58 protein-coding genes and 1 pseudogene (1 of these 59 cut by a window edge) are annotated in these 56,026 nt (G+C 68.5%); 35 read left to right on the forward strand and 24 right to left on the reverse strand.

What is annotated here, in order from left to right; genetic code table 11:
* A partial coding sequence (locus ACH9D2_RS01115) for a phospholipase D-like domain-containing protein (protein WP_396360904.1) occupies positions 1–440 on the reverse strand: 440 nt, incomplete at its 3' end.
* A gap of 278 nt (positions 441–718) precedes the next feature.
* On the opposite strand from ACH9D2_RS01115, the gene ACH9D2_RS01120 reads away from it, so the two are divergent.
* On the forward strand, positions 719–1,468 hold the full coding sequence (locus ACH9D2_RS01120; RefSeq protein WP_396360906.1) for a prolyl oligopeptidase family serine peptidase: 750 nt from the start codon (positions 719–721) through the stop codon (positions 1,466–1,468).
* 102 nt (positions 1,469–1,570) lie between these two features.
* Here ACH9D2_RS01120 and ACH9D2_RS01125 read toward each other — a convergent pair whose 3' ends face one another.
* Positions 1,571–2,398, reverse strand: a complete 828-nt coding sequence (locus ACH9D2_RS01125) for a gamma-glutamyl-gamma-aminobutyrate hydrolase family protein (RefSeq protein ID WP_396360908.1) — start codon at positions 2,396–2,398, stop codon at positions 1,571–1,573.
* A 482-nt stretch (positions 2,399–2,880) separates the two neighbouring features.
* On the opposite strand from ACH9D2_RS01125, the gene ACH9D2_RS01130 reads away from it, so the two are divergent.
* From ACH9D2_RS01130 to ACH9D2_RS01155, 6 genes are all read left to right on the forward strand, one after another.
* Positions 2,881–3,222, forward strand: a complete 342-nt coding sequence (locus ACH9D2_RS01130; RefSeq protein WP_396360910.1) for a hypothetical protein — start codon at positions 2,881–2,883, stop codon at positions 3,220–3,222.
* A 269-nt stretch (positions 3,223–3,491) separates the two neighbouring features.
* Positions 3,492–3,797 (forward strand): DUF4193 domain-containing protein, encoded by a 306-nt coding sequence (locus tag ACH9D2_RS01135; RefSeq protein ID WP_396360912.1) that lies wholly within the window; start codon positions 3,492–3,494, stop codon positions 3,795–3,797.
* A gap of 508 nt (positions 3,798–4,305) precedes the next feature.
* Positions 4,306–4,626 (forward strand): hypothetical protein, encoded by a 321-nt coding sequence (locus ACH9D2_RS01140; RefSeq protein WP_396360914.1) that lies wholly within the window; start codon positions 4,306–4,308, stop codon positions 4,624–4,626.
* A 242-nt stretch (positions 4,627–4,868) separates the two neighbouring features.
* Positions 4,869–5,096 (forward strand): hypothetical protein, encoded by a 228-nt coding sequence (locus ACH9D2_RS01145; protein WP_396360916.1) that lies wholly within the window; start codon positions 4,869–4,871, stop codon positions 5,094–5,096.
* Between the two features lie 352 nt (positions 5,097–5,448).
* On the forward strand, positions 5,449–5,793 hold the full coding sequence (locus ACH9D2_RS01150) for a hypothetical protein (protein ID WP_396360917.1): 345 nt from the start codon (positions 5,449–5,451) through the stop codon (positions 5,791–5,793).
* A 77-nt stretch (positions 5,794–5,870) separates the two neighbouring features.
* Positions 5,871–6,809 carry an ANTAR domain-containing protein gene (locus ACH9D2_RS01155; RefSeq protein ID WP_396360918.1) on the forward strand — a complete coding sequence of 313 codons (939 nt, stop codon included), beginning with the start codon at positions 5,871–5,873 and terminating at the stop codon, positions 6,807–6,809.
* Between the two features lie 506 nt (positions 6,810–7,315).
* Here ACH9D2_RS01155 and ACH9D2_RS01160 read toward each other — a convergent pair.
* Positions 7,316–8,497, reverse strand: a complete 1,182-nt coding sequence (locus ACH9D2_RS01160; RefSeq protein WP_396360919.1) for an alpha/beta fold hydrolase — start codon at positions 8,495–8,497, stop codon at positions 7,316–7,318.
* A 371-nt stretch (positions 8,498–8,868) separates the two neighbouring features.
* Positions 8,869–9,522 carry an FCD domain-containing protein gene (locus ACH9D2_RS01165; protein WP_396360921.1) on the reverse strand — a complete coding sequence of 218 codons (654 nt, stop codon included), beginning with the start codon at positions 9,520–9,522 and terminating at the stop codon, positions 8,869–8,871.
* Positions 9,523–9,739: 217 nt separating this feature from the next.
* Between ACH9D2_RS01165 and ACH9D2_RS01170 the strand changes: the two genes are divergently transcribed.
* The 6 genes from ACH9D2_RS01170 to ACH9D2_RS01195 all read left to right on the forward strand — a co-directional run bounded on the left by ACH9D2_RS01170 (position 9,740) and on the right by ACH9D2_RS01195 (position 15,411).
* Entirely contained in the window at positions 9,740–10,888 is a 1,149-nt protein-coding gene (locus ACH9D2_RS01170) for a malonyl-CoA decarboxylase domain-containing protein (RefSeq protein ID WP_396360923.1), read from the forward strand.
* Positions 10,885–12,417 carry an AMP-binding protein gene (locus ACH9D2_RS01175; protein WP_396360924.1) on the forward strand — a complete coding sequence of 511 codons (1,533 nt, stop codon included), beginning with the start codon at positions 10,885–10,887 and terminating at the stop codon, positions 12,415–12,417. The genes ACH9D2_RS01170 and ACH9D2_RS01175 overlap by 4 nt, the downstream gene beginning before the upstream one ends.
* A 9-nt stretch (positions 12,418–12,426) precedes the next feature.
* Complete coding sequence (gene madL, locus ACH9D2_RS01180) at positions 12,427–12,834, forward strand: malonate transporter subunit MadL (RefSeq protein ID WP_396360926.1); 408 nt, start codon at positions 12,427–12,429, stop codon at positions 12,832–12,834.
* Positions 12,831–13,598, forward strand: coding sequence for a malonate transporter subunit MadM (madM, locus tag ACH9D2_RS01185; RefSeq protein WP_396360928.1), 768 nt, complete (start codon positions 12,831–12,833; stop codon positions 13,596–13,598). Before madL ends, madM begins: the two co-directional genes overlap by 4 nt.
* A gap of 349 nt (positions 13,599–13,947) precedes the next feature.
* Positions 13,948–14,121: a hypothetical protein gene (locus ACH9D2_RS01190; protein WP_396360930.1), complete on the forward strand. Its 174-nt coding sequence runs from the start codon at positions 13,948–13,950 to the stop codon at positions 14,119–14,121.
* A 495-nt stretch (positions 14,122–14,616) separates the two neighbouring features.
* A complete protein-coding gene (locus ACH9D2_RS01195; RefSeq protein WP_396360932.1) occupies positions 14,617–15,411 on the forward strand; it encodes an MBL fold metallo-hydrolase in 795 nt (264 codons plus the stop codon).
* Between the two features lie 431 nt (positions 15,412–15,842).
* Here the strand turns inward: ACH9D2_RS01195 and ACH9D2_RS01200 are convergent, their stop codons facing one another.
* From ACH9D2_RS01200 to ACH9D2_RS01210, 3 genes are all read right to left on the reverse strand, one after another.
* Complete coding sequence (locus ACH9D2_RS01200; protein ID WP_396360934.1) at positions 15,843–16,190, reverse strand: hypothetical protein; 348 nt, start codon at positions 16,188–16,190, stop codon at positions 15,843–15,845.
* A gap of 2 nt (positions 16,191–16,192) precedes the next feature.
* Complete coding sequence (locus ACH9D2_RS01205) at positions 16,193–16,654, reverse strand: prevent-host-death protein (protein WP_396360935.1); 462 nt, start codon at positions 16,652–16,654, stop codon at positions 16,193–16,195.
* 782 nt (positions 16,655–17,436) lie between these two features.
* Positions 17,437–17,991: a nucleoside/nucleotide kinase family protein gene (locus ACH9D2_RS01210; protein WP_396360936.1), complete on the reverse strand. Its 555-nt coding sequence runs from the start codon at positions 17,989–17,991 to the stop codon at positions 17,437–17,439.
* A gap of 673 nt (positions 17,992–18,664) precedes the next feature.
* On the opposite strand from ACH9D2_RS01210, the gene ACH9D2_RS01215 reads away from it, so the two are divergent.
* The 3 genes from ACH9D2_RS01215 (at position 18,665) to ACH9D2_RS01225 (ending at position 21,966) form a co-directional block, all read left to right on the forward strand.
* Positions 18,665–19,042: a hypothetical protein gene (locus ACH9D2_RS01215; RefSeq protein WP_396360937.1), complete on the forward strand. Its 378-nt coding sequence runs from the start codon at positions 18,665–18,667 to the stop codon at positions 19,040–19,042.
* 474 nt (positions 19,043–19,516) lie between these two features.
* Complete coding sequence (locus ACH9D2_RS01220) at positions 19,517–20,935, forward strand: hemolysin family protein (protein WP_396360938.1); 1,419 nt, start codon at positions 19,517–19,519, stop codon at positions 20,933–20,935.
* Positions 20,932–21,966 carry a hemolysin family protein gene (locus ACH9D2_RS01225; protein WP_396360939.1) on the forward strand — a complete coding sequence of 345 codons (1,035 nt, stop codon included), beginning with the start codon at positions 20,932–20,934 and terminating at the stop codon, positions 21,964–21,966. Before ACH9D2_RS01220 ends, ACH9D2_RS01225 begins: the two co-directional genes overlap by 4 nt.
* A gap of 61 nt (positions 21,967–22,027) precedes the next feature.
* Here the strand turns inward: ACH9D2_RS01225 and ACH9D2_RS01230 are convergent, their stop codons facing one another.
* On the reverse strand, positions 22,028–23,170 hold the full coding sequence (locus ACH9D2_RS01230) for a calcium/sodium antiporter (protein WP_396360940.1): 1,143 nt from the start codon (positions 23,168–23,170) through the stop codon (positions 22,028–22,030).
* Positions 23,171–24,104: 934 nt separating this feature from the next.
* Positions 24,105–24,383 (reverse strand): annotated as a pseudogene (locus tag ACH9D2_RS01235) (acetoacetate decarboxylase family protein); the annotation flags it as partial.
* A 193-nt stretch (positions 24,384–24,576) separates the two neighbouring features.
* Here ACH9D2_RS01235 and ACH9D2_RS01240 point away from each other — a divergent pair.
* From ACH9D2_RS01240 to ACH9D2_RS01280, 9 genes are all read left to right on the forward strand, one after another.
* Complete coding sequence (locus ACH9D2_RS01240) at positions 24,577–24,750, forward strand: hypothetical protein (protein ID WP_396360941.1); 174 nt, start codon at positions 24,577–24,579, stop codon at positions 24,748–24,750.
* Positions 24,751–24,990: 240 nt separating this feature from the next.
* On the forward strand, positions 24,991–26,049 hold the full coding sequence (locus ACH9D2_RS01245) for an AI-2E family transporter (RefSeq protein ID WP_396360942.1): 1,059 nt from the start codon (positions 24,991–24,993) through the stop codon (positions 26,047–26,049).
* Between the two features lie 109 nt (positions 26,050–26,158).
* Entirely contained in the window at positions 26,159–27,214 is a 1,056-nt protein-coding gene (locus ACH9D2_RS01250; RefSeq protein WP_396360943.1) for an alpha/beta fold hydrolase, read from the forward strand.
* A 666-nt stretch (positions 27,215–27,880) separates the two neighbouring features.
* Positions 27,881–28,093, forward strand: a complete 213-nt coding sequence (locus ACH9D2_RS01255) for a hypothetical protein (protein ID WP_396360944.1) — start codon at positions 27,881–27,883, stop codon at positions 28,091–28,093.
* A gap of 486 nt (positions 28,094–28,579) precedes the next feature.
* Positions 28,580–29,326: a DUF389 domain-containing protein gene (locus ACH9D2_RS01260; RefSeq protein ID WP_396360945.1), complete on the forward strand. Its 747-nt coding sequence runs from the start codon at positions 28,580–28,582 to the stop codon at positions 29,324–29,326.
* 69 nt (positions 29,327–29,395) lie between these two features.
* Entirely contained in the window at positions 29,396–29,545 is a 150-nt protein-coding gene (locus ACH9D2_RS01265; RefSeq protein WP_396360946.1) for a hypothetical protein, read from the forward strand.
* A gap of 176 nt (positions 29,546–29,721) precedes the next feature.
* Positions 29,722–30,117, forward strand: a complete 396-nt coding sequence (locus tag ACH9D2_RS01270; protein ID WP_396360947.1) for a hypothetical protein — start codon at positions 29,722–29,724, stop codon at positions 30,115–30,117.
* Positions 30,090–30,572: a hypothetical protein gene (locus ACH9D2_RS01275; protein ID WP_396360948.1), complete on the forward strand. Its 483-nt coding sequence runs from the start codon at positions 30,090–30,092 to the stop codon at positions 30,570–30,572. The genes ACH9D2_RS01270 and ACH9D2_RS01275 overlap by 28 nt, the downstream gene beginning before the upstream one ends.
* Before the next feature lie 123 nt (positions 30,573–30,695).
* Positions 30,696–31,679: a glycosyltransferase gene (locus ACH9D2_RS01280; protein ID WP_396360949.1), complete on the forward strand. Its 984-nt coding sequence runs from the start codon at positions 30,696–30,698 to the stop codon at positions 31,677–31,679.
* Positions 31,680–32,185: 506 nt separating this feature from the next.
* Here the strand turns inward: ACH9D2_RS01280 and ACH9D2_RS01285 are convergent.
* Positions 32,186–33,130 carry a metallophosphoesterase gene (locus ACH9D2_RS01285; RefSeq protein WP_396360950.1) on the reverse strand — a complete coding sequence of 315 codons (945 nt, stop codon included), beginning with the start codon at positions 33,128–33,130 and terminating at the stop codon, positions 32,186–32,188.
* A gap of 208 nt (positions 33,131–33,338) precedes the next feature.
* Here ACH9D2_RS01285 and ACH9D2_RS01290 point away from each other — a divergent pair, with 208 nt between their 5' ends.
* A complete protein-coding gene (locus ACH9D2_RS01290; protein WP_396360951.1) occupies positions 33,339–33,749 on the forward strand; it encodes a hypothetical protein in 411 nt (136 codons plus the stop codon).
* A gap of 154 nt (positions 33,750–33,903) precedes the next feature.
* On the opposite strand, the gene ACH9D2_RS01295 is transcribed toward ACH9D2_RS01290, so the two are convergent.
* The 4 genes from ACH9D2_RS01295 to ACH9D2_RS01310 all read right to left on the reverse strand — a co-directional run bounded on the left by ACH9D2_RS01295 (position 33,904) and on the right by ACH9D2_RS01310 (position 38,126).
* Entirely contained in the window at positions 33,904–34,329 is a 426-nt protein-coding gene (locus tag ACH9D2_RS01295) for a hypothetical protein (RefSeq protein ID WP_396360952.1), read from the reverse strand.
* A gap of 247 nt (positions 34,330–34,576) precedes the next feature.
* The gene (gene cls / locus ACH9D2_RS01300) at positions 34,577–36,028 is read right to left on the reverse strand and encodes a cardiolipin synthase (protein WP_396360953.1); all 1,452 of its coding nucleotides are present in this window, start codon (positions 36,026–36,028) and stop codon (positions 34,577–34,579) included.
* A 278-nt stretch (positions 36,029–36,306) separates the two neighbouring features.
* Entirely contained in the window at positions 36,307–37,389 is a 1,083-nt protein-coding gene (locus ACH9D2_RS01305; protein ID WP_396360954.1) for a hypothetical protein, read from the reverse strand.
* A gap of 110 nt (positions 37,390–37,499) precedes the next feature.
* Positions 37,500–38,126, reverse strand: coding sequence for a recombinase family protein (locus ACH9D2_RS01310; protein ID WP_396360955.1), 627 nt, complete (start codon positions 38,124–38,126; stop codon positions 37,500–37,502).
* A gap of 318 nt (positions 38,127–38,444) precedes the next feature.
* Here ACH9D2_RS01310 and ACH9D2_RS01315 point away from each other — a divergent pair, with 318 nt between their 5' ends.
* The 3 genes from ACH9D2_RS01315 to ACH9D2_RS01325 are packed head-to-tail and all read left to right on the forward strand — an operon-like array spanning position 38,445 to position 41,007.
* Entirely contained in the window at positions 38,445–39,374 is a 930-nt protein-coding gene (locus ACH9D2_RS01315; RefSeq protein WP_396360956.1) for a metal ABC transporter solute-binding protein, Zn/Mn family, read from the forward strand.
* Positions 39,371–40,120: an ATP-binding cassette domain-containing protein gene (locus ACH9D2_RS01320; RefSeq protein WP_396360957.1), complete on the forward strand. Its 750-nt coding sequence runs from the start codon at positions 39,371–39,373 to the stop codon at positions 40,118–40,120. The genes ACH9D2_RS01315 and ACH9D2_RS01320 overlap by 4 nt, the downstream gene beginning before the upstream one ends.
* A complete protein-coding gene (locus tag ACH9D2_RS01325; protein WP_396360958.1) occupies positions 40,117–41,007 on the forward strand; it encodes a metal ABC transporter permease in 891 nt (296 codons plus the stop codon). The genes ACH9D2_RS01320 and ACH9D2_RS01325 overlap by 4 nt, the downstream gene beginning before the upstream one ends.
* Here ACH9D2_RS01325 and ACH9D2_RS01330 read toward each other — a convergent pair.
* The gene (locus tag ACH9D2_RS01330; RefSeq protein WP_396360959.1) at positions 40,996–41,670 is read right to left on the reverse strand and encodes an iron dependent repressor, metal binding and dimerization domain protein; all 675 of its coding nucleotides are present in this window, start codon (positions 41,668–41,670) and stop codon (positions 40,996–40,998) included. The genes ACH9D2_RS01325 and ACH9D2_RS01330 overlap by 12 nt on opposite strands.
* Positions 41,671–42,166: 496 nt before the next feature.
* On the opposite strand from ACH9D2_RS01330, the gene ACH9D2_RS01335 reads away from it, so the two are divergent.
* Positions 42,167–42,946, forward strand: a complete 780-nt coding sequence (locus ACH9D2_RS01335) for an alpha/beta fold hydrolase (RefSeq protein WP_396360960.1) — start codon at positions 42,167–42,169, stop codon at positions 42,944–42,946.
* Positions 42,947–43,378: 432 nt separating this feature from the next.
* Positions 43,379–43,771: a hypothetical protein gene (locus tag ACH9D2_RS01340; protein ID WP_396360961.1), complete on the forward strand. Its 393-nt coding sequence runs from the start codon at positions 43,379–43,381 to the stop codon at positions 43,769–43,771.
* A 518-nt stretch (positions 43,772–44,289) separates the two neighbouring features.
* Here the strand turns inward: ACH9D2_RS01340 and dnaB are convergent.
* The gene (gene dnaB / locus ACH9D2_RS01345; protein WP_396360984.1) at positions 44,290–46,644 is read right to left on the reverse strand and encodes a replicative DNA helicase; all 2,355 of its coding nucleotides are present in this window, start codon (positions 46,642–46,644) and stop codon (positions 44,290–44,292) included.
* A 153-nt stretch (positions 46,645–46,797) separates the two neighbouring features.
* Between dnaB and ACH9D2_RS01350 the strand changes: the two genes are divergently transcribed.
* The gene (locus tag ACH9D2_RS01350; RefSeq protein WP_396360962.1) at positions 46,798–48,228 is read left to right on the forward strand and encodes an amidase family protein; all 1,431 of its coding nucleotides are present in this window, start codon (positions 46,798–46,800) and stop codon (positions 48,226–48,228) included.
* 166 nt (positions 48,229–48,394) lie between these two features.
* Entirely contained in the window at positions 48,395–49,369 is a 975-nt protein-coding gene (locus tag ACH9D2_RS01355) for an ABC transporter substrate-binding protein (RefSeq protein ID WP_396360963.1), read from the forward strand.
* Here ACH9D2_RS01355 and ACH9D2_RS01360 read toward each other — a convergent pair.
* From ACH9D2_RS01360 to ACH9D2_RS01370, 3 genes are all read right to left on the reverse strand, one after another.
* Entirely contained in the window at positions 49,366–50,451 is a 1,086-nt protein-coding gene (locus tag ACH9D2_RS01360; RefSeq protein WP_396360964.1) for a patatin-like phospholipase family protein, read from the reverse strand. The genes ACH9D2_RS01355 and ACH9D2_RS01360 overlap by 4 nt on opposite strands.
* Before the next feature lie 209 nt (positions 50,452–50,660).
* Positions 50,661–51,551: a mechanosensitive ion channel domain-containing protein gene (locus tag ACH9D2_RS01365; protein ID WP_396360965.1), complete on the reverse strand. Its 891-nt coding sequence runs from the start codon at positions 51,549–51,551 to the stop codon at positions 50,661–50,663.
* 350 nt (positions 51,552–51,901) lie between these two features.
* Entirely contained in the window at positions 51,902–52,210 is a 309-nt protein-coding gene (locus ACH9D2_RS01370) for a hypothetical protein (RefSeq protein ID WP_396360966.1), read from the reverse strand.
* 98 nt (positions 52,211–52,308) lie between these two features.
* Between ACH9D2_RS01370 and ACH9D2_RS01375 the strand changes: the two genes are divergently transcribed.
* Complete coding sequence (locus ACH9D2_RS01375) at positions 52,309–52,932, forward strand: methyltransferase domain-containing protein (protein WP_396360967.1); 624 nt, start codon at positions 52,309–52,311, stop codon at positions 52,930–52,932.
* 92 nt (positions 52,933–53,024) lie between these two features.
* Here the strand turns inward: ACH9D2_RS01375 and rplI are convergent, their stop codons facing one another.
* The 5 genes from rplI to ACH9D2_RS01400 all read right to left on the reverse strand — a co-directional run bounded on the left by rplI (position 53,025) and on the right by ACH9D2_RS01400 (position 55,449).
* Positions 53,025–53,474 (reverse strand): 50S ribosomal protein L9, encoded by a 450-nt coding sequence (gene rplI, locus ACH9D2_RS01380; RefSeq protein ID WP_058873269.1) that lies wholly within the window; start codon positions 53,472–53,474, stop codon positions 53,025–53,027.
* 19 nt (positions 53,475–53,493) lie between these two features.
* Positions 53,494–53,730 (reverse strand): 30S ribosomal protein S18, encoded by a 237-nt coding sequence (gene rpsR / locus ACH9D2_RS01385; protein WP_017835048.1) that lies wholly within the window; start codon positions 53,728–53,730, stop codon positions 53,494–53,496.
* Between the two features lie 78 nt (positions 53,731–53,808).
* Positions 53,809–54,462, reverse strand: a complete 654-nt coding sequence (locus ACH9D2_RS01390) for a single-stranded DNA-binding protein (RefSeq protein ID WP_396360968.1) — start codon at positions 54,460–54,462, stop codon at positions 53,809–53,811.
* Between the two features lie 108 nt (positions 54,463–54,570).
* On the reverse strand, positions 54,571–54,876 hold the full coding sequence (gene rpsF, locus ACH9D2_RS01395) for a 30S ribosomal protein S6 (RefSeq protein ID WP_058873271.1): 306 nt from the start codon (positions 54,874–54,876) through the stop codon (positions 54,571–54,573).
* A gap of 153 nt (positions 54,877–55,029) precedes the next feature.
* Positions 55,030–55,449, reverse strand: a complete 420-nt coding sequence (locus ACH9D2_RS01400; protein ID WP_396360969.1) for a TM2 domain-containing protein — start codon at positions 55,447–55,449, stop codon at positions 55,030–55,032.
* Positions 55,450–55,699: 250 nt separating this feature from the next.
* Here ACH9D2_RS01400 and ACH9D2_RS01405 point away from each other — a divergent pair, with 250 nt between their 5' ends.
* Positions 55,700–56,026 carry the 5' end (the start) of an extracellular solute-binding protein gene (locus ACH9D2_RS01405; protein ID WP_396360970.1) on the forward strand. It continues 702 nt past the right edge of the window, so the window shows 327 of its 1,029 coding nt (coding positions 1–327); the start codon lies at positions 55,700–55,702; the stop codon falls past the right edge of the window.

Genomic DNA, 56,026 nt, shown 5'->3' on the forward strand with positions numbered 1-56,026 from the left:
GAGGTGAGGCGGGCGGTGTTGTCGAGGTACTTCTGGTACCAGGGCCTCGCCAGCCAGTCCGCCAGCTCCAGTTCGTGGCTGTGCTCCCGGTAGCCGGCCACGATCTCGTCCAGCCGGCCCACGAAGTCCCGGTCGACGACCATGAGGTTGACCTCGTGGTCGAGCACGAAGGAGCGGATGTCCATGTTGGAGGACCCGACCACCGCGGCATCGTCGTCGATGAGCACGAACTTCGAGTGCAGCACCCAGGGAGCCTGGTACAGGAAGATGCGGATCCCGTCGCGGATGAGCATCTCGTAGAAGGACCGCTGGGCGTGGTGGGTCAGGGCGTGGTTGGAGGTCTCGCCCATGTACAGGTCCACCTCCACACCGCGGCCCACCGCGGTGCGCAGGGTGTTGTACATCGAGTCGTCGGGCTGCTGCTGCTGACCCTCACCCACACCGTCCAGGCCAAGAGCTCCCCCGGCTCCGACTGATCCTGGCCGCTCCCACGGGCGTCATCGTCCGGTTGCCGGCCAGCCGGTCACGGCACGGTCACGAGGAGAGGTCGACCCACCCCTGGGCGGCATCTTGAGAGTCTCCCCGCCTCGTTGCGCTGAGGGGCAGGGAACAGCCGGTGCGCACACCACTGGAATCCGTTGACAGCCCAGTTGCAGTAGGTTCGCCATGCCACCGTCCCGATGCCCGCAGGGGCCACAGTCCCTGGGATGCTGGAGCGATGAACGCGCAACAGGCCTCAGCGGTGCCTGTCCCCTCCTCGGTCCACGGCGTCACGGTCCCAGGCGGCCTGGGCCCCGCCACGCACGTCGTCGTCCTTCCCGGAGGCGGGTACGCCGGACACGCGGACCATGAGGCGGAGCCCATCGCCGAATGGCTCAACCTGCTCGGCCTCTCGGCGAGTGTGCTCCGCTATCCGGTGCGCACCGCACACCCTGCTCCGCTGGAAGCGGTACGGGCTGAGATCCGCCGGCTCAGGACGAGCGGTGCTGAACGGATCGTCCTGCTGGGATCGTCCGCAGGTGGACACCTGGCCGGCCATGCCGCCCTGACCACGTCGTCACCGGACCCCGAGCGCGTGGACGCGGTGATCCTCTGCTATCCGGTGGTGTCCATGGAACTCGACACCCATCAGGGCACCCAGCGGGAACTGCTGGGCACCGCCCCCCACGCCGAGGCACGGGCGGCAACATCCCTGGACCGTCTGGTGACCGCGGCCGCGCCGCCGTTCTTCATCTGGCACACCGCCGACGACCCTTCGGTGCCGGTCCAGCACTCGTATCTCTTGGCCCAGGCACTGGCACGCGCCGGCGTGCCCCACGCCCTCCACGTCTTTCCTTCCGGAGCGCACGGCCTCGGGCTGGCCGAGGGCACCGGAGAGCCTGAAGCCTGGCCGACGCTCTGCGCATCGTGGTTGTCCGCACTGGGATGGCTCGAAGGACCCGCGACACGCCGGTCGGCGGGCACATGATCGCGTGGCGTCCCGGGCTCAGTCCCGCCGGAGGTCCGGCCGTTGTGCACCCATCCGTGCCGCGGCGTGGGCTGCGCGGCACGGACGGGCGGCGGGATCTGGTCACGCGGCCAGCAATGACGCCTCCGGGGTGCGATGCCGGGCGGAGCGGGCTTGTCCCACGAAGGCGGAGAACAGTCTCCGTCGATCTGCCCCCGAACCATGGGAGTCCTCCGGGTGCCACTGCACTCCGATGGCCCACGTGCGGTCGCGGTGTTCCGTCGCCTCGACCATGCCGTCCTCGGCCACAGCGGTGACGCGCAGATCGGGGGCCACGACGCCCACTGCTTGGTGGTGGTCGGACCGGACGGTGAGTCGCCGGGCGCCGAAGACGCCCGCCAGCATGCTCTCCGGTTCCAGGGTGACCTCCTCCTCCACGCACACCCCGTGGCCGGGTTCGCCCCGGTGCCGGTGCCAGGTGTCGAGGTGGGCGATGAGGGTCCCGCCGCAGGCCACGTTGAGCAGGTGGGATCCCCGGCCGACGGCCAGCAGCGGGACGTCGCGGCCCAGGCTCTGGTCGATGAGCTGCAGGGTGTAGAGGTCAGCGCGTCGGTCCACGCCGTACGCGTGCGGCACGGGGCCCTTCGCGCCGTAGAGAGCGGCGTCGACGTCCCCGCCTCCGAGTATCAGCACCCCGTCCGCGGCCGCGGTGACAGCGGGATCGGGCAGCTGCCGAGCACTCGAGTCGACCAGGACCGGGCGGGCTCCGGCGTTGACCAGTGCCTGCAGGGCGCTGCGGGTGAGGCGGCGCATCAGGTCCCGGGTGTGCGGAGTGAGACCGGGGAAGTTCAGCGAGACCACGACGGCCACGGTGGGCGCTGCGGCCCGCAGGCTCCACAGCCCGACGGGAGTCACCTCGTGCTCATTAAGACGAACAGTCTGGCGGTTCATGCGATCATCTCCTGTTCGATCGTGAGGTCTTGGTTCTGGGCTGAAGGATGGTCGTCCTCGCCTCGGCACCTCCGAGGAATTCAGGTGCCGGCGGTGATGCAGATCACTCTGCCCCAGAACGGAAGGTCCAGTCCGGGGTTCACCGGAAGAAGATTCCTGAATATTCACGGACACCGAAAATCGGCCCGCGCAGCCGTGCGCCGCGGACATGGCCGGGGACCCGAACCTCCGTGCGCCCGGTCTCAGTGCCTGGAAGGCACGATCCGTTGTCACACTGTTCAATGAACTTCCATGATTATTGGCCACGCGCCTACCCTGGGTCCTGAGCATCGGGCCCAGTCGGCCCGGCAATACGGCCCAGCCCCAGGCCACCGCTCTGCATCTGCGCACAGGAAGAAGTCATCATCCCCCCTGCCTCCGAGGCTCTGGCCGTCGAGCTGCATCCCCACTCCCCCACCCACTGGCTCGCCACCTACTACCCCATGAACGAGACGCCCGCGGGACGCTGGGCCGAAGTCACCTGGCCCCTGCACCGGTTGTGGATACCCCTCGCCTCCGATCCCCTGGAAACGGCCCAGTGGCTGGAGGTGCGCAGCGCCGATCCGGAGCACCCCTGCTACGCCCGCCACCGCGCGTGGGCGACCCGGCTCGCCGCCGGTTACACAGCAGCGCTGGCCGCCTACGACGCGGAGACCACCGAGAAACCGCTCTCACTCCACGAGGCGCTGCAGCGCCGGGACGTCACGGTGGTCGTACCGGCCGGACAGTTGTCGGAGTGGGTGCTCGACGACCTCGAGGACGAGACCTCGGACGTCCGCCGCTGACCGGGTGCAGGCACCGGCGCATCCACGGAACTGACTTGGAGGTTTCGCCGCACGATCGCGATGTGCCCCCCTGATCGGCGCGTGACCGCAGCGCCTCGACCCACCGGGCACACAAGGATCCCGGTACGGCACCATCCACCGTGGAGCAGTGCGTCCCGGAGCCGCCCGGGACCACACCGGTCCCCCACCGTCGTGAGGTACACTCTGGTCCTTCCGTGCAGAACCACCCCTGCACAGCAACACCCCGTTCCAGGAGGACGCACCACATCATGGCCACCGATTACGACGCTCCGCGCACCCGGCCCGAGGACGAGCCGGCCAACGAGTCCCTGGAAGCGATCCAGGTCCAGCGCAGCGCCACCACCCAGACCGCGGTCATCGACGCCGAGGACTTCGACACCGCCGAGGGCATCGACCTGCCCGGTGCGGACCTCTCCCACGAAGAGCTCACCGTGGCCGTCGTCCCGGAGCAGGCCGACGAGTTCACCTGCGCATCTTGCTTCCTGGTCCGCCACCGCTCCCAGCTCGCCCTGCAGAAGAACGGGGCCGGCTACTGCACCGACTGCGAGGGCTGAACCCCGCAGCCCACTGACGCCAGCAACGACTCAGGCCTCGGGCACGATGCGCCGGAGCCTGAGCCGTCTCCCCCACACCGTTCACAGGACAGACCCACACCCGGCGCACCATTCTCCCGAGTGGTCTCCGCTGCCGCAGGTAGTGCGGACGATGGCTGTGGTGCCCTCGCGTTCCGTAAGCCGATCGTGCTCTGGGACACCGAGTACGATCGTCCGTAGCAACGCCCTCAACTGCTGTTGAACGAGTCACTGACAGCATGGCTCGCGTGATCATCCCGGGCCGTGGAACCGCATCGAGTTCCCTCCCGTCAGAGCGGACCAGGGACTGGACCAACCACGAGAAGACAGGGGTTGCCACACCGTGCGCAGTCCCCTGAAAAGAAACGGTTCCGGTCGGAAGTCCCTGCTGGTGCTTTCCGTAGCGTGCCTTGCGGCCTGCGGTGGATCAGGCGCGGGCACCGTGGACGGGCCGGTTCTGACGTCTCCGACTGGACCTGGCGATAGCGGCATGGAAGCGGAAGTGCGCGGGACTGTGGAGATCCGCGACGACTGCCTGATGCTCGTTCAAGAGGACGTCCCGGGCGCGCCCGCTTACCCGGTCATCTGGCCCGCCGGAACGACCTGGCAGGAGGATCCGCCCGCCGTCGTGCTCGAGGGCGGCCAAGTCGTGGAGCCCGGTACATCCGTCATCGGGGCCGGCGGATACCTTCAGCGAGACGACATCCAGGAGTTCGTGGGATCCGCGGTAACCGACGCGGCCGGAAACTGCGTCGGTGAGACCGGCGAGATCGCCCTGTTCAACATCGGCAGTGACGTCCAGGTGGCGTGATCGCGCTGACCGATCCCAAGGTTCGTCTCCTGCCCGAAGCGGGCGGACACCACGTCCCATTAAAGGAACCCCAACTGCGACGTCCGGAGCATGGAACGTCGTGAGGAGAGCCTTCCAGGTCCATGGTGCGTTCGAGTCTCACGCCGTACGCGGGGTGGTCGCGCAAAGGCGACTGCTGTAGAAGTCCGGTGCGGCATTCGGGCACACTGGCACTCCGACGTCGATGCCCTTCGGAGGTTCCCGTGCAGGTTCGTATCGCAGAGAGCATTGCCCTGGTCACCATCGGTGATGGTGTCATCGCCGCGCTGTTCCCGGCCCGCCATGCCGCCCGATGGATGATCGGACCCGGCCCTGTGCGCCGGGTGATGTCGGTGTTCGTGGAGCACCCCGGGTGGTTGCGGGCCGTCGGGGTGGTGCAGGTCGCTGTCGGGATCGCCTGGGTAGCTGCCCTGCCGCCGAAGCCACGGTGAACGACACCCCCGCCTCGAACCTCGAAGACCCCCGAGCGGGGCCGCCCGGATGGTGCGGCTTCCGCAGGACGGGGCAACGCTGCGCCACACGCGGGCAGAACGGCCCGTACCAGGAGGGCATCTCCGCCGCAATGACCCGGGTGGAGACGCCGGCGTCGCCCGCGCCGGGTGACGCCAGCACCCCTCGTTTCGGTATCCACACTCGTCAGCGGCGGGATGGGGTGTACCCGTCGGTTAGGGAAATGTGGACTCGGCCGGCCATGAATCCTTGTGGCCGGCCGCATCAGGCCCCTAGCGTCGCCAGCACCGGGCCGTTGGCTTGGTGCTGTTGCACGCGATGAAGGGTGCTTCCGTGGTTCACAAGCTCTCCGTCCTGGTCCAGATGGATCTCGAGAACAGATCGGTGCGCCTGGTGGTCACCGGGTGTGTGACCGAGGCCAACCAGCACATCCTGTATCCGCTGGTCCGCCGGGCCCGGACACTGATCCCGCCGGTGACGGTCAGTGTCGATCTCACCTGCGCCGGCCATGTCGAGGACATCGCCGTGGACCTGCTGCGCTGGGCGATCGATCACGACGAGCCCGTGCACGACGCCGGCCCGGCACAGATCCTCACCCCCATCCGGCTCCCCGGCCACCCGTCCACACTCGCCTGGAACACCAGCCGCCGGAAGTCCGCCCGGTCGTTGCCGGCATGAGCGTAGTTCCCGCTTCCCGGTGGCCCCGTGCCGGCACGGCCGGCACCCGCCCGCAGGCCGCCGGTAGCCCCCCGGTGATGACCGGGTCCCACCACCAGCATCCTTCGGTCCAGCTGGCTGAGCTCACTCGGATCCTGACCGGACTACACCAACGGTGGCAGACCACCTCCGGCGGGGCGCAGGCAGCCGCCGTCGCCCACGCGGGCATCTACCACGTGTCCGGGGCGCGGTGGGCCAGTGTGGTCCTGCACCGTCCCGGGCAGGCCCGCACGTTGGTGGCCACCGCCCCCACCGCCCAGGACCTCGAGATTCTCCAGCACGAGCTCGGTTCCGGCCCCGGCGTGGACCCCGTCCTGGCAGACAACGCCTGTCTCTGCCCGGACCTGGCCCAGGGCCACCGGTGGCCCGCGTTCGGGACCCAGGCCCGTGAGCAGCTCGGCGTGGCCAGTCTGATCACCTGCCGGGTGCCGCTGCCGGAGGACCCGGACACGACCGTCGGGTTCACCTTGTCCTCGGACACCCCTCACGTGTTCGACGCCCAGGCTGTGTGGGCCGGGGCCCTGCTGGCGTCCCAGGCCGCACTGGCCGTCTCGGCCCAGTTGCACCGCCAGCAGCTGCAGAACCTGGAACGTGCCCTGGAGTCCAACCGGGAGATCGGGGCTGCGGTCGGGGTGCTGATGGCCCGTCACGGGATCACCCGGTGCCAGGCCTTCGATCTGCTGCGCGAGGCCAGCCAGGACACCGGCCGGAAACTGGCCGCCATCGCCACCGACGTCGTCGACACCGGGAACTGGTCCTGCCGCCCCACCCAGCCAGCAGGCAGTCCCAGCGCCTGCCCGAAGCAGCCCCGTGACACCCTCCGCGCCGGCCCCCGGCCGTCGTGGACCGGCGGCAAGACCCGGGACACCCGCGCCTCCGTCGACGGGCGAGCCGGGACCAGGTGGCGGCGTGATCTCGTCCCGGGGTGGATCCCTGTTCCAGGAAGGGCGCTTCTGACCACGATCACCGAGGAATGAGCACCGTGGGGGAACAGGAGAGAGGGGCGGGACGGCCCCCCAGCCGTTCCCGCCCCTCTACTCTCTGCCTCAAACCGGACACCCACACATGGTGGCGGATCCCCCCGGATCCATCGTGTTGCCGGCCTGCCCCAGAGTTCGAGGGGTCATGGGAATCGCCCTCTCACCAGCAGAGTCACTTATTGCCCCCATCGGGGCAAGAGCACCGAGGATTTCGGGTATTCACAAAAGGAAGCAAACATGTGTGATCGTGAACACGCATGGATGCGGGTTGCGGATCCGAGGCCCCGCCCGAACATGGCGCGCATCCACGGTGCACTCCAGGGGAACCGATTCCTTCCTCGACCAGCTGCACGCAGGATCATGCCGGCCGCCATCGGCACCATGCCCGTAAGCGGAACGGCGTGCACAACTGCATGACCTCCCGCTTCGTCGGTGCGGTCACCCCTTCCCAGGCCACGAACGACCCCTGGTCGGGGCTGTGCTTTCGGTGTGGTGTCGATGCGCTATGGGGACGGTCCGGGCCGCGGCCCGGACATGTCCCCGTTTGTCTCAACACTGCGCAGCCAGGTGGTGAGCACCTGGCAGGCGAGTTCGAGGTTGCCCATCTGGCAGTGCTGGTCGGCCTGCTCTGCTTGGGTGAACATGCGCGTCGTGACGTTGCGGGCAGCCGTGAGCGCCTGAGCTTGTGCTCGAGTCAGTGATGGCGGCTGGAAGGCGTCGTGCTCTCCGCACATCAGCAGGACGTCCTGGCGCACCCGCCCGCTGTCCAGGTGTCCGGCGTTCATGCCCAGGAACCACTCGGCGACTTCGGCCGGGTCGTCGCTGTCGAGCATGTACAGGACCTGGCCGACCACCACGCGCAGGGTTGGCGACAGCCGGGAACGGGTGCGCACGCTCCACCGCATGAACTCCCGGTGCCGCACCATCGTGCGGACCGGGGCCCGCAGCACCGGTGGAAGCCTGTGCATCCAGTCGTAGACCGGCGGCCAGGCCACGACACTGTGGATGCGGGGCTCGCGCCCTGCCGCACGTAGCGCCCAGTACCCGCCCATCGAGATGCCGACCAGCCCGGCCCGGTCGAGCCGGAAATGGTCCAACACCGCTGCAACCGGCTTTTCCCAGTCGTGGTCGAAGGTGAGCCCGTGCACCGTCCGCGCGCCACCTTGTCCCGGTCCCTCGAAGGCGATCACGTCGAAACCGGCGGCAGCGACCCGCTGGCAGACGGGGAAGAACTCCTCGATCAGGGAGTCGAATCCGCCGTGCAGCAGCACCGTGCCGCCCGTCGCCGACCCGGCCGCCGGAAGCGCATAGACCGGCAACGCCGCTCCGGCATAGGGCACCCTGTGGCGGACGATGGCAGCATCAGCGAACGCGGTGTCGAAGAGCTCAAGATACCGACGGTAGCGATCCGTCTTCTGCACCGTCCGTGGCGGCGTGAAGAACTCCGCGATCCGCGCATAACCCGTCGCATGCCGGTACCGACCCTCGGCGGCAACCCGGCTCGACAAGGTCTCGAACACGGGAACACAGTCGTCCAACGACCGTAGGTGCGCCGCGGCGCCGAACAGCTCCTGGCGGTCGGCGAAGCCCAGTGCATGGGCCCGATTGACTTGGTAGTTGATGAAGTCCCGTCGGTGAAAACGTTCGAATCCCACCGGCAGAGCAACGAGCTCAGGATTGCCCACACCGCCAGCGTACGTCCGGCGTGGCCAACGCACGAGACTCTCTGCGCATCGGCGTCCCGCCTCACCACACCGACTTGTTCCGGGTAGGAATCCTCTACTGCACCGTCGCCCTCACGAGACGTGACCGGTAGCGGGGCCATATGTAAAGCGGAGGACGTCGAGCTGCTCGCGCACCCGCTGCGCACGAGCCACTCAGCGACTGCACAGCCGCACCCTCGGACCTCGGCTGCGCCCACCCCACAGGCAAGCCAGATCAGACGTCGCCACCCGCAGCATCGAGACCCAAGAGAGCCAGTTGACAGTACAGATAGCCGCCCTCATCTCCTTCCTGGGACTCGAGGGGTCACCCTGGTTTCGCCTGCTTCTTCGACTTACTCCTGCAGCAATCCTTGGAGCCCCAGGACCATCTCGGTGTACTCGTCGCCCTGGATCTTCACGTGCGCCCGTGCCTGCGCCCGGGCTTCTTCGGGCTCGCCGTCGAGGATCGCCCGGGCGATCGTGCGGTGCTCACCGAGGCTTCGCACCATGCGGTTGCCGACACGCAGCTGGAGACGCCGGTAGACCTCCAGGTTTCCCTGCAGCTTCTCCGCCTCCTGCCGCAGGAACTCGTTGCCCGAGCCCGCGTAGATCGCCCGGTGGAAGCGGCTGTTGGCGTCGTAGTAGCCGTCGGGATCGTCCTGGTCCACGAACTGTTCACAGGCGATGAGGCCTGCGGTCATCTCCTCCGCCGCAGCGGGTGGCATTCTCCGGGCGGCCAGCTCGGCGCAGAAGCCCTCCAGCTCGGCCATGACCTCGAAGCGCTCCGCGAGCTCGCGCACGCTCAACCGTGAGACGAAGGTCCCGTGCTTGGGACGGATCTGCACCAGGCCCGAAGTGCTCAGGTGCTGCAGCGCGTCCCGGACGGGGGTCCGCGAGCAGCCGTACTCCGCGCAGATGCGCTCCAGGTTCAGCTTGTCACCCGGGTGGTAGCGACCGGCCACGATGGCTTCTTCCAGACCACGTCGCACGCGGACGGCTTCGGACATCGGCGCCTCCTTCTCCTAGGTCTCAAATTTAGCGCACGCCAACTGTGGCGCAGCTCACAAATATCCATTAGAGTCCAAGGATATATACAACAGAGCTTCCCATGTATATATCCCGTTCTTAGGAGCCATCATCGACGCTTCCACCCAGTTATCGGCGCAGCTGACGGAGCAGTGCGCAGCCCTCCTCGACGTCGACGACGGGCGTTTCAAACCGACCGTGGCCTCCTCCGTGCTGGACGCGTTCGAAGAGCTCGATGAGCACGGGCGAGCCGCGTTCTTCCGGTACCTCCACCGCGACCTGGCGCCGGACCCGGTCGCCGTCGGCGACGCCATCGCCCGCTGGCAGCAGTCCCCGTCCCAGCAGTCGGTCCAGCGGCTGCACGCGGTCAGCGAGTCACCGCGGCAGGCCCTGCTGCGGGCCCTCAACCTGGGGCGGGACGGCACCTTCCGTCTCGTTTCCATGCGTTCGCGGTTCCTGGAGGTGCTGGCCGAGCACCCGGAGCTCGAGCCGGTGGACCAGGACTTCCTGCACCTGTTCCGGTCCTGGTTCAACGCCGGCTTCCTGAAGCTCCACGAGCTCTCCTGGAACTCGCCGAGCTCGCTCGTGGAGCACATCCTCGAGTACGAGTCGGTGCATCCACTCGGTGGCTGGGCCGACCTGCGGTCCCGGCTGGAGCCGACGGACCGCAAGTGCTTCGCCTTCCTGCACCCCTCCTTGGGCGATCGTCCGTTGATCTTCGTCGAGGTGGCCCTGACCGAGGAGATCCCCACCTCGACGGACTTCATCACCGACCTCGACCGTGCGCGGCAGAGCTCGTCCAGGACGGTGGCGACGCTGTACTCCATCAACAACACGTACCCGGGCCTGCGCGGCATCCCGTTCGGCAACCACCTCATCAAGCAGGTGATCGCCCACGTGCGACGGCACAACCCAGAGGTCACCACGTTCGTGACGCTCTCGCCGGTACCGGGATTCCGCCGCTGGCTCGAAGAACGGCCCGCCGACGAAACCAGGGGAAGGCGGCTGGCCGGAGAGGCGGACGCGGCCCTCCGACCCGGGACCACGGCCGAGGCCGTCGACGCGGTCCGGCCGGCGCTCACCGCCGCGGCCCGCAGCTACCTCCTGGAGAGCACCGACAGCCGCGGCAGACCCCTGGACCCTGTGGCCAGGTTCCACCTGCGCAACGGTGCCGTCCTGCATCGCATCAACTGGCCGGCGAGCACTGGGGAGCACGTCATCAACCAGTCCTTCGGGCTCATGGTCAATTACCTCTACGACAGCGGCGAACCGGACCCGGTCGCCGCGACCGCCTCCGGACACGCGACAAGCACCCACCGATCGATCACCGACGAGGAGACAGCATGAAGACCATCTACCAGATGTTCGAGACCACCGTGGAGAGGCATGGTGACAAGGCGCTCACCATCGAGCCGGACGGGCGGCGGCTGAGCTACGCCGCGGTCCACGAGCTGACCGAACGGCTGGCCGGCACCCTGACCGCCCTCGGCGTGGAACCGGGCGACAGGGTCGCTGCCAAGGTCGAGAAGCTGCCCGAGGTCATCGCCCTCTACCTGGCCACCCTGCGGGTCGGCGCGATCTACCTGCCCCTGAACACGGCGTACACCGGCAGCGAGCTCCAGTACTTCATCGAGGACGCACGGCCCACGGTCTTCGTCTGCAACCCCGGCGAGGAGGACCAGCTCGCCGAGGGCAGCCCCGGCAGCGTCTCCTTCGTGTCGATGGGTCCGCGGGGGACCGGCACGCTCTTCGAGCAGGGAGACTCCCGCCCGGCCGAGCCGGTCGTCGTGGAGCTCGACGCGCCGGCGGCGATCCTCTACACCTCGGGCACGACCGGGCGATCCAAGGGCGCCGTGCTGACCCACCGCAATCTCGCCAGCAACTGCGCCACCCTGACCGAGGCGTGGCAGTACACGCACGACGACGTGCTCATCCACGCGCTGCCGATCTTCCACATCCACGGGCTCTTCGTGGCCGTCAACATGTCGGTCACCACCGGGGCCACCATGCACTTCCTGCCCAAGCTCGACCCGCAGGCGATCGTCGACCTGATGCCCGAATCCACGGTGCTCATGGGCGTGCCGACCTTCTACACCCGTCTGCTCGGGCGCCCGGGCGTGACCGCCGAGACCACGAGGAACATGCGCCTGTTCGTCAGCGGGTCGGCGCCCCTGACCGCCGAGACGCACCACGAGTGGCGGGTCCGCACCGGCCACGCCATCCTCGAGCGCTACGGCATGACCGAGACCGGCATGATGTGCTCCAACCCCTATGACGGTGAGCGCAAGGCCGGCACCGTGGGGCCGCCGCTACCGGGCATCAGCATCCGCGTGGTCGAGCGCGAGACGAACACCGAGCTCCCGGCCGGCGAGGTCGGCTCGATCCAGGTCTCGGGCCCCAACGTCTTCCGGGAGTACTGGAACAAGCCGGAGAAGACCGCCGAGGAGTTCACCGACGACGGGTACTTCATCACCGGGGACCTGGGCGTGATCGACGACGCCGGTTACCTCTCCATCGTCGGGCGGGACAAGGACCTCATCATCTCAGGTGGTTTCAACGTCTATCCCAAGGAGATCGAGGAGCTCATCGACGAGCACCCGTCCGTGCGGGAGTCGGCGGTCGTCGGCGTGCCGCACCCCGACCTCGGGGAGGCGCCCATCGCCGTCGTCGTGCCCCACGACGACGCCTCCGTCGATCCCGAGGAGATCCTCGGGTCCATCCGGCCACACCTTGCGAGGTTCAAGCAGCCACGCGCGGTCCGGTTCAGCGACGAGCTGCCGCGGAACGTGATGGGCAAGGTGCAGAAGGCCCAGCTGCGCCACGAGCACGCAGGGCTCTTCCAGCAGCAGCAGACACCAGCCGGACCGAAGAGCTGAGGAGCGGACATGATCATTACAGGAGTAGCAGTACTGGCCGGGTGCTTCCTGGCCGGAATGCTCATCGGTGAAGGCCTGGGACTGCTGATCGGGGTGGAGGCCAATGTCGGCGGCGTCGGCTTCGCCATGGTCCTTCTCGTGCTGGTGACCCACCGGATGCGGAAGGCGGGCTTGCTGCCCGCGCCCGCTGAGCAGGGGGTGCTCTTCTGGAGCGCCATGTACATCCCCATCGTGGTGGCCATGGCCGCCTCCCAGAACGTGGTCGCCGCCGTGAACGGTGGCCCCATGGCGCTGCTGGCAGGGCTCGGGGCCCTCGCGGCGGGCGCCGCCCTCGTGCCCGTGCTGGCCAGGATCGGCGGGCAGGCGGAACCATTGCCTCCCGTGACGGAAGAGAAGACGATGGAGGATGTCGCATGAACGAGGTCATCGCAGGAGTGCTCGAGGGCAACGGTCTCGTCTTCGCGTTCCTCGCCGTAGGAGCGCTCATCCTGGTCTCCAACTACTTCTCCCACAAGTTGACCCGCGGCCGATTGCACGGCTCGGCCATCGCGATCATCGTCGGTCTCGTCCTCGCCTACTTCGGGGGCCTCCACACCGGGGGTGAGCGCGGCCTGGCGGACATCGCCATCTTCGCCGGCATCGGCCTGATGGGCGGATCCATGCTGCGCGACTTCGCCATCGTCTCGACCGCCTATGGGGTGGACCTGCAGGAGATCAAAAAGGCCGGGGTCACCGGAGTGCTCGCCGTGCTGCTGGGCGTCTTCGTCTCGGCGATCGTCGGCGCCTCCATCGCCGCCGCCTTCGGCTACACCGATCCCGTCAGCATGGCGACCATCGGCGGCGGCGCGGCCACCTACATCGTCGGCCCGGTCACCGGAACAGCCCTGGGCGCCAGCAGTGAGGTCATCGCACTCAGCGTCGCGGCCGGCCTGGTCAAGTCCGTGGTCGTCATGGTCGGCACGCCGTTCATCGCCCCGCTCATCAAGCTCAACAACTACAAGTCCGCCATGGCCTACGGCGGACTGATGGGCACCACGTCCGGGGTGGCCGGCGGACTGGCCGCCACCGACAAGCGGCTCGTACCCTACGGCGCCATGACCGCGACCTTCTACACGGGAGTGGGCGTCCTCCTCGTGCCCTCGGTCTTCTACCTGGCACTGGTGGCCATCACCGGCGGCTGACCGACCGGCAACACGACTCTCGCCCAGGGCGTCTCCCCGCGTTCCGGACCGGAACGGGGAGACGCCCTGGTGGCCCGGAGATGCCGGAAAGCCGGCATGGAAAAAGACTCCGGCGCCTCTGGGGAACAGGTACACATCCCGGGCATCGGTCTTCAGCTGATCCCCGGAGGGCCGCTGCAATCGACTCGGAGCGGCTGTCATTTTGCGAAGTCGGTTGCACAGATTTCCGACGTCCTCTGCACTGGGGGCTCAGGCATCGCGAGTCAGGACTCGGTGAAGCATCGAGCGGGCGAACCGGGCCTGGGGCGGCGAACCGTCGGGGCAGTTGGCTTGCGTTGGACGGCGGGCCGTGACCGAAACGGAATACCTTCCAAGGGATGTCGACGAGATCATCCGCGCGCGCAAGCTGCCACTGACCAAAATCTCCCTTCGACGCTACGACCCGCTTCACGACGGTGATGCGATGACACAGGACGATCTCACCGAATGGTCCTTTGCCAGGACCGACAGCAGCAGGCCTTGAAGTCTCGAGCACTTCGGCTCTTTACCGGCACCATCTTGTTCCATCAATGTGTCCCACGGGAGTGCTCTCGGAATCATTGCGTTGAGACCTTTGACGGGCCAACGGGGTGGAATATCGATGACACGACTCGGCTACGCGCGGGTGGAATCGGCCGAGCAGGTCACGGCCAGGCAGATCAGGGACTTGGAAGCCGCCGGTTGTGAGCGCGTCCGACTCAGCATTCCTATTGCGACGTCAACTTGATGATCGATAGTTATTCTCATGTAAACGGAGTTCAGGCCTCTCGTGCACCTACTGTCAACGGGCCGACCAGCGACTGCGCAGCCGCACCCTCAGCCCTCGGCCGTGCCCGCCCCGCGGGCACGCCAGAGCAGATGTCACAGGATCGTGCGGCAGTCCCTTCGGTGGTGTGGTCGCCTTGGGTTTGTACGCTGGGGCCAATGCCGCACCGTAGGAGGAGAACCTGTGCCTGTGTGGATTTGCCGATCGTGTGGTGTGGAGCATGCTCTGACGGCCCAGCCGCCCAAGGGCTGCGAAATCTGCGCGGACGACCGGGAGGACAAGGTGCTCCACGGCCCGCGGTGGACGACTCTGGAAGAGCTGCGGAGCGCGGGCCATGAGACCCGGATCGAGCAGCTCGAGCCGGACCTGTACGGAATCAGTGTCGTTCCCCGTTTCGGGATCGGTCAGCGTGCCCTGTTGTTGCGCACTCCGGCCGGGAACCTGCTGTGGGATCCGACCGGCTTCCTCGACCCGGCCGCGATCGAGCGGGTGCAAGAGTTGGGCGGGGCCGCCTTCATCATCGCCAGCCACCCGCACATGTACGGGGTGCAGGTTGAGTGGTCCCGCGCCCTGGGCGGGGTTCCGGTGATGGTGGCCGAGGCCGACCGCCGATGGGTGCAACGTAAGGATCCGGCGATCGACTCTTGGTCCGGGCAGCGGCAGCTGCTGCCCGGGGTGAGGTTGCACACCTTGGGTGGGCACTTTCCCGGCAGCGCTGTGGTGCATTGGGAGGCCGGGGCCCAGGGCCGCGGCGTGCTGCTGGCCGGCGACACGCTTTTCGTCAACCCGGACGGGCGGACGGTGGCGTTCATGCGCAGCTACGTCAATCTGTACCCGCTCTCGGCGGCCGTGGTGCAGCGGATCGCGGCTGCCGCCACGGCCCTGAATTTCGACCGGCTCTACAGCAACACCGGGGGCACCATCGACGCCGGGGCCCGGGACGCAGTGGCACGCTCCGCCGCCCGGCACGTGAGGTGGGTCCGCGGGGATTACGACCACCTGACCTGAACTCAAACCGGCAGGTTCACGACCCGGGATGCCCAGGCCTGCTGCAGAACCTCATGAACGGCGACCAGCGCGACCATGCGGCGACCAGGGACTGGTGCACGATCACGTGACATCCCAGCTGACTTGATGGCCGCTATCCGGGCCATATGTAAACCGGAATAGGACTGAAGCGGCTTCCGAGGTTATGTGATGGCCAGGCAGGACCCTCCGCCGTGACCCTCGCGGCATGAAACCCTAACTGTCACTTATCGATGCGGCAGTCCCTCATAAAACCTCTCCTATGCGGCTGACTTGACGGCCCTCCTACAGAGGTAACCCTGTGGCCGAGCCTATCGGTGATCTATGACATAGGGGCTTTTCGCAGTTGAAGGCGTGGATGGGGTCGCGCGATGTTAGCCGGGTATCAGTCGAGATCCCGAAGATGGAAATTCCTACTTCGTCTCGTTCGGGTGGCTCGTGTGCACCTGCTCCAGGAACACCGTGCGCTCGTGCACGTAGAACCAGATGCGCGCGGTGCCCTTCGCCGTCGGCTTGTGCTGCCACCGCTCATGGGTCTCGCCGCCGCGTTCGATGACGCCGAGCTCACCCTTGAGTCGATAGTTCGTCGGCGTCGTGGACAGAGGCGTCCGCGTGAGGAAGTCCCAGGTCTCCGTCATCGGGTTGCGGATGGTCGCGACGAGGTCGCGCCATCCCTTCTGCGCGTCCGCGGTGGCGAAGCGGATCTCGTACTCGGTTTTTTTCGGGGGACGGGGAACCAGATCGCCCTTCTTGGCGGCCACCACTACTCCGGGCGCTCTACGGTCTCGTCCTCGTCAAGCCACTCGAGGTCGGCGCTGCCGAGCCCTGCGGCGACGGCCCTAGCCGTCTCCTTCCAGGACGTCAGCTCGGCGATCGCCAGGTGCGGCTGTTCGGTGGAAAATGAGGCGCGTGCGGCGTCCACGAGGTCCTGTGCGCAGGTCTCCCTGTCCACAGGCGACAGGGCGAGCATCCAGGGGAAGGCTTTGGCCATGCGCTCGGCGAGCGAGCCGCTGTCGTCGAGGGTGACGGTGATGAGCTGCGCAGCGAAACTCAGCAGGCGGGAACGACCCTCGGCCTCGCGCTGCGACATGAGCACGAGCGCCTCGCCGTCGCGCCGGGTCACCGTCACGGGATGGTCCTCGGCCTCAGCGAAGACCTCGGCGGAGTGCTTGCTCAGGTCCGAGGAGCGCCGGGTCGCCATAGGGAGGTCTGCTGCGATGGCCATGGGTCCATCGTATTCGGAACCTATTCGGAAGTCTAGCAGCAGTGATTGGTGACGGAGTTCGGCCAGCATCTCGTCGACGGACGTGCTTGCCGTTGATGGTCGGGCTGATTCACGCTGATGGCATCAGTACTCGATGCACCGAGCCGACCGATACTCACGTCGTGGTGGCGATGGCTCTAACCGACTCGTGGCACTCACGACGTGCCAGCATCTCCCCACGCGTGTCGTCGTCGACGACTCTCGGCCGGCCATGTGCGACTCCACAGTCCCGAGCAGCACGGATGCCTGCGCGGATTCGTTCGGAAATGATGGCTCGGCGAAGTTCGGCGATCTCGCGGCTCAGGTTGAGCTCGTGCTCGTGACCATCGCCGGCTCCGCTTGCGGTCCGACGCCGGTTTCGTCGTGGCCGGCATGACACTGGGACAAGGAGCGATCACTCTGGACGAGCTGGTTGTCGAGGACCATGAGAACCTGGGTCTGATGCGCCGTCAGGTGACATTCGATCTGGTTAGCCCGTAGGGCAGCCTGGTAAGGATAAGACCGCTCTTACCGAGGGTTGATGACCTCTAATCCGCGTTATGTAAAGTCTGCTTGATTAGGGGTGCCCCCATCTGCCCATTGTCATGCTGGCCCGTGTAGTCACCGACATCGCCGTCACCTTGAGCGAGGGAGCGCAGCGCACAACCGCCGGAGGGATGAGAACAGGCATTGTCTGCCGTCCTCACCGCCGGCCGAGCATGGGAGGGCCCGTGCTCCGGGACCAACGTGGTTCTGCCGATCGGTCAGAGGTCTACGGCTTCGGCGATCCGGGTGACCAGCACGTCGGTCGTTCCCGTCGCGTCCACCACACTCCAACCCCCGGCGCGGGCGAACTCCAGGTAGGCGGTGCGGGCGGTCTGCAGATAGTCCAGCGACTCGTGATCCTCTCCGCGGCTCAGGATCCGTTGCTGCGCGATCTGGGGAGGGACGTCGAGAAGGACCACCGCGTACGGGCGGATCGACCGGGCCGCCAACCACGGCAGCACGCGGCCCGGCGGCAGGCCCCGGCCCTGGCGCAGCACCAGTTGGCACACCAGGTGACGGTCGATGACCACCAGACCCGTCCGGTGGCCGGCCCGCGCGTGGGTCACCGCGACGTTGGCGGTGCGCACCACGGTCTCGAACCGATCCGCCCACCGCACGGGCAGCTCCAGCCCGCAGCGTACAGAGACGCGTGTCAACCAGCGGCGACCGGACCGGTTGCGCAGCACGATCGCCGGCCGTCCTGACCCTCGCCCCGCCGCCGCCAGCGCATCCGCCGTGGTCGTCTTACCGGCCCCGTCGATGCCCAGCAGCACCACGGTTCTTCGGGCCCGTCCAGGGCGGAAACCGTCAGGCCGCGATCCCTGTCTGTCTGCCTGAGAACGACGCACCCGGCCCTCTTCCTCGACTGCTCCTGAAACTACTGAACGCAGGATCCCACGCCTTCCATACCGAGACGGGCACCGCTCGTGGGTAGAGGACGCGGGATTCTCATCCGGTCCGTCAGGGAAACCGGTGGCTGGGGTGATGCCCTCGACGAAATCGGCCGCGACTACACCAACTATGCCAATTACCGCACCCGGATATTGTTGTACGCGGTCGTCCCGAAGGGCCGGCCGAACACCTACCACCACGCTCAGAGTGGAAGAGCCGGAAAGGGGTGGCGTTGGGCCTGTAGCCGATACAGGCTGGTGCCAGGTGGTACGAGTGCTTCAAGCGCGGCACCCCGGGGGAACGGATCACACGGTGAAGAACTCGAGCATCAAACCGTTCAGCGGGCGCTTCCAAGCCAAGGTTGCAGAGGTACTCGAGCGTGAATTGGCCCCCGCCCACGGCAGCTCACCCCGTGTGCCCTCGCAGGTGATTCAGCTCGGACACCCCCGACCTGCTCGTAGAGGTCGACGCGATCGCGATCCGTTGAACCAGCTCGTCGCATTCCCAGGTGAATTGATCCCGCTGTTGTCGGGTCCGGAAGAAAGGAACCCATACATGACCGCCCTTACTCTCATCGTTGGAGCAGTCCTCACACTCGCCGGGATCGCCGGCTACGCGCTTTCGGGCGCTGCCAGCCTCACCGCACTCATCCCCAGTGCTGTTGGAGTGCTCCTGCTGATCTGCGGGCTCCTGGCAAGGAACGCGAAAATGCACCGGTACGCGATCCACGCGGGCCTGCTGATCGCCCTGCTGGGCGTGCTCGGATCTTTGCGGAACGTGGCGGGGATCGGCGAGGTGTTCACCGGAACCGCCGAACGTCCCGCGGCTGTCATCCTGAGCACCGTCATGTTCCTGGTGCTTGCGCTCTATCTCGCCCTCGGCATCGGCTCCTTCATCAAGGCCCGGCGCCGGAAGGCCGCACAAGGCCGGTAGCTCGCACGCGGGTGGACAGGCGGATGAATGATCGGCCGTATCTTTTTTGTGTCGACAGCCGGTGACGACTGACCCCGTGGCGGCAGGCGGATTCGCTGCGGGCCTACAGGTCACCCGGTCCGCAAACCCCGCCGAACCACGCCGTCTTCTTCGTACGGCGCGCCATCGATCGTCGGCTGCACTGGACGCGGTGCGCGGTGGCGGAGGGACGGCGCGAGCGGTCCCGTGTTCCTGCGAACCTGTGCGTCAGCTCAGAGTTCGGTGCGGGGTCACTGTCCGGGCTGTGCTGGGGAAATAGACTGTGGGACGCATCAGAATCCTCGATCAACGGAGTGTGTGAACCACCGCTATGGGACCATTGCCTGCGAGCCCCGGGTCGTCCGACGACCCGGGCGACAGTTGTCCTTTCCGCACCACAACTGACCACCGCCGCAGGCTCCGGCCCGGCTCCTCCCGCCCGGGGGTGAGCCTCCGATGATCGGGGCGCTCCTCACTCTGCTCCTCGGGGTCGTCGTGATCCTGTTGATCATCGCCGCCAACGGGTACTTCGTGGCCCAGGAGTTCGCCTACATGTCGGTGGACCGCGCCCGACTCGGCGCGCGCGCCGCGGAGGGCGACAGGGCCGCCCAACGCGCCCTGAAGGTCACCCGCCGCACGTCCTTCATGCTCTCGGGCGCCCAGCTGGGCATCACCGTCACCGGCCTGCTCATCGGCTACGTCGCCGAACCCATGGTCGGCGAGTCCCTGGGCGAGCTGCTCGGCGGCGCCGGGGTGCCGGCGGCGTTGAGCATCACGGTGGGCACGGTGGTCGCCCTGGTCGTGGCCGCCGTCGTGCAGATGATCTTCGGTGAGCTGTACCCCAAGAACCTGGCGATCGCCAACGCCGAGCCGCTCGCCCGCGCCCTCGCCCGTTCGACGACGATCTACCTGGCGCTCTTCGGGTGGCTGATCACCGTGTTCGACCACGCCGCCAACGCCCTGCTGCGCCTGGTGCGCGTCGAGCCGGTGCACGACGTCGACACGACCGCCACGGTGGAGGACCTCGAGCGCATCGTCGCCGACTCCCGCGAGAGCGGGGACCTGCCCGAGGAGCTGTCGGTGCTCATCGACCGCATCATCGACTTCCCGGACCGGGACGTCGAGCACGCCATGATCCCCCGCTCGCACGTCGGCACCGTCTCCCCGGACACGACCGTGGGCGAGCTGCGCGTCCTCATGGCGCACGAGCACACCCGCTACCCGGTGATCTCCGAGACCGAGGAGCCCCTCGGCGTCGTCCAGCTCACCGACCTGCTCCGCGGCAGCGCGCCCGAGGACGCCCCGGTCTCGACCATCATGGCGCCCCCGCTCGTGCTGCCGACGCTCATGTCGTTGCCCGACGCGCTGACGCAGCTGACGCGCTCGCGCAACAGGATCGCCTGCATCATCGACGAGTACGGCGGCTTCGCCGGAGTCCTGACGGTCGAGGACCTGGCCGAGGAGCTGGTCGGGGAGATCACCGACGAGCACGACGACGAACCACCCGCCACCATCACCCCCGAGCACGGGGACACCTGGCGGATGACCGGTGACATCCACGTCGACGAGGTCGAGCGCGCGGTCGGCTACGAGTTGCCCGAGGGCGACTACGAGACCATCTCGGGCCTGCTCATCTCCCACCTTGGCGAGCTCCCCGCCTCCGGGGAGGTGGTGCGGGTCGAGCTGCCCGACGACCCCCGCGACCTCGTCCTCGACCATCCCGTCCACCGGGTGCTCGACGTCGCAGTGCTGAAGCTTTCCCGCCACGTGCCCAGCGAGCTGCTCGTGCGGCTCGTCGAGACCACTGCTGCGGACACCGAACCGACCGGGAGCACCGCTGCCCGCACCGAGGCCGAGAGCGAGGGGGACCGATGAGTGATCCGCTGATCGTCACGGCCGTGACCGCGCTGCTCATCGTGCTCAGCGCGTTCTTCGTCGTCGTCGAGTTCTCCCTGCTGGGCGCGCGCCGCCACCGGCTCGAGGCGGAGGCCGCGACCAACCGCTCCGCCCGTGCTGCGCTGCGCGGCATCAACGAACTGACCATCATGCTCGCCGGCGCGCAGCTGGGCATCACCGCGTGCACCTTCGCCCTCGGTGCCGTCACCAAACCGGCGGTCGACGCGTGGCTGAGCCCCGTGTTCGCCTCCTGGGGCGCGCCCGAGGGGCTGGCCGACGGCACCGCCTTCGGTCTCTCCCTGTTGTTCGTGACCTTCCTCCACCTGGTCGTGGGCGAGATGGCGCCGAAGTCCTGGGCGATCGCCTACCCGGAGACCTCGGCCAAGCTCATCGGCGTGCCCTCGCGCGGCTTCATCTGGCTGGTGCGGCCGCTGCTGAGCTGGGTCAACTCGATCGCCAACCGGCTGGTCTCGGCCAGCGGCGTCACCCCGGTGAACCGCGCGGCCGTCGGCGGCCAGGACGTCGACACGATCCGGCACCTCGTCGAGCACTCCGCGTCCGTGGGCGCCCTGGACGCGTCCTTCCGCCGGCAGCTCTCCGGCGTCCTCGAGCTCGAGAACCTCACGGTCGAGGCGCTGATCGCGCCGGACGGCGAACCGACCACGGTGCCGGCCGGGGCCACGGCGGCCCACGTGCAGGAGGCCGCCGCGCGGTCGGGTCACCTGCGCATCCTCGTGGCGGATCCCGAGGGCGGCACGCCCGGAGTGGTCCACGTCCGCGACACGCTCCTCGAGCCGCTGGAGCGACCCGTCCAGGACCTGGTGCGCCCCGCGTTCGTGCTCGACGCCGAGGCCCCGGTCTACGAGGCGCTGGCCCAGATCCGGGCGGCCGGTGAGCAGCTCGCCGCCGTCATGCAGCACGGGCGGTTCGTCGGCGTGATCACGCTCTCCGACGTCCTGCGGCGGGTCCTGCCTCGAGAACTCACCGAGGAGAAGCACACCGGCAGGTGAGGGGACCCGGTCCCAGCACACGGGGCGTGTGGCCCTGCCGAGCCACACGAACGACCCGCGGTCAGGGCGAGTTCGTGGTCCGGTCCACCTCGCGGCGCCCCTTGCCCAGCCCGATTTCGTAGGAGGTGAAGGCGACCAGGGTCACTGCGATCAACGGCAGGACGAACCAGGCCATGACGGCGGTGAAGCCTTCCAGCGCATCGTGTGCGGTGGCGGCCAGTACCACATAGCCGGTGTAGGCCAGGTACAGGGCCACGAACAGGGCGCCCTCCCAGCGGGCCACCGCGAAACCGGTGAACGCGATGGGCAGCAGCGCGAGGGCGGCGGCCAGCATCACCGGGATGTCGAAGGCCACCGCGGCACTCGCGACAGGGATGCCGTCCCCGGCGAGCAGGGCGGGCAGGCCGAGCACCACCCCGATGTTGAAGATGTTGCTGCCCACCACGTTGCCCACGGCCAGATCGCGTTCGCCGCGGCGCACAGCGATGATCGACGTCGCCAACTCGGGCAGCGACGTCCCGACGGCCACCACGGTCAGTCCGACCACCAGACTGCTCACGCCCAGGGTGGTGGCGATGTTCACCGCACCTTCGACGAGCAGAGTGGCCCCGGCCACCAACAGTGCGATCCCCAGCGCCACGAGCAGGAGAGATCGGCCGATCGACGTGGGAGGAGACTCCTCGCCCGCTCCGGCGACGTCAGGGGCGGGCGAGCTCCCGGCCGGCCCCCCGGCCGGGGCAGAGACCTTGGTCTCGCGCCGGCTGATGACCACCGTCAGCACCGTGTGCGCCACCACGGCCAGGAAGAGGATCAGCCCATCCACTGCGCTGATGCGCCCGTCCAGGGACACGAGGAGCGTCCCGACGGACAGGGCGACCATCAAGGGCACGTCGAAGCGCACCAGTCGTTGCTTCACGGCCAGGGGAATGACCAGTGCAGAGAGACCGAGGATGAACAGGACGTTGACGATGTTGCTGCCCACCACGTTGCCCACGGCCAGCCCGGGTTCATCGCGCAGGACGGCCCCGACGGTCACGGCCAGCTCGGGTGCCGATGTGGCAGCCGAGACCACAGTGAGCCCGACCACCAGCGAGGAGATCCCCACGCGCCGGGCCAGGGCTGAGGCACCTCGCACCAGAAACTCCCCGCCCGCCACCAGCAGCACCAGCCCGACAACGATCCGTCCCACATCAAGAACATCCATGGGCAGGAGTGTACGGACCACACCCCGCACCCGAGGGCCTCCTCGGGAGGCACCCTTCCGGTGGCGACCGCAGCACCGGCCACGCCCGCCGCAGCCCTGCATGTCAGGGTGAGTTGAGGCCAGCGGTTCACAGCAAATCCGTCCAAGCGGGGCGAGATCTGGATCAATCCCCATTGCTGCACGGACGAACTGGACGCCGCGAGTTCGGATCCCCAGACGCTTCGCCGTGCACCCTGTCGTGGCTTGGGTCGGCGCCCATAGACAGGGTGGGACGAGTTCTCTCAGTTGTTCCTACTCGTCCTGTTTGGGGTCCTCTAACCGGCCACATGTCAAGCAGACGGGAGCGAGCCGCTCTTGGCTGCGCTGTCCGCTGTTCGACCGGTAGTCGTGCGGGTGGCCTGACGATTGCGCTTGCTACCTCATCCCCGGCTCCAGGGTCCAGGGCGCCTGGACGGGGAGTCCGTACCGCAACGGCGTGATGCTCTGCGCCCGGCCGAGCGCGCCAGGTCACACAAGGCTCGGGCCCAGACTGTGTCGATCGTGGGCTAGACCAGTGCCTTCCGGGACCGGGCCGGTGGCCTCAGTGGTTGTCGTCGTCCTCGTCTTCGGGAGCCGGGACCGGTTCCGGGGGCACCGCTCCGCCCTCGCCCTTCCACCGGTGCAGCTGCTTGTCGGGCACTTCTCCCATGTGCGGGTCCGATGGTTGGACAGGCCGGTCCTTGCCAGAGCCGTTTTCCCTCGTCATGCCCCACACTGTAGGCCCCGCCAGTCCCAAGAGGAACAAGCACCGGCCTTGGTGCGGCACAGGCGGGAATCCTGGCTGTCCCCCTATGACCGTGGGACCTTTGACGTTGATCGCCGTCTGACCTCGCATACTGCTGACGGCTGCGGCTCCCGGGTCTCGGCTCTCGGGTCTCAGGTCTCAGGTCTCAGGTCAGGAGCCGACACCGGTGCCAGGCGTCGTGCGGGGAGGCTCCCCATCAGCCGGGTAGTCGTGGACCTCTTCGAAGTTGGACAGGGTCAGATCCGTGAGCACCTGGGTGGCATTGAGAACCTCCAGCACGGGCAGGTCGGCCAGCGGGGCCATCACGCGGGCGTTGAGCTGCAACCGCGCCGGCCGGGCCCACGCGCCCTTGACCACTACGTCGGTGATCTGGGTGCGCATCAAGGAGAACTGCCCGAAGCCCCCGGAGCGCAGCGGCACGATCCGCCACCCGAACTCCGGGGTACGGACCTATTCCAGGGCCTCCTCATGGTCCATGTCCTCCCACGTGTAGGCCATGGTCGCCGTCGCCACCCGTTCGGAGCGGGACTGCCCCGAGTTTGGCTGACTCTCTGACCTGCCCCATGGCCTGCTTACCCCCGTCGGTGTGAAGATCGGCGCATCTCTTCGAGAGGTTGCGACCATGCCACGTCCCTTTCCTGCTGAGTTCCGTCTGCGCGCTGTTGCCCTCGTGCGGGCCGGCAAGACCATCACCGCCACCGCCGCCGAGCTGGGCACCCGCACCGATCCCGACCTCGTCAACCGCTGCCAGCACTGGCTCTACGAGACGGACCAACAACGCCTCAAAAACACTTGACGCCAATAGGAGCATCCGTTTATCGGACAGTCCCATCCAGTGCGCTGCGCTACACGGATCGACCCGCTCCATCACACTCCGTGGGGCCGCTCGTCTAGGGTGGGGAGTCATCGGCGGGAGAGGGAGGGCGCTGTGGATCCGATCGAGGCGCCGGACCCCGAGGCAGTGCAGAAGGTATCACCGGCGGCGAATACCGTGTCGGGGAGTGGACCGGACGGTGGGTCCACGACCGTGGCAGGGGTGTGGGCAGCGCGGCTGGGCCGGACCACGGTGCGGGTCCTGCTCATGGTGCTCGGTCTGGTCCTGGCCATGGTGGCCGGATACGCGCTCTGGCGGCTGCGCCTGGTCGTGATCCCGTTGCTAATCGCCTTGTTGCTAGCAGCGGCGATCAGCCCACTGGTGCGGTGGATGTACCGCAGGAATGTGCCGAGGGCCTTAGCCACCTGGATCTCGATGCTGGCCGCGGTGACCGTGGTCGGCGCAGTGGTCACCGGGGTGGTCTGGGCCGTGAGCAACCAGTGGCACCAGCTGGTCTCCAGCTCCAACCTGGGTTTCAGCAGACTCGAGCGCCTGGTGGCCGAGGGCCCGCTGCCCTTCACCACCGGCGACCTGCGCCAGGTCCGCGATGCAGCTCTCGACTACCTCAGGGACCACCTGTCATTCAGCAACGCTTTCAGCACTCTGTCACTGCTCGCCACGCTGACGGTGGGTCTGCTGCTCGCTGTGGTGGTCCTCTTCTTCTTCCTCAAGGACGGCCCGCGCATCTGGGCGTTCCTCCTCCAACCGATGGACGCTGACCGGCGGGCCAAGGCGACCCGAGCTGGACGGGACGCCCTGGAGACCATGGGCGGCTACGTGCGCGGGATCACCCTGGTCGCCCTGGTCGACGCGGTCGGGATCGGGGTGGTGCTGTTGGTCCTGGGCGTGCCCCTGGCCCTCCCCCTGGCCGCGATCGTGTTCCTGGGCGCCTACGTTCCCATCATCGGAGCCACCCTCAGCGGGGCCTTCGCCGTTCTGGTGACCTTCGTGACCAACACTGCCCAGGACGCCCTCATCGTGGCCATCGCCGTGATCGTCGTCCAGCAGCTCGAAGGCAACATCCTCCAGCCACTGATCATGGGCCACGTCCTGAGCCTGCACCCGCTCGTCGTGCTCATCGCCCTGACCGCCGGTTCGATCCTGGCTGGCATCGCCGGAGCCGTGCTGGCTGTTCCCCTCACCGCCGTGGCCTGGACTGCGACCACGTCCTGGCGGAAAGAACCCGCGACCGAGGAACCAGCCACCCCGGCCTCCGGGTGAGACATGTTCGACCCCGTCACCGCCGCGGCGTGACCGTTCCAGTGCTTTGTCCCAGTCTGCAGACAGCGACGGTCCGCCGAGTTCACATCAACCCGTTGAGGAGAACAGCATGAACGACAGACTCCGCAACGGGCCCGGCCGCCGGAACGGCAACAGCGCCGCGACATCGGGCCGCCTCATGCGCATGGTCGCGGTGGCGGCTCTGGCCGGTGCTCTCCGGTCGCTGGTGCCAATGTCCCCGGCGGAGGAAGGCCCGGGCGGGGTGCGCACTGACGACGGGATTTGGCTGCGCACGCAGATCTTGGGCCGTCAGGACGCCCCGGTGACTGTGGTGTTCTCCCATGGGTTCGCCTCCCACGCCCAAGAGTTCCGATACCAGTGCGAAGCCTTGGGGCGGCGTGCACGTCTGGTGCTCTTCGACCAGCGCGGCCACGGCGACAGTGGTTGGGGGACCTACCGGTCCGCGACCATGGACCAGCTGGGACGGGACCTGGGCAAGGTCATCGATCAGCAGGCCGGCGAAGGACCGGTCGTGCTCGTGGGCCACTCCATGGGCGGGATGGCCGTCATGTCCCTGGCCGGACAGCGTCCCGGGCTGTTCGGACACCGCGTCGTCGGTGTGGCGCTGCTGTCCACGGCCGCGGGGCACTTGACCAAAATGGAGCTGCCGGACGGGGTCGCACGTGGTGCCGTCCGCACCGGACTGGCCACAGCTGCCGCCTGGTCGCTGTGGCTCCTCGCCCCAGCCATCGACCGGGTCGCCCCTTTCCGCAGGCCCTGGGGACGCCGTTGGTTGCTGAAACAACTCTTCGGCGACGACAAGCCCTCGCCCGATACCTTCCGGGCTGTGCAGGAGACGTTGGTGCACACCCAGCAGTCCATGGTGTCCGCGTTCTACCCGGCCATGGTGGCCTACAACCGCACCGACTCCCTGGACGTCTTTCGGCGCATCCCGACACTGGTCCTCACCGGCGACGACGATCGGACCGTCCCCCAGCAGCGCAGCAAGCACCTGGCGCGTTCCATCGGCGACAACGCCCGCATCGTCACCGTCCCCGGCGCCGGGCACATGGTCAACCTCACCCACTCCCGGGCCGTGAACGATGCCCTCACCGAATTGCTGGACCAGGTAGAGACCGAGACCCGGCCGGGCAACCCTGGGTAAGCGTGCTCCGGGACCGTGGCGGAACCCGTGCTGCCAGGACGCCCGGGATTCCCGTTGCTGGTGTGGTCACGGGCCGCATCGGCGCCCGGCCTCGGCCTCGTGGACGCGTGGTCGGGACCCGCAATTGGCGCCGTGGACCTCGCCGACGAGCTCCTCGAGAAAGCCATCCAGCACCACCACGGAGGCCTCTCCGCCTTCGTGCCAGTTCCGGCGAGAAGGGCCAGGTGGGCGTCGTGCGCCTGCATCTGACGCACGACGTGGCGCGGCTTGGCGGCGACGGGCACCCTGGTCAACCGACGCATGGCTTCCGGCGCGAATGGGTGCGCTGCGGGCCTGGGCCGGAGTTCCGAGCAGGTCCTTGGTGTAGACGTAGCCGACCAGTGTCTCGAGTGGGGAGGGGACTGTTTGCACCTGAGTGACCGGCGGATTAGGTGTGGTTCATGAGCGCCCCGGACCCTGACCAGATCTACGACCGCGCCAAGGAAAAGGGCGCCCGTCGGCTGTTCATGCCACCCCTAAAGCAGGCCTCGACCGGGTTCATCGCCGGGGTCACCACCGTCTTCGGCATCGCCGCCCCGCCCATGGCCGAGGAACTGATCGCCCCCCCAGCCTCGGCACCGGACCCGGCAAACTGGCCGGGGCCCTGGCCTTCGGCACCGGACCGGGGTGGTCTTCCTCGCGATCGGCCGCTCCGAACTGTCCACCGAGAACTTCTTCGACCCCGTCGCCGCTGCCATCAACCGACGGGAACCCTCGGCCTGGTTCCGGCAGGGACGGCTGTGGGCCCTGGCGCTGGTGCTCAACCTCGTGGGCGGAACCGTCATGGCCGCGATCTTCACCATCGAGGGCGCATTGCTGTCCGGGCCCACGAGGTTCTGAGGATGGTCGCCGAGGACATCGCGGCCAAAAGCGGCTGAGCGACGTTCATCCGCGCCATCGCCGCCGGCACACTGCTGACCCTGCTCTCGTATCTGTTGCACGCCGCCGAATCAGCCACCAGCCGCATCATCCTGGCCCACCCTGGCTGGGGTCTTCCACGCCCTGGGTCCCTTCGACCACGTCGTCGTCTCCGTGCTGCACCTGCTCTTCGGTCTCTGGCTCGGTGCGTCCATCACCTTCGCGGACCTGGGGTTGGGACTGCCGCATGTGGAGGTGATCTCTGAACTGGCTTGATGGCCGCTATCTGGGCCATATGTATAGCGGAGCAGGGGTGTCCCTACGGCAATCCTCGACGGAGCTCCGGCTGGACGCATGACGAATATAGGAGCATCTGTTGGTGCCTGCCTGCCTCCCCCTGAAGACGGAGGGAAGGCAGTTACAGTAGTGGTCAATACGTGGCACGCAAGCGAGGGAGCCCGCCCCGACATGGAAGGGAAGATGGCTGCCGGCGACGATGACGAGCTCGGATATGTGGTCGAGCAGGCGTCGCTGACCCCGCGCTACCTGATTTACATGACGTTAGCGGGCGTACTGGCCGGGGTGGGCCTGCTGTCCAATTCCGTGCCCATCCTCGTCGGCTCCATGATCATCGCACCCGTGTTGCCGCCCGTCGCGCTCGTCGCGTTCGGTGTCGTTCACGGACAAGCCTCTCTGGCCGCCCGGGGTGCGGGTATCGCCGTCCTCGGGCTCGGCACCGCCGCCGTTGCGGCCGTGTTGGTCGCCCTGCTCATGCAGGTCACCGGTGTGATCCCGCCAGGAACCGAATTGCTTGGCAAGCCGATGCTCGAGGAGCGCGTCCGCCCCGGCTGGTGGACCCTCGCCGCGGCGCTGGCCGGTGGCGTTGTCGGAGTCGTCGCCCTGACCGAGAAGAAGACCGACACGCTGATCGGGACCGTCGCCGCATTAGCGCTGGTCCCGGCCGGTGCAGCGGCGGGCATCGCAGCCCTGGCGGCCGACACAGACCGGGCACTGGGAGGGTTACTGCTCCTCGGCACTAACTTCGCGATGATCGTCGCGATGGGAATCCTCGTACTCGCCGTGCTGCACCGGAAAGCCGCGCCGCTTCCGCTGACGATCTCCGTCGCACTCATCGCGACCATCGTTGTGCTCATGGTCATGGCACACAGCACAGGCGTGACACCGGGACAACCACCCTCGATCCCAAGTTTCTAGTGGCCCGTGGTTGAACCATCTAAACATTTGGTGGGGTGGGATCATGAGGCTGTTAACGACGGTCGAACAGTGAGCAGTAGCGTCGCATCTGCTCAGTATTCGCCCGTCGTCGACAAGACACAGCAACTCCGAGCGGGCACGGTCGTGGTTCCGGTCGAGCAGCTCTCGGAGTGGGCGCTCGACGATCTCAAGGACGAGGCCGCGGGCGTGCACGGGTGATCCTGCACGGGCACCGCGTCAGGAACACCGAGCTCTGTGTGCTGCGCCGGCCCCTGCTGGAAGACATGGGAGGTTCTCCCCCGCGTCGCCCGACCTGCCGCCTCTTCCGAGGCCGACAAAGCAGTGTCAACCGCCGGTATCGACGTCCGGCAGTGGCGTCACACTACAGCTCCCCCATGGGCGAGCTGCTGTATGGGGACATGACCCCGGCCCAGGCCGCTGACTCCCTGGACGCGTTCATCGCCGAACGCGCCCCGGCGCTGGAGCAGCTGCGCTCCACCATGGCCGCGCACGGCCTCGACCCCGACGCACTGCTGAAGGCCACCTCGGAATCGGTGGGCCCGGTGCGGAAGTGGATCACTTCCCAGGCCGGGCAGCTCAGCGTCGACCACAGGCCTCTGGCCGAGGACCCAACCCGACCCTCCTGGCCCAGCTGGGCACGCAACGCCAGACTTGTGGATCCCCACACCCGGCCGCAACGCTGGCCCTGGTCGACGGCTTCACCCCTCACCCCGCCGAGGTCATCACCGCCGCTGTCCCCGGCGTGCACTGGCTCGTCGGGGAGCACCTGATCGGCAACCACCCGACGCTCAACTACCCGGTGCTGGCCGCCGACCACCACCAGATCTTCCTGCCGGCCATCCCCCTCTACAGCGCCTACCAGTCCGCCCACGGCCGTGACCCGATGAGCGGGACCGAGATGCTCGAGCACACCCGGCGCACCATCACAGCGCTGCGTGGTGAAGGCCCGGTGGCTGAGGCTGCCGAGGAGCCGTTGGTGACAGTGGTCGCCGAGGTGAACTGCTTCGACGTCGGACTACGCACCGACCTCACCGCCCAACACCGGGAACTGGTGGAGCGGTTGATCACCGAGCTCACCGACCGCGACGGGGTCGAAGCGGTTTACCGGTACGGGCTCGAAGCACTGGTGGTCAACGCCCCGGACTGGGACGAGACCCCGCTGAAGCTGTGGCTGAAGCTGTGGCTGACCCTGTGGCTGCAACGCCACCTCCACGCCGACGACTGAGCACGACCGCACCCCACCACAGCCCGGCGTCAGCCCGCGCGGCGCCCTCACCACGCCGACCGAAAAGCGTCTTCACCGATGCCAGCCAAACGGGGGCACGGAGGTGGTCCCTACGATGGGGGCATGCCAGCAGGTCAGCGCCCCGGAGGCCCCGCCGTCAGCGTGGTGATCCCGGCGTACAACGAAGAAGCGGTTCTGCGCCGTTGCCTGCAAGCGGTCCTGGCCCAGACAGTGACCGCCGAGCAAATCATCGTGGTCGACAACGCCTCCACGGACGGCACCCGTGCCGTGGTGACCCAGATGCAGGCCGAGCACCCGGACGCCTCGCTGCTGCTCATCGAGCAGAATGCGGAGCAAGGGTTGATCCCCACCCGTAACATCGGCCTCGACAGCTCCCGGGCAGAGGTGCTGGGTCGCATCGATGCGGATTCCGTGCTCGCCCCGAACTGGGTCGAGCAGGTCCAGCGCGCGTTCAAGGACCCGGATCTCGCCGCCACCACCGGCCCGGTGCTCTACTACGACCTCCCGCTGCCCCGGCTGGGACTGACCATCGACAACGCGGGGCGGCAGGTGGTGATGAAGCTGGTCGCCGACCGGCACCCGTTCCTCTACGGCTCCAACATGGCCATCCGCCGCACCGCCTGGCAACAGATCCGGTCCACGGTCTGCCGGGACGAACACGACCGGATGCACGAGGACATCGACCTGTCCCTGCATCTGAGCGAGCACGGGTTGAAGATCGCCTACCTGCCGGCCATGATCGCCGGCGTCTCGGCCCGGCGGATGGACGACACCCCGGAACACTTCCGCTACTACGTCGAGCGCTACCGCCGCACCTACAGCGCCCACCAGACCGCCAGCCCCATCCCCGTGACAGCCACGATCGTCCTCCGCTCCCTGTACTGGCCCCTCAAACTCTGCAAGCTCCTGTACCTACCCCGGACACCTCTGCGCGCAACCACGCCCCCGACCCGGATCCCGGCGACCGAGCATTGCCACGAGCGGCTCCCTGGACACGGTGGCGGCCGCCGCCAAAGGCGCCCCAACGCAGCACAGGCATGTCTCACCACTAAATCCCAACTGCAGCACGGTCCGCAGGGAACATAGTCGATACTGGATCCACAACTGGAACGATCTCGAAGACCTCGCCGGCGCCGCCCACCGGCCATATGTAAAGCGGGGAGTGCCGGGCTGCTCATGCACTCGCTGTCCATCAGCAACCGCTCGGCCGACTCCAGGTGTTGTGGGTCGTGAGGTTCTTGGCGCGGATGCGTCGATGAGATGAGGAACAGGCTCCTCGCCACAGGATGGAAGTTCCTATACCGTCCGTCCGCACGAGAGAGCCCGCTCACGTCCCACGTTAATGCACCCCTGACCCCAAGGACCCGGACCTGGACCCGTTCCTGGTCAGCGTCGAGTTCGCGTTCCCCGAGGCCGAGCAGGGCGCCGTCATCGAGGTCACCGGCACCCTGCGCAACCAGTTCCAGGCACGGATCGACCAGGACGACCAGGACAACGAGGCCGGCTTCTACGACCGTCACGTCGGGGAGCCCTCCCTCGACCAGGCCGCCCTCGACACCGGAAAGCCCTCCGGGCAGTGATCCGGCCCCGCGTCAGGCGGGGAGCAGTTCGATCGTCAGCAACTGGGGCGGGGCGTTGATCCGCATGGGCAGCAGGCTGAACCCGATCCCGCAGGTGACGAACATGTCGTTGCCCTCGGCCCCGTATCCCTCGGGGGCGAAGCCGTCGGCCACGAGCTCCTCCTCCTCGGTCAACCCCATGTAGGACGATTCCGGGCTCCAGGGGAAGGCGATCTGCCCGCAGTGCGTGTGCCCCGCCACCGACATCGGGGCGACACCGGCGGGCAGCTCCGGGAACGTGGTGGGGTTGTGCATCATCACCAGCCGTGGCGCCGCGTCGGGCACGTCGTCGAAGGCCTGCTCGGGGGCGGCCTCCCCGACCGAGGACGGCCCCACCCCGACCACGAACAACCCCGGCCCGGGGCCGTCACCGGGGGCGGGCACGGGGGCGGCCTCGTTGGCCAGGACCTCGATGCCGCGGTCCTCGAAGGCGGCGGTGAGTTCGTCCACGGCCTCGACGGCGTAGTCGTGGTTGCCCATGATGGCGTACACGGGGATGTCCGTCTCCGTGAGGGGCTCCAGCAGCCGGGTCACGTCCTCGATCTTCTCCTGGATGCTGCTCTCGCTCTGGTACAGGAAGTCCCCGGGCAGCAGGACGGCCTCCGGCTCCGCGGCCACGGTGCGCTCCACCACCCGTTCGACCATCCCGGTGTTGTCCCACCACATCCCCACCTGCAGGTCGGAGAACACCATCACCTCCGCTCCGTCCCAGTCCGGGCCCAGCCCGGGGATGCGGGCCTGGATGCGTTCCTCGTCGAGGACGAACCGCGGTTCGACCGCCACCCCGTAGACGGTCACGAGCAGCCCCAGGGCGACCACGACCGCCACCAGACCCTTGAGCCAGGACCGGGCACGGTGGTGCCGACGCTCTGGACGGTCGGGGGCCGTCTCGCCTTTCCGAGCAGCTGGGGAGTTCATCACAGTCCTCTCGTGGGCCAGTAGGCAAGCATGGCGGGCTCGGCGACCGATGAACAGCTGTCGGATCCACCCCGCCAATTTTTCACCCTAGCGGCCCCATCCGGCGGCTCCCACCCGCCGGCCGGCTGCGGTGGCTAGGGATGGGATGGTGCAGGTCGAGTACATGCCACCGTGAACAACCGTCGCCGGAGCACCGAGGAGCACGCTGATGACCCACCGCACACCGCCCCTTGCCGCGGCCGGCCTGGCCGGGACGCTGCTGCTGACCGGCTGCCAGGACGAGACCCGGCTGACCCAGCTGAACCAGTCCGGGGTTCCCACCGAGGAACTGGTCGGGGAGGAGATGACCCTGACCAACGAGGTCGAGGAGATCTTCGGTGAGGATTTCCTGACCATGGGGGACGAACAGACGGTGGTCTACGTGACGGAGATGCCCGAGGACCTGCGCCCCGGCGACGAGGTCGAGGCCACCGGCACCGTCGCGGCGGACGACCTGTTCAGCGAACCCGGCGACCATGACCGGCTGCTCCAGCTGACGGACGAGGAAACCGCCGACTACCTCGTCAACCGCGAGTCCGAGCCCTACCTCACCGAGGCAACCGTCACCGTGGTCGAGTAGGAGCCCGGCGCGTTCGGCCCCCGCCGGCGAGCAACTCCGCTCGACCGCCGCGCAGTCGCGGTTCCGTCACCACCGGGCGACGGAACAAGAACGAGGGAACCCCTCCGACCGCTTCCGCGGCCGGAGGGGTTCCCTCGTCGTTCGGAGTGGGGGCCTAGTCCTGCTCGATCACCTGGGCGTCGTCCGCGACCACACCGAGGTCCAGCTCGCGCTCGACGAGATAGGACACCTCGTCGTCGTTGAAGTCGACTCCCCAGCCGGTCTCGATGTCGGTCTCCACGATCTGGCGGACCGTGCCGGTGACCTGGACCATGTCCCCGTCCTGGATGTCCATGGCGGAGGCGTCCACGCCCACCACCGGGGTGTCGTCCTCACCGACGGTGAACAGGTTCGGGCCGACGACCTCGGTGACCTCGTTCTGCATCGTGACCGTCTCGCTGAGGATCGCCGCCGTCGCGGCGGCGTCGCCCTCCTCAGCTTCCTGCACCGGGGTCTCCTCGGCGCAGCCGACCATCAGGGCCGAGGCGAAAGCGGCCGCGGCGGGCAGGGCGTACATCTTCTTCTTCGAACTGGTCAACATGGCGTTCTCCATCCGATCGTACGGACAGTTGTCGTTTTCATCCTAGTTCGCCGACTGCATGCCGGCGGCGGAGAATCTCTGACCATGGAAACGCCTCTTACATCCGTTAGAGCGACGGTCCCCCGATCCGTTAGGGCGACGGTCCCCCGATCACCCCGTCCACAGCACTTGGCCGTGTGCTTCGCCTCTTGTGTCCTGCCGGGGGACCGGCCGGTCATGGCGCAGTCGCCCGGGTTCCGCCCGTGGGTCACTGCAGGGGAGAGGTCAGCCGGGCGGTGTTGTCGACGTACTTCTGGTACCACGGCCGGGCCCGCCACTCCTCCATGGTGAGTTCGTGGCTGTCCCGGCGGTAGTCCTCGACGACCTCGTCCAGCCGGGCCACGACGTCCGCACCGGCGAACAGGAGATTGACCTCGTGGTCCAGGACGAAGGAACGGATGTCCATGTTCGCCGAGCCGACCACGGCGGCGTCGTCGTCGATGAGCACGAACTTCGCGTGCAACACGTACGGCGGCGGGTAGAGGAAGATCCGGACACCGTCGAGCAACAGCGGCTCGTAGAACGAGCGCTGGGCGTGCAGGGTCGGGATGTGGTTGGAGGTCTTCCCCGTGTACAGGGACACCTCCACCCCACGGCCCACCGCCGCACGCAGGGTGTCGTACATCGACTTGTCGGGCACGAAGTAGGGGCTGCAGATCGTGATCCGCTCCTTCGCGGAGGCGAAGAGGTGGTTGAACATCTGCAGGTTGTTCTCCTGCGCCAGGCCAGGCCCGGACGGCAGCACCTGGCACACCACATCGCCCGGGTTCTCGTCCGACGGTGCCGGATCCAGCTCCGAGGCCCGCTCCGGGATCATCTCGTCGGTCTCGCAGTACCAATCCGTGGCGAAGAGCGCATCCAGGTGCTCCACGACCGGCCCCTGGAGGCGGAGCATCAGTGAGATCCACTGCAGGCCCCGGCGCTTATTGCGCTTCTTGTTGTAGCTGCGGTCGATCACGTTCTGCGACCCCGCAAAGGCCACCTGCCCGTCGACCACCACGATCTTGCGGTGGTTGCGCAGGTCCGGGCGCTGGTACTGCCCCCGCCACGGGCGCACCGGCAGCATCCGCCGCCAGGGGATCCCGGCCGCGTCCAACCGCTGCACCATCTGCTGGTAGCCCGGGTAACCCGCACTGCCCAGGTGGTCGATCAGCACCCGGACCGTGAGCCCGCGCCGGTGGGCGTCCTCCAGGGCCGCGACCACCGGCTCGGTGGTCTTGTCGGAGGCGGCGATGTAGAACTGGAAGTGCACGGAGGACCGTGCACCACGGATCTGCTCGGCGATCTCCTCGAGACAGCCGTTGTAGTCGGGCAGGACCTCCACCCGGTTGCCGCCCGTGAGGGGGAACGCCCCGTTGTGGCCGTTGAGACGGGTCGTCTCGAACAGCCAGTCCGGCAACCGATCCCGGCCGGTGTCCTCCTCGCCGGTGCCGGGCCCGTGCGGATCCACCAGCTGCGCGGCCCCGGCCTGCTTGTTCCTGCGGGACTCCGGCAGCTGGGCCCGCCCCAGCACCAGGTAGGCCAGGGAACCCGGGACCGGGAAAAGGAAGATCGCGGACAGCCAGCCCCAGGCCGCCGCGGGACGCCGGTTGTGCGGGACCGCCCCCACGGCGATCAGGCGGATGGCGGTGCGGACGGCGTGTCGACGGCGCGAAGTCACGATGGGTCTCCTGTACGTGGTTGGTCCCATGGGGCCGGGCGGTCCGCATGACCGACGGCGTGCCTTAGCACCATAAGCAGGCTTGCACGAGGGGACAACCAAATTGGCGCTGGCCAGGGATAATCCCGGCCGCCAGTGATGACATCGTGATTTCTGGGCCGCTCGATCCAGGCGGCGTCCTGAAGATCAGCCCTTACCGGCGGGGCGACCGGAAGACGGGTCCCCGGGGGGCCGCTCCGTTCTCGGCTCGTCCCGTGCTCCCGAAGGCGCCCGGGAGATCAGTCGTCGTAGGTGTGGGCGAGTTGGCGGCGCTGGTGTTCGCGCCGGCTGTAGGTGGCCTCACGGATGGCGTCGTCGCTGTCGAAGTTCGACCCCAGGGCGCCGGCCAGGGTTCCCAAGGAAGCGGCCAGCCAGGACAGGTGCACGTAGTCCAGCAGATTCACGGGATGACCGAGCTGGGACTGGAGGTAGCCGGCTTCGATCACCGCCAGGCCCACGACGAAAAGCACCGACCACAGGACGACATACATCGTCGCCACGCTCAGCCACACCGTGATGATGGTGGAGGCGTTGTCGACCCTGGCCCGCCAGCGGACGTCCGCGTCCCGGGTCCGGTTCCACAGACTGTTGTGGACGATCAGCCATGACGTGAGCGCACCGGTGACCACCACGCTGATCATCGCCAACCGCCCCGGATGGAGGGCGTCGGACAAGTTCCAGATGGCGGCGTAGAAGATGCCGAAGGCGCCGGTGGCCGCGGCGGCGGCCACACTGCTGGCCAACGCCGGCAGCAGGCGCCCGGGACGGTTGCTGCGCACCATGCCGGCCAGCAACCGCAGCCGGTTCAACCACCCGGGCAGCACGATATAGGAGGCGTCTCCCTCCCCCGCCGGATCCACCCGCCGCACCGATTGGTGGCCGAGGGCTTCACTCACCGCTGCCGTCGAAGGATAGTCCTCGGTGCCGTCGCGCACGGAGAGCACCAGAGCCGTCAGCAGCTTGCACGCCCTGCGTGCGAGGCGCCCGGCGCCCAGGGCCGGCACGGAGACCAGCGCCGCGGCGGCCGACGCGCTGGCCTCGCACAGCATCGGATCCCCGTCGTGGGACCGCGGCAGATCCGTCAGATACACCACGTAGTCCCAGCCGTACCGCTCGCGCAGTTCCCCCGCCCTGTCCATCAGCGGGATATCGCCCTCCGCCGTCAGGGGCAGAGTCTCCTGGCTGACCTCCACCTCCCACCGGACCCGCGAACCGGCCTCCGCCTGGCCCGCCAAGTCCTGGGGCAGCTCCTCGGTGAGTGCACGGGCCACCTTCTCCGGCAGGCCCGCATCAGCCAGTACCCCCACCGTCAACGTCTGCACGTGCCATCCCCTTTCCCTTCGGACTCGTATCCCCCGCACCTCGACGAGCTGTACGAACCGCCCGGACAGATCATGCCAGTACCTCGCTCCGCCCGTACCGGGAGTGAAACTCAAGCAGCAGGTAATGGAAGCTCTCGGACACGCCGGTAGAGGGTGGCTCGGGACATGCCGAGGTCGCGGGCGACCTGGGTTGCCGGCTCCCCGGATTCGATGAGCCGCAGCGCGTTTCGGATCTGGGAGTCGGTGAAGGTCTGCCGGCGCCCACCGAGGTCCTTGCCGGCGGCCCTGCGTTTGGCTACGGAGTCGGTGATGCGTTCGCGCGTGATCTCCAGTTCCATTTGGGCCAGGGCGGCCACGACGGTGAACACCATGGAGCCCATCGGGGTGTGGGTGTCCACGTCTCCCCCACCGAGGTTCAGCACCCGCAACCCCGCTCCCCTGCTCCGTAGCGTGTCGGCGAAGGCCAGCATGTTCTGCGTCGACCGACCCAACCGGTCCAAGGTGGTGATCACCAAGGTGTCGCCGTCTTCCAGGGCGGCCACCGCTTTGTCGAATTGTGGACGGGATGCGCGTCCTCCAGACACTCCATGGTCCACATAGAGATCATCGCGCCGCACACCGGCATGCAGGAGGTCAGACACGTGGCGGACTGCGTCCTGCTGCCGCGTCGAGACCCGGCCATACCCGGTCACCTTCCCCGTGTCCAACCCATCTGTCTCGCAACCGACGTTGAGCATCCGATTCTAGAGGCACGGTTGAAGAACCTAGATGCAAGACAGGTCGTACCGCGGAAACATGCGGGTATAAATTTCGCGGACGAGACGTCCCGCATCCTTTGGGTCACGAGAAACGAGACCGATCGTGTTGATGCACCGGCGTCGGGCACTCTCGTCACACCGTCTCAGGCAAGAGAGTTCGTCACGACGAACTTTAGAATACGATGTACCGTACAGCACGGGGGTGTCAGCTTCCACCGGATGTCGTCGAGCGTGGAGGCTCAGACTCCGGCTCGAGGAGGACGGACGACGCCCAGTGGCAGCGCTACGGAGGAGCAGATGGTGAGCAGACAGGCGCGGGCGGCATTCGGCACGGTAATGATGGGGGTGGCCTTGGTGGTGTCCGGGTGCGCCGGGGAAGCGGCCGGAGGCGGTGCTGAGCAGGACCGCCCGGTGGTGCTGACCACGTTCACGGTCCTGGCTGACATCGCGTCCCAGGTGGCAGGGGAGCATCTGAAGGTGGAGTCGATCACCAAGCCCGGTGCGGAGATCCACGGCTATGAGCCCACCCCCGGGGACATCGCGAAGGCCTCCGAGGTGGATCTGGTCCTGGACAACGGATTGAACCTGGAGGCGTGGTTCGCCCAGTTCGTGGCCGAGGTCGACGCCCCGCACGTGGTGGTCAGCGAGGGGGTGGAAGTCATCGACATCGCCGAGGACGCCTACGCGGGCACCCCGAATCCGCACGCGTGGATGTCGCCGGTGAACGTGCAGATCTACGTAGACAACATGGTGGCCTCTTTCAGTGAGCTCGATCCCGAGCACGCAGCCGACTACGAGGCCAACGGCCGGGCCTACCAGGAGGAACTGCAGCAGGTCCAGGACGAGCTGGTCGAGCAGCTGAGCGTGGTGCCCGAGGCGCAGCGGGTGCTGGTGACCTGCGAAGGGGCGTTCTCCTACCTGGCCCGTGACGCCGGGCTGGAGGAGCACTACCTGTGGGCGGTCAACGCCGAGCAGCAGGCCACCCCGCAACAGATCACGGCGGTGATCGAGGTCGTGCGCGACCGTGAGGTCCCGGCGGTGTTCTGCGAGTCCACGGTCTCCGACGCCCCGATGCAGCAGGTGGTGGCGGCCACCGACGCCGAGTTCGGGGGGGCGCTCTACGTCGACTCGCTCTCGGCGCAGGACGGTCCGGTGCCGAGCTACCTGGAGCTGATCCGCTATGACGCCGACACCATCACCGCTGCCCTCACCGGGGCGTCCTCGTGAGCGAGGCAGCGGCCGAGACCGCGATCGAGGTCAGCGACGTCACCGTGCGCTACGGCGACGTCCTGGCACTGGAGGCGGTGAACCTGCGGGTGAGCCCGGGGCGGATCTGCGGGCTGGTCGGGGCCAACGGGTCCGGGAAGTCCACGCTGTTCAAGACCATCACGGGCCAGCTCGTGGCCCAGACCGGAACCGTGCGCCTGCACGGCACCACCCCGGCCCGAGCGCGACGGGCCGGGCTGCTCGGCTACATGCCGCAGCACGAGGCCGTGGACTGGACTTTCCCGATCTCGGTGCGGGAGGTCGTGGCCACCGGCCGCTACGGGTTCCTGGGAACCACCCGCCGCATGCGCAGCGCCGACCACACCGCGGTGGCCCAGGCCCTGGTGCAGGTAGAGCTGACCGATCACGCCGAGCGGCCGATCGGCCAGTTGTCCGGGGGGCAGAAGAAACGGGTGTTCCTCGCCCGTGCCCTGGCCCAGCAGGCCCGGGTGCTGCTGCTGGACGAGCCCTTCGCCGGGGTGGACCAGCCCTCGGAGGTAACCCTCACGACCGTGCTGCGCCGGCTGGCCGACGAAGGCGCCACCGTGCTGATCTCCTCCCACGACCTGGCCGCCCTGCCGGATCTGGCCGATGAGGCGGTTCTGCTCCAGCACCGGGTGCTGGCTCACGGTTCCCCGGATCAGGTCCTCACACCGCGCAACCTGGCGGCCGCCTTCGGCCTGACCGCCACAGGAGCAGGCGCATGAGCGTCTGGGAGTTGTTGGCCGAGCCGATGTCCTACGACTTCATGCTCCGTGCTCTGGCCGCCACGGTGGTTGCCGCCGTGACCTGCGCGGTGCTGTCCTGCTGGCTGGTGCTCATCGGCTGGTCACTGATGGGAGACGCCGTCGCCCACGCGGTGCTGCCCGGAGTGGTGCTGGCCTACCTGCTCGGTGTGCCCTTCGCCCTCGGGGCGGTGGTCTTCGGGATCCTGGCCGTGGCCCTGATCGGTGGTCTGCGCGAGACCAGTCTGGTGAAGGAGGACGCTGCGATCGGAATCGTGTTCACCACCTTGTTCGCCCTCGGGCTCGTGCTCGTCTCGGTCGTGCCCAGCCAGACGGACCTCAACCACATCGTCTTCGGCAATCTGCTCGGCATCAGCCCCGCCGACCTGGCCCAGATCGTGCTCCTGGGGGCACTCGTGGTCATCGCGCTGGTGCTCAAACGCCGGGACTTCACCCTCTACGCGTTCGACCCCACCCACGCCCACGCCCTCGGCCTCAGTCCCCGGCTGCTCGGGGCGGCCCTGCTCGGGCTGCTGGCGCTGACCGCGGTCGTGGCCCTCCAGACGGTCGGGGTGATCCTCGTGGTCGCGATGCTGATCATCCCCGGAGCCACCGCCCGGATGCTCACCGACCGGTTCTCCCGCATGCTCTTCATCGCCCCCGCCGTCTCGACCGGTTGCGCGGTCTTCGGGCTCTACACCAGCTACTACCTCGACACCGCTTCCGGGCCCATGGTCGTCCTCGCCCAAGGGGCGGCGTTCACGCTGACGTACCTGGTCGCCCCCCGCCACGGGCTCCTGACCCGTCTGCGGCGCAACCGGCGCCGGCGATACGCCCGGGAACCCGCCGAGCCGGCCTCACACCGGTGACACCCACACGGCGTCCGTCGTCGCCTCCCCCAGAGTCAGCGCCCGCTCCGTGCCCGCAACCCGTACCGCCACCGCCTCGGAGAACGGCTCCGCCTCGGCCACCTCCAGTTCCGCGCCCACCACCACCCCGTGCTCGGCGAAGTACTGCAACCGGGCCGGAACCGCATCCGAGATCCGCTCGACCCGCACCCGCGCTCCTGCCTGCACCGAGGTCAGCCGGCTCGCCACCGGGTGCGTCACCGTCCCGTCCGCGGCCGGAATCGGATCCCCGTGCGGGTCACGCCGCGGATGCCCGAGAAACGCATCGACCCGTTCCACCAGCTTCTCCGACACCGCGTGCTCGAGCACCTCGGCCTCCTCGTGCACCTCGTCCCAGGAGTACCCCAATGCCTGCACCAGGAACGTCTCCAGCAACCGGTGCCGGCGCACCACCGCCACCGCCTCCGCCCGACCGGTCTCGGTCAATGTCACCCGCCCGTACCGGGCATGCTCCACCAACCCCAACCCGGAGAGCTTGCGCAGCGCATCCGAGACCGTGGAGACCCGCACCCCCACCCGCCGGGCGATCTCCGTGGCAGTGACCGGATCATCCGACCACTCCTGCAGCCCCCACACCGCCTTCAGATAGTTCTGCATGCTCTCCGACAGAGCCACGTTCGACATGCCTCCACCCTAGGCCGAACTCCTTCGCACCGACCGACTGCCCCGGCTCTGCCAGCACAGCAACCGCCCACCAGCCCCCACCCCGATCCCCGGACTGCTCAGCTATACACCTCTCTACGAGACGTCTCGCATCCCATGGGTTGCAGGTCATGCAGGCCCCGAGACCTGCTGCGGAACAACGGAAGGTCCCCGCGGCGTCGAATCAGGCGGACCGACGCCCCCACTTCGCCGACGTCGAGCACGCAACGGCGTGATCCCAACTTCCTCGAGCGGCCTTCGAAGCCATCGAGGATGTCGTGGAGCCCTGAGGAGTTCGGGCACGGATCAACGAGCATGAGCTCATGCTCACGGGCCCACGGGTGCCCACATCGATTCCGACGTGCGCGACGGGCAGCCATTCGAACGACTGACCGATGGACCCCGGGGCACGCAGCAGGGAGAATGACGGTCTCGACCGTGGGGCCGAGACTTCGACCGACCGCCGTGGAGGTGAACGGTGAAGGCACCGAGAGTCATGCTCCTCCCCGGAGTCGTTCTGCCGGCTGATCTCGCCTACGCCGGCCTCACCACTGTGCTGGGGACCGATGCAGAGATCGCCGTCAAGAACCTCGAGGTCTACCGGGAGGCCTCTCCGCCACCGGGCTACTCCCTGGACACCGAGGTCGAGGGGGCGCTGCGCGAGGCGGACGCCCGCGGATGGCACCGCTTCCACCTCGTCGGCTACTCCGGAGGCGGTGCCGCGGCCCTGGCCTGCGCAGCCAGCCACCCGGGGCGGCTGCTGAGCCTGGGTCTGCTCGAGCCGGCGTGGGCCGGCAGCTGGGGCTGGAGCCCGCAGCACGAGAGGCTGTGGGCCCAGTACGACGAGCTCTCGCAGCTGCCCCACGACCAGTTCATGGCGGCCTTCATGCGGTTGCAGGTACGAGCCGGAGTGCCGTTGCCGGAGCCGCCCCCTGGCCCACCGCCCCCATGGATGAAGCACAGACCCGAGGGCATCCGCGCGCTCATGCGCACCTTCCACACCTACGACCTGGACCGCGAGGCCCTCGCCACCTTTGATCGCCCCGTCTACTTCGCCCTCGGGGGGCTGAGCAACCCCGACCAGTTCGCCGAGGTGGCCGACCGTCTCAGTGCCGTCTTCGCCGACTTCACCCTCGAAGTCTTTCCCGAGCGCCACCACTTCGATCCACCACACCGCACGGAGCCGACGCGGCTGGCGCAGTCGCTGATGGCGATCTGGTCGCGCGGTGACCAGTTGGCTGAAGAGGGTGAATCCTGACCACTGGCGGCGTCCGGGTCGCCGACGGGCGCGCACCGACCCAAGGAAGTGGGACGGTCAACTCACACTCGACGAGACGTCTCGCACCCCATGGCGTGCAGTACAAAGGGAGAGAGGATGGTTGTACATACAAAAGATTGAACAGATCGATGCCCTCTTCCTTTGCCGGCTGCCATGAGGGGCTTGATGTCAAGGAGCAGGTGCTCGGAGGTCCACGTCAGCGCCACAAAACGGTCCGAATTGACATTCACGAACGCTATCCGAAGGATCATCGAGGTGGGGGTGTCCGGGGTCTGAGAACCTGTGCTTCACGCTGTCAGTCGCTCAGACAGCCCCGCCAGAACGACCGATGATCTGCATGACCTTCCAGGGGGATGGATGTTCAGGAAATTCAAGCATGTGGCCGTATGCACGTTGGGGGCAGGATCCCTGATGCTGGTGGGAGCGGCGCCGGCAGCCGCAGCCCTTCCGTACAGCTTTTCGGAGTCCTACGACACCGTCAGCTGCAACAGCTACGAGTCGACGGAGTACTGCCATGCCACCGCGGGCAAGCGTAGTGGTCAGTCGAACCCAGCGGGACGCGGACTCAACAAGGACAAGTACCAGGGGACCTACACGACCACCGTGGACGGCGAAGCAGTCCTCGAGCGGCAGTTCACCAAGAAGGAAGTGACTGCCTGGGACGTCCCGTGGCCGCACGTCAGCCACATGGTGGAGAAGGGCACGATCACCACACCGGAGGGGACCTGCAGCTACCACGCCGTCCAGCAGACCTCGAACTCGGAGCTGCGCGCAAACCACTACAAGGAAAAGTGCGACTCGTGAGCATCAACCAGGTCTGTGTCGTGGCGGGCCAGAAATAGTCACCCTCGAACGCGGCGAAGCGCTTCCACCGGTCCGGCGGAGGTGCTTCGCCGTTCTCGTCGAGCTATGGGTCCACCTTGACATTGGTCTCCTACCACGCCCCGGACAGTGCATCGTCGCCGCACGAGACCCGATCAGCGACCCGCACTGGGCCAGACCCGCGGAGCAACGTCCACCGTCAGGGACGGTCGAGTCTCGCACCCACAGCGACTCATGACCCGTGGGATGAGAAACCCCGGTTGCTGTGATCATCTTCGCTCGTCTCGAGATCCATCCCCCGCGCGCAGAAACGGGAAGGCCTGGGGGTGAGGCCGGCAATCAGTCGTGCGACCGAGTGAGCACCACTTTTTCGGGCTCTCAGGAAGCGGCCCTGAACGGCAACGCAGGCCCTGCCTCGGTCCGAAACCAGGTTTCTCATGGGTTGTCCGGTGTGGCCCGCATCTGGACAACCGGGAGCCGTCGACGGCACTCCCCGAACGCTAGAGCCCTTCGTGCGCCATGTTCGCGAAGCGGGAGTAGTGGCCCTGGAACGCCACCACGATCGTCTTGGTGGGACCGTTGCGGTGCTTCGCCACGATCACGTCGGCCTCACCGGCGCGCGGCGACTCCTTGTCGTAGACGTCGTCGCGGTGCAGCAGGATCACCATGTCGGCGTCCTGCTCGATGGAGTTGTGGACCGTGATGCCGTTGGCGACGAAGTTGTGGTTGCCGAGCACCGTGGCGTCGAAGACCTCCTCGTCGCCGTCGTGCTGGATGGAGACCACAGAGTCCCACAGCAGGTCGTTGACCGCGGCGAGGTCCATGTCCGCGTCGTCGAGCAGCGTCGAGACCTGCGCCAGCTTCGGCGCCGGCTCCGCGGACCGCACCTCGTCGACGCAGTCCCGGACCAGGGTGCCGACGGGCACCGGGTCCGCCAGGACGTCGCCGACGTTCTGCCACAGCTCGGCGTCGGTCTCGGCGCCGGCCGGCACGTCGAGCTCCTCGAGGATCGCGCGGGACGTCTCGCCGAAGTCGCTGCTGCGCCCGATCTCCTTGAGGAACCGGATCTGGTCGTCGTGGTCGCCCACCGCCAGTTCGACCCCGCCGTCCGTCCGCACCACCGACGTCGAGATCCCGAAGCGCAGGAGGAGCCGGCTGAACCGGTCGGCCTGCAGGGCGGCGTCGAAGGACGCCGCGATGTGGGCCTGCCGGCCGTCGAACGCGAGCGTGCCGTGCTCGTGCCAGAACGTCTGCACGAACCGGCGGATCTGTGCCTTCGGCAGGGAGAAGACCTCGGCGGGCAGGGCGGCGTCCCCCTCCGCGAAGGCCTGCGCGGCGTCCTCGACCTGCGCGCCGTCCCACTCCGTGCGCTGCGTCGGTCCGTCGGTGTGCCGGGGCACCCCCAGCCGGTCCCCCACGGAGAGCTCGCCGAGCGGCTTCCACCCGCGGTAGGTGAAGAAGGGGTGGTTCGCGGTCGCCCGGACGGTCTTCCCCGACGCCAGCGTGAGGCGGTGGACGGGCTTCACGCCGGTCGAGAAGACGTGGGTGAGCGTGCGCTCGACGTAGCGCATGTCGTCGTCCAGCGACCACACGGGGACGTCCTGGGCCCCGGACTCGAACAGCTCCCCCATGGTGGTCTCGGCCCCGGTGTCGGAGCGGAGGATGCGGGTGTCCGCGGTGAGACAGCCCGACTCGCGGAGGTCCGAGACCATCGGCTTCTTGTCCTGGCGCTGCTCGGAGCCACGGTTCAGCTGGGACAGGGCGATGACCGGGACCTCGAGCTCCTTGGCCAGCAGCTTCAGGGCACGGGAGAACTCCGAGACCTCCTGCTGGCGGGACTCGACCTTCTTGCCGGAGCTCATGAGCTGGAGGTAGTCGAGCACCACGAGCTTGAGGTCGTGCTTCTGCTTGAGCCGGCGGCACTTCGCCCGGATCTCCATGAGGGACATGTTCGGGGAGTCGTCGATGAACAGCGGCGCGGAGTCCATCTTGCCCATCGTGGTGGCGATCTTGGCCCACTGCTCGTCCTGCAGGCGGCCCTTGCGCAGGTCCTGCATGTTGAGCGTGGCCTCGGCGGAGAGCAGGCGCATCGCGATCTCGTTGCGGCTCATCTCGAGGGAGAAGATCACCGTGGTCTGGTTGTGCTTGATCGCCGCGGACCGCGCGACGTCGAGGGCCAGGGTCGATTTGCCCATGGCCGGCCTCGCCGCGATGACGATCATCTGGCCGCCCTGGAAGCCCTGGGTCAGCTCGTCGAGCTCGATGAAGCCGGTCGGCACGCCGCGCATGCCCTCCCCGCGGGAGCCGGCGGCCTCGATCTCGTCGACCGTGGACTCGATGACCTCCTTGAGCACCGTGTAGTCCTCGGAGGAGCGCCGCTCGGCCACCTGGTAGATCTCGGCCTGGGCGGCGTTGACGATGTCGTCGACCTCTCCGTCGGAGCTGTAGCCCAGCTGCACGATCTTGGTGCCGGCCTCCACGAGCCGGCGCAGCACGCCGCGCTCGCGCACGATCTCGGCGTAGAAGCCGGCGTTGGCGGCGGTGGGCACGGAGGAGATGAGGGTGTGCAGGTACGCGGGACCGCCGACGCGCTCGATCTCGCCGCGCTTGGTGAGCTCGTCCGCCACGGTGATGGCGTCGGCGGGCTCGCCGCGTCCGTACAGGGAGATCACGGCCTCGTAGATGGACTCGTGGGCGGGCTTGTAGAAGTCGACGCCGCGCAGGACCTCCACCACGTCCGCGATCGCGTCCTTGGACAGCATCATCCCGCCGAGCACGGACTGCTCCGCGACGTTGTCCTGCGGCGGGGTCCGGCCGAACTCCCGGTCGCTCCCGGACGAGCGCTCCGACACCATCGACACCTGGTCCACCTCTCCTCGCGCACCCGGCGGACAGCGGAGTGCGCACACGACGACGACGCCGCCCCGACCTTCCGGGCAGCCCCTCCATTCTCGCACCGACCGCGGACACCGCTTGCCGCCCGGGCCCGTCCGTGGACACCATGGATCATGACGCTCACCACAGACCTCAGCGGCCCCTGTTCGTGGGACATCCGGACCACCCGGGCGGAGCTGGCGGCGGGCCGGATCAGCCACGTGGAACACCTCGACGCCCTGCTGGAGCGCCTGCCCACGGCACAGCGGCTGGGGGCGGTGATCAGCGCGGACCCGGAGCTGGCGCGGGCCCTCGCCCACGCCCTGGACCGCCGGGAGACGCGCGGGCCGCTGACGGGGATCCCGCTCGCGGTCAAGGACATCGTGGACGTCGCCGGCTTCCCCACCACGGGCGGGACGCGGGCGCTCGAGCACGACGTGGTGGGCCGGGACGCCCCCGCGGTGGCCCGCCTGCGCGAGGCGGGCGCCCTGTTCACCCTGAAGACCAATCTGCACGAGCTGTCCTTCGGCATCACCTCCAACAACGGCTCGTACGGTCCGGTGCACCACCCCGCCGACCCGGCGCTGAGCCCGGGCGGCAGCAGCGGGGGCGCGGCGGTGGCCGTGGCGGTGGGCCTGGTCCCGGCGGCGGTCGCCGCGGACACCGGGGGCTCGGCCCGCATCCCCGCCGCCCTGTGCGGGATCGTGGGGTTCCGGCCCACGCTGGGCCGCTATCCGTCGTCGGGCGTCCTGCCGATCGCCCACTCGCGGGACACGATCGGCCCCATGGCCCGGACCGTGGACGACGTGGTGCTGCTGGACGCCCTGCTCGCCGGCGAGCACCCGCTCGGCGCGCCCAGCGCGCGGCACCTGGAGTTCGACGACGAGGGCCCCGGCCCGCTGCACGGCGTCCGGCTGGGCGTGCCGGAGCTGTTCCTCGAGGACCTGGAGCCGGGCGTGGACACGGTCTTCGGCGCGGCCCTGCGAGCGCTCGAGGCCGCCGGTGCGGAGCTCGTGGGCGTCGACGTCCGGCCGGCCCGCGAGCCGGCGGCCGCGGCCGGCATGACGGTCGCCCTCCACGAGTTCCTGCCCGACCTGCAGGCCTACCTGGACGCGCGCGGCACGGGGCACTCCCTCGACGAGGTGCGGGACGGGATCGGCAGCCCGGACGTGCGGCGGATCTGGGAGCTGGCGCAGGTGTTCCGGGCCGCCGACGACGAGTACCGGGCGGCCCAGGAGGAGCGCCGGCGGGCCCTGCGGCTGTACACCGGGGCGATCCGGGCCCAGGGGGTCTCGGCCCTGGTGCAGCCGACGTGCCCGTTGACGGCCCGGCCGATCGGCGACGACGAGACCGTGGAGCTCAACGGCCGGCGCGTGCCCACCTTCGACACCTTCACCCGCCACTCCGACCTGGCGGGCGTTCTCGGCACGCCGGGGATCAGCATCCCCGCCGGACGCACCGCGGAGGGCCTGCCGGTGGGGCTGGAGCTCGCGGCGGGACCGGGTGCCGATGCCGTGCTGCTGGACCTCGCGCGCACCGTGGAGGCCCTGCTGCGGGACCAGTGAGCCGGCACGGTCCTCTTCGGGGGACAGCACAACGATTCAGAGCGACAACCATTGACGAATCCAACGGTCCGCCTCTACGGTGAGGGGACCGACGTGCGTGATGCATGTCACAGCGGAGTCGCCGGTGCCGGGCACCGGCAGGACCGACCCGAGGAAGAGGACCACCATGAAGCACCCGTTCGCCAGAGCAGCCGCCGTCGGAACCGTCCTGACGTTCACCCTGACCGCCTGCGGCGGCGGGGGGACAACCGGCGGGGGTGGGGACGGTGAGGAGCTCCAGCCCCTCACCATCGGCGTCATCCCCATCGCGCCGTCCGCACCCGTGCAGCTCGCCCTCGACGAGGGCATCTTCGAGGAGCACGGCCTGGACGTCACGCTCGAGACCGCCCAGGGCGGTGCGGCCATGCTCCCGGCCGTCTCGGGCGGATCCATGGACATCGGCGTGGGCAACCCGCTCTCGGTCATCCTCGCCAAGGACCAGGGCCTCGACATGAAGATCCTCAGCGGCTTCAGCAGCTCCATGCCCGAGGGCGAGGACATCACCGGTGTCGCCGCCAACCGGGACGCGGGCATCGCGTCCTGGGCCGACCTGGCCGGCAAGCGGGTCGCGGTGAACACGGTCAACGGCCAGGGCGACCTGACCATCAAGGAGGCCGTGAGCCAGGACGGCGGCGACCCCGAGGCCGTGGAGTTCGTGGAGATGCCCTTCCAGGACATGCCTGCCCAGCTGGACCGCGGGGAGATCGACGCCGCCTGGGTCCCGGAGCCGTTCCTGACCCAGCTGATCAACGGCGAGCAGACCGAGCTGGTCGGCTACAACTACCAGGACACGGTCCCGGGCCTCGACACCATGGTCACGTTCAGCAGCGCGTCGTTCGCCGAGGAGAACCCGGAGGTCCTCGAGAACTACGACGCCGCGATCGAGGAGGCGCTCCAGTTCGCGCAGGAGAACCCCGACCGGGTGCGCGAGACCATCGTGAGCTTCCTCAACATGCCGGAGGAGGTCGCCGCCGACCTCCGCCTGGAGGAGTTCGACGCCGAGGTGGACCGCGACGAGCTCGAGACCCTCTCGGAGCTGATGCTGAAGTACGACGTGATCCAGAACGAGGCGAACCTGGACGAGATCGTCCAGGCGGACTAGCCTCCCGGGCCCGGCCGCGCCGGCGGGAACTCGTCGGCGCGGTCGATGGCCTCCTCGGTCATCCGCCGGCCGAGCTCGATGAGCTCCCCGGCGCGGTGGAAGTCCAGCAGCCGCCCGGCGCTCTTCGGCACGGTGATGAGCAGGTCGGGCGGATAGCCGGCCAGCCGGTATCGCAGCACCATGGACTGCAGCACCTCGAGGGAGAGCTGCATGACGTCGAGCGTGCGCAGTCCCGCCGGCAGAGCGCCGAACCCCTCCTGGTCGAGCGCCTCCGCGGCCTCCTCGACGACGTCCTGGACGGCTTCCTCGACGAGGGCCTCGTCCACGTCCACCGGGGCCGCACCGGCGGGGCGCCGGAACCGGGCCGGGGTCCCGCGGCCGCGCGTCTCCGCGAAGCGCTCCAGGACGCTGCGCGTCAGCTCGCGGTCCAGCACGTGGGAGGCGCTGCGCCGGAACCGCTCCGCCCACTCCTCGGCGGGACGCACCGCGGCCGTCTCGTGGGCGGGGACCCTGCCCTCCCCGGACTGCTGTCCCCCGGAGAGGGAGACCGCCACCGTCACGTCCGCGCGGGTGGCGACGGTCGCCGCGATGGGCACCGGGTTCATGATCCCGCCGTCGGCCAGCAGCCGCCCGTTGAGCATGACGGGGGTGATGATGCTGGGCAGCGCGACCGACGCGCGGACGGCCACGTCCACCGGACCCTCCTGGAACCAGACCTCCTTGCGGGCGAGCAGGTCCGTGGCCACCGCGGTGAAGGGGATCGGCAGGTCCTCGATGAGCGTGCCGTCGAGCAGCTCGCGCACCTTCGCCATGATCTTCTCCGCACGGATCACCCCGGGCGCCGAGGGGGACGGGTCCAGCAGCCGCAGCACGTCCCGCTGGCTCAGGCCCCGCACCCACTGCGTGTACGCCTCCAGCTGCCCGGCGGCGTGGAGCCCGCCCACCAGCGCCCCCATCGAGCTTCCCGCGACGGTCACGATGTCGTACCCGCGCTCCTCGAGGACCTGGATCACGCCGATGTGGGTGTAGCCGCGAGCGCCGCCGCTGCCCAGCGCCAGTGCCACACGAGTGGTCCCGCTCATCCGGTTCCCCTTCCCCGTCCCGGAAGGCGTCCGGGACCAGCGGCCCGCACGCGCGGACCCACTGGGTAGCCTGGCAGGACATTCCGCGGAGGGAAAGGACACCGTCCGTGGACCTCGACGGACGCCGCGGCATCACCACCGGGGCCGGCAGCGGCATCCGACGTCGTCTCGCGGAGGAGTTCGGCAGCAGGCGCGCCTCCCCGGGGCGGTCAGTCCTGCTCGTCGCCGCGCCGGTCCCCGTCCGCGCCACCGGCCAGCCGCTCGGCGATCCAGGCCGCGGACGGCCCGAGCTCGAGCTGCCGGATCTCCGCGGGAATCTCTATCCCCGCCGACCGGTACGCGCGGACGAGCGCCGAGATGACGGCATCAAGCGCTTCGTTGGTCTCCATCTGCTGGGAGCCCGACCAGAACATCACGGCGATGTTCACCGTCGAGGCACCGGCCTCCTGGACCAGTGCCCGGGGCGGCGGGTCGTCGTGGACCGCGGGCACGCCGCGGACGGCCGCGAGCGCGAGCTCGCGGGCCCGCTCGAGGTCCGTCCCGTACGCGACGCCGACCAGCACGGTGCTGCGGGTCCGCTCGTAGCCGGTCTGCACGGTGATGACCCCGCCGTGCGCCACGCTGTTGGGGATGAGCACCCGCTTGCCGTCGAAGGTCCGGATCACGATCTCCCGCAGGTTGACGTCGATCACGGTTCCGCTGACGTCCCCGATGGCCACTTGGTCCCCGGCCCGGAAGGGCTCCCGGTACACGGTGAGCACCCCCGCGAAGAGGTTCCCGAGCACCGACTGGGCCGCGATGCCGACCGCCACGGAGACGATCCCCAGCCCGCCCAGGATGCTGGAGAACCGCACGCTGGGGAACGCGATGGTCAGACCGACGGCCAGGGCGAAGGTCAGGAAGACCCACCCGCCGATCGTCGAGAACACGGCCGCGTAGCTGGGGCCGCGGCCACGCGCGCGGAAGACCCGGCGGAGCACGAACCGGAGGAGGCGGGACAGCAGATAGCCGCCGAGGACGATCCCGGCACCGAGCAGGAGGTCCTCGAACCGGATCGGCGGAAGGCGGATCTGCTCCGCGACAAGGGCCTCGCTCATCATGGGCCCAGCCTATCCAGCCCCGGTTCTCCACCCTGTGGACAACTCGTGGAAAACGCCGTGGAGGGCTGTGCACAGGATGGGGAGAACCCTGTGGAAAGTTATGCACAGCCCCCCGTTCACCCTGCTCTGACGTGGGAAGACGTTCATGCACACCCTGTGCAGGGGCGGTATGGACAAGACCCGTGCCGTCCACAGCGCAGTGTTCGTCGGCTCGTGTTCCGGCCCACGTCGGAGGCCGGTCGCCCGGAGCGCCGCACGCCCGGCAGCACGGGCCGGCCGACGGTCGCCGCCGGCCCCGGGCGGACGTCCGGGCCCGGCCGAGAGGCCGGGCGCCGGGCCGGACCTGCCCCTCAGGACACCGACGCGAGCAGCGCCAGCCACAGCAGCGGGTGGCAGAGCACCGACAGCCCGAGCAGCACCAGGAACCGGACCCGGGCGGACGAGAACCCGATGGCTCCCGCGAGGGCCACCACCGCCGTCACGGTGGCCCCCACCGCGGCCGCGACGAACCCGATCACGAAGAACGCCATGGACATCTCGGGTCCCGCGGAGTTCCCGCCCAGGAATGCGACGGCGAAAGCCAGTACGGTGAAGAGCAGGCACCCCACGCCGAACCAGTACAGGGCGGACGGTGTGACGCGGGAGATCAGCGAGGGCATGCACCCATTGTCCCCCGGAGCACTCGACGGCACCGCCGCGCCGCCCCACGAGCTCCCGCACCTCCGACCCGACCACCCGACCCACCCAGGAGATCCCCGTGGACGACAACCAGCGCATGTGGGAGGACCGGTACGCCTCCGGGGCGCCCTCCCCCGACGGCGCCCAGCCGCACCCCGAGGTCGCCGCCCTCCTGGACCGGACGGCCGGGGAGCGCACGGGCGGCCCACCGACAGCCACAGCCCTCGACCTCGGCGCGGGCACCGGCCGCCACACCCTGGCCCTGGCGGCCGCCGGCTATGACCCCACCGCCGTGGACTTCTCCCCCAGCGCCGTGCGGACCGTCACCGGCGCCCTGGCGGAGCGCGGTCTCCCGGGCCGCGCCCTGATCGCCGACCTGCGGACCTGGTCCCCCGAGCAGGAGCAGCGCTCCGGGCCCGACGCCGTACCCGCGAAGTTCGACCTGATCGTCTCCGCGTACTTCCAGCACGACCTGGCCCTGTTGCGCCGCGCCGCCGAGTGGCTCGTCCCCGGCGGCCGGCTGCTGTGGATCACGCATGCCCCCGGCAGCGTCGAGGGCCCGCCCCCGACCGTGCCCCGGCCGACCCTGCAGGAGACCGTCGCCGTGCTCGAGGGCAAGGGCCTGGACCTGCTGCGCGCCGAGCAGGTGCGCACCACAGATACCGCGCTGGACGTGGTCGTCGAGGCCGTCCTGCCCCGCTGACCGGTCCGTCACGAGATCCCGGACATGCGGAAAGGGTCCCCGCGGCGCACCGCGGGGACCCTTTCCGTGCTCGGACGGACCGGAGGAACCGATCAGGCGGGGACGACCTCGAACTCGACGTTCGCGTTGACGTCCTCGTGCAGGCGCACGGAGGCCTGGTACACACCGGTGGTCTTGATGTGCTGGTTCAGCTCGACCTTGCGCTTGTCCACGGCGCCGAGGCCGGCGGCCTCGACGGCCTTGGCCACGTCCTCGGCCTTGACGGTGCCGAAGAGGCGACCCTCGGAGCCGGCCTTGACCGGGATGGTCACGGTCGCGGAGGTCAGCTTCTGCGCCAGGACCTGGGCGTCCTCGAGCGAGGCGACCTCGCGCGCGGCGCGGGCCGCCTTGATGCTCTCGATCTGCTTCTCGCCGCCGCGCGACCACGGGGTCGCGAAGCCGCGCGGGAAGAGGTAGTTGCGGGCGTACCCGTTCTTGACCTCGACCACGTCACCGGCAGCGCCGAGACCCGTGACCTCGGTCGTCAGGATGATCTTTGCCATGAGTGTCTGTCCTCTCTGATCAGCGGCCGGCGCCGGAGTAGGGCAGCAGCGCGACCTCGCGGGCGTTCTTGATCGCCAGGGCGATCTTGCGCTGCTCCTGCACGGTCACACCGGTGACACGGCGGGCGCGGATCTTGCCGCGATCGGAGATGAACTTGCGCAGCAGCGCAACGTCCTTGTAGTCGATCTCAGTGACTTTGGCAGCCTTGAGCGGGTTCTGCTTTGGTTTGGGCTTACGGAGTTCAGCCTTGGCCATCGTGGTGCTCCTTGTTCTTCGAGTGGAGCCCGCGGCTTGTCACCGCGGGATGGGGTGGATGGGAAAAGTGCGGAAGGTCTAGAACGGCGGTTCGTCGTCCTGGCCGCTGCCCCAGTCGTAGTTCCCGCCGGAGGACTGGCTCCAGGGGTCGCTCTGGGGTGCTGCCTGCGGAGCGGACTGACGCCCGCCGCCGGAGCGGCCGCCCTGGCCGAAGCCGGCGCCGCCGCCCTGCTGGCCACCGCCGCCGAAACCGGAGTCGCCCCCGAATCCGCCGCCGGCCGGGGCGCCGGCCGGGGCGCCGGCGCCGAAGCCGCCGCCCTGCTGGCCGCCACCGCCGCCGAAGCCGCCGCCGCCCTGCCCGCCGGAGCGGGCGTTGCGGTTGACCTTCGCGGACGCGTAGCGCAGCGAGGGACCGACCTCGTCGACGTCGAGCTCGGTGACGGTGCGCCGCTCGCCTTCCTTGGTCTCGTAGGACCGCGACTTGAGCCGACCCTGGACGATGACGCGCATGCCCTTCTGCAGGGACTCCGCCACGTTCTCGGCCGCCTCGCGCCACACGGAGCAGCGCAGGAACAGGGTCTCCCCGTCCTTCCACTCGTTGGACTGGCGGTCGAAGGTGCGGGGCGTGGACGCAACGGTGAAGTTGGCCACGGCCGCACCCGACGGGGTGAAGCGCAGCTCGGGGTCAGCGGTCAGGTTGCCGATTACGGTGATGACGGTGTCACCAGCCATGTGGACCTCCCGGGTCGAGGATGTTCGCGGTCGTGCGGGACGTGCTGGGATCTCTCAGCATCTCACCGGGGACCCGTCGGGGCGCCCTCGGCGATCAGTTGTGAAGTCCTACTCGGCGGAGATCTTCTGCTCTTCCGGGCGGATGATCTTGGTGCGCATGATGGCCTCGTTGAGGTTCAGGACGCGGTCGAGCTCCTGGGTGGTCTGCGGGGTCGCAGTGAAGCGGACGACCGCGTAGATGCCCTCGGTCTTCTTCTGGATCTCGTAGGCGAGGCGACGACGGCCCCAGATGTCGACGTTGTCGACGGTCCCGTTGTCCTTGGTGACGACATCGAGGAACTTCTTGAGAGTCGGCTCCACGGCACGATCCTCGACCTCGGGGTTGATGATCACCATCAGTTCGTACTCACGCATGTTCGAACCCACCTCCTTCGGGCTGAGCGGCTGCGGTCCTTCCGCAGCAGGAGGTTCTGTAGCGTCGTCCGCGCGCCGGCACCGCACGTCGGGCGGCGGGCACACAGACCTCACAACACTACTACATGCGGGGGCCGGCGCCGAACGTGGCGCTCACCAGCGGTAGGCGCTGCGGGCGATCGAGGCGTTCACGAGGGCCGTGCGGAACGGCATGGTGAAGATGTCCAAGAACATCAGCAGCATCCACGGGATCAGGAACAGGATCCCGACGCCCACCCCCGCCAGGGTCCAGCCCAGACCGCCGAGGAACAGGTAGATCAGGCCCCAGACCGGCTGGCGCAGGTAGAACTTGTGGATGCCCAGCCAGCCCAGGAAGAGCCACAGGACGTAGGCGAGGAGCACGGACTTCCCGCCCACCACGTTGACCACGGGCGGCCCGGCGGGCGCGGCCCCGGGGCCGCCTCCGCCGAACTGCTGCCCGGACGGCCGCCCGTAGGGCGCCCGGGGGTACCCGGCGCGGCCGGGATCGTTGTTCAGCGGGACGGGACGGTAGTACTCGGGCTCGGGAGCCACGGGGGTCCTTTCGGCACGGACGGGATCTCGGGGAAGCCGTCCACGGGGAACGGCCCGACCAGTTCAACGGTCCGTCCGCGGGCGCTATTCCGGGGCGCGGTCCGCCACGGGGGCGCTCGGCGGGACCCCGCACGGGCGGCGTCCCGGGCCCCCGGGGGCGACGCGAGGGCGGTTCCGATTAGGATACGCTTTCCTTGCCAAATGATCGTCGCGCGGTCCCTGAGCGCCGCGCCCTCAGGAAGAGGCCCCGATGCGTCGTCGTTCCCTGTACGCCACCACCGGCATCCTGACCGCACTGACCACCCTGGTCACGGGATGCGGCACGCTCGGTCTGGGCGAGCAGCCCGCCGACCTGCAGATCTACTCGGCACGGCACTACGACCTCGAGGGCGCGTTCGGCGAGTTCACCGACGAGACCGGCATCAGCGTCGAGTTCATCACCGGCGACGACGCCGAGCTCCTCGAACGGCTCAAGGCCGAGGGGGACGACAGCCCCGCGGACGTGTTCATGACCGTGGACGCGGGCAACCTGTGGAACGCCGCCCGGCAGGACGAGCTGGCCGCACTGGACTCCGCG

Origin of the sequence: Kocuria rhizosphaericola (genome assembly GCF_044462205.1) — a bacterium.
Lineage (GTDB): Bacteria > Actinomycetota > Actinomycetes > Actinomycetales > Micrococcaceae > Kocuria > Kocuria rhizosphaericola.

Excerpts from the sequence above, each read along its gene's own strand:
- dnaB (WP_396360984.1), bottom strand. The coding sequence starts at position 46,644 with ATGGTGTCGGAGCGCTCGTCCGGGAGCGACCGGGAGTTCGGCCGGACC.
- ACH9D2_RS01175 (WP_396360924.1), top strand. The coding sequence starts at position 10,885 with ATGAAGACCATCTACCAGATGTTCGAGACCACCGTGGAGAGGCATGGT.
- ACH9D2_RS01370 (WP_396360966.1), bottom strand. The coding sequence starts at position 52,210 with ATGCCCTCGCTGATCTCCCGCGTCACACCGTCCGCCCTGTACTGGTTC.
- rpsR (WP_017835048.1), bottom strand. The coding sequence starts at position 53,730 with ATGGCCAAGGCTGAACTCCGTAAGCCCAAACCAAAGCAGAACCCGCTC.
- ACH9D2_RS01355 (WP_396360963.1), top strand. The coding sequence starts at position 48,395 with ATGAAGCACCCGTTCGCCAGAGCAGCCGCCGTCGGAACCGTCCTGACG.
- ACH9D2_RS01350 (WP_396360962.1), top strand. The coding sequence starts at position 46,798 with ATGACGCTCACCACAGACCTCAGCGGCCCCTGTTCGTGGGACATCCGG.
- ACH9D2_RS01365 (WP_396360965.1), bottom strand. The coding sequence starts at position 51,551 with ATGATGAGCGAGGCCCTTGTCGCGGAGCAGATCCGCCTTCCGCCGATC.
- ACH9D2_RS01250 (WP_396360943.1), top strand. The coding sequence starts at position 26,159 with ATGAACGACAGACTCCGCAACGGGCCCGGCCGCCGGAACGGCAACAGC.
- ACH9D2_RS01155 (WP_396360918.1), top strand. The coding sequence starts at position 5,871 with ATGACCGGGTCCCACCACCAGCATCCTTCGGTCCAGCTGGCTGAGCTC.
- ACH9D2_RS01325 (WP_396360958.1), top strand. The coding sequence starts at position 40,117 with ATGAGCGTCTGGGAGTTGTTGGCCGAGCCGATGTCCTACGACTTCATG.
- madL (WP_396360926.1), top strand. The coding sequence starts at position 12,427 with ATGATCATTACAGGAGTAGCAGTACTGGCCGGGTGCTTCCTGGCCGGA.
- ACH9D2_RS01310 (WP_396360955.1), bottom strand. The coding sequence starts at position 38,126 with ATGCTCAACGTCGGTTGCGAGACAGATGGGTTGGACACGGGGAAGGTG.
- ACH9D2_RS01280 (WP_396360949.1), top strand. The coding sequence starts at position 30,696 with ATGCCAGCAGGTCAGCGCCCCGGAGGCCCCGCCGTCAGCGTGGTGATC.
- ACH9D2_RS01140 (WP_396360914.1), top strand. The coding sequence starts at position 4,306 with ATGGAAGCGGAAGTGCGCGGGACTGTGGAGATCCGCGACGACTGCCTG.
- ACH9D2_RS01225 (WP_396360939.1), top strand. The coding sequence starts at position 20,932 with ATGAGTGATCCGCTGATCGTCACGGCCGTGACCGCGCTGCTCATCGTG.
- ACH9D2_RS01240 (WP_396360941.1), top strand. The coding sequence starts at position 24,577 with ATGCCACGTCCCTTTCCTGCTGAGTTCCGTCTGCGCGCTGTTGCCCTC.
- ACH9D2_RS01215 (WP_396360937.1), top strand. The coding sequence starts at position 18,665 with ATGACCGCCCTTACTCTCATCGTTGGAGCAGTCCTCACACTCGCCGGG.
- ACH9D2_RS01135 (WP_396360912.1), top strand. The coding sequence starts at position 3,492 with ATGGCCACCGATTACGACGCTCCGCGCACCCGGCCCGAGGACGAGCCG.
- ACH9D2_RS01295 (WP_396360952.1), bottom strand. The coding sequence starts at position 34,329 with ATGTTGACCAGTTCGAAGAAGAAGATGTACGCCCTGCCCGCCGCGGCC.
- ACH9D2_RS01125 (WP_396360908.1), bottom strand. The coding sequence starts at position 2,398 with ATGAACCGCCAGACTGTTCGTCTTAATGAGCACGAGGTGACTCCCGTC.
- ACH9D2_RS01330 (WP_396360959.1), bottom strand. The coding sequence starts at position 41,670 with ATGTCGAACGTGGCTCTGTCGGAGAGCATGCAGAACTATCTGAAGGCG.
- ACH9D2_RS01360 (WP_396360964.1), bottom strand. The coding sequence starts at position 50,451 with ATGAGCGGGACCACTCGTGTGGCACTGGCGCTGGGCAGCGGCGGCGCT.
- ACH9D2_RS01260 (WP_396360945.1), top strand. The coding sequence starts at position 28,580 with ATGGAAGGGAAGATGGCTGCCGGCGACGATGACGAGCTCGGATATGTG.
- ACH9D2_RS01270 (WP_396360947.1), top strand. The coding sequence starts at position 29,722 with ATGGGCGAGCTGCTGTATGGGGACATGACCCCGGCCCAGGCCGCTGAC.
- madM (WP_396360928.1), top strand. The coding sequence starts at position 12,831 with ATGAACGAGGTCATCGCAGGAGTGCTCGAGGGCAACGGTCTCGTCTTC.
- ACH9D2_RS01285 (WP_396360950.1), bottom strand. The coding sequence starts at position 33,130 with ATGAACTCCCCAGCTGCTCGGAAAGGCGAGACGGCCCCCGACCGTCCA.
- ACH9D2_RS01220 (WP_396360938.1), top strand. The coding sequence starts at position 19,517 with ATGATCGGGGCGCTCCTCACTCTGCTCCTCGGGGTCGTCGTGATCCTG.
- ACH9D2_RS01230 (WP_396360940.1), bottom strand. The coding sequence starts at position 23,170 with ATGGATGTTCTTGATGTGGGACGGATCGTTGTCGGGCTGGTGCTGCTG.
- ACH9D2_RS01165 (WP_396360921.1), bottom strand. The coding sequence starts at position 9,522 with ATGTCCGAAGCCGTCCGCGTGCGACGTGGTCTGGAAGAAGCCATCGTG.
- ACH9D2_RS01390 (WP_396360968.1), bottom strand. The coding sequence starts at position 54,462 with ATGGCTGGTGACACCGTCATCACCGTAATCGGCAACCTGACCGCTGAC.
- ACH9D2_RS01290 (WP_396360951.1), top strand. The coding sequence starts at position 33,339 with ATGACCCACCGCACACCGCCCCTTGCCGCGGCCGGCCTGGCCGGGACG.
- ACH9D2_RS01205 (WP_396360935.1), bottom strand. The coding sequence starts at position 16,654 with ATGGCCATCGCAGCAGACCTCCCTATGGCGACCCGGCGCTCCTCGGAC.
- ACH9D2_RS01120 (WP_396360906.1), top strand. The coding sequence starts at position 719 with ATGAACGCGCAACAGGCCTCAGCGGTGCCTGTCCCCTCCTCGGTCCAC.
- ACH9D2_RS01340 (WP_396360961.1), top strand. The coding sequence starts at position 43,379 with ATGCTGGTGGGAGCGGCGCCGGCAGCCGCAGCCCTTCCGTACAGCTTT.
- rpsF (WP_058873271.1), bottom strand. The coding sequence starts at position 54,876 with ATGCGTGAGTACGAACTGATGGTGATCATCAACCCCGAGGTCGAGGAT.
- ACH9D2_RS01315 (WP_396360956.1), top strand. The coding sequence starts at position 38,445 with ATGGTGAGCAGACAGGCGCGGGCGGCATTCGGCACGGTAATGATGGGG.
- ACH9D2_RS01130 (WP_396360910.1), top strand. The coding sequence starts at position 2,881 with ATGAACGAGACGCCCGCGGGACGCTGGGCCGAAGTCACCTGGCCCCTG.
- rplI (WP_058873269.1), bottom strand. The coding sequence starts at position 53,474 with ATGGCAAAGATCATCCTGACGACCGAGGTCACGGGTCTCGGCGCTGCC.